Below are 56071 nucleotides of genomic sequence, written 5' to 3'. Positions count from 1 at the left end.
ACGCGAAGAGCTTCGTTCCGTCGCCGACGACCGTGCTGCGGCGCGGGGACGAGCTGCTGGTGGTGGCCACGGATCCGGTGCGGGACGCGGCGGAGGCGCGGCTGCGGGCGGTGGCGCGCGGCGGCAAGCTGGCGGGGTGGCTGGGAACCGGTGGCGGAACGTCACTGTGAGTGGTGAGTGAGGGCGGGAACACCGCGCGGATGGCCGATTTTCGTTAGAGCGGCGTTCCAATTCGGCCATTTTCGCTGCCCCGTGGCCGGACTTACACCCCTTTCAGTGGGCGCGGAATGCAAAGTTCCAGTTAATCGCAGGTGAAGACATACCTTGTCGCCGTAATCACAGGGCGTGGTAGTGGGTTTCCCTGTACGATGAAGGCACACCACATCGAACCAACTCTGCCTGACGCAGAGCTGGCGCGACCGCAAAGCGGCCGTGGCACCCTCCCGCAGTGGGCGCCCAGGTATCACTCGGTTCTGCGCAAGAGGACAGCTCTCGGGGCTCCCACATGTACGGGTGCGGTCGCTCACAAGGCGGCCCGCCGTCCGCAGACGGGGACGCTCTACCAGGCAGCGGAAAGGCCAGGCCGTGACATCCGCGGTCACGACCGACAAGTCCGCCCGACCCGGCTACGGGCAGCTGCTGCGCACCCCCGGTGCCCTCTCCTTCGTCCTCCCCGGCTTCGCCGCCCGCCTGCCGTTCGGCATGCTGACCATCAGCATCCTGCTGCTCGTCCAGCACTCCACCGGCTCCTACGGCGACGCGGGCATCGTCGCCGCCGTCACCGGCGTCTCCATGGCCCTGTTCGCGCCGGTCATGGGCAAGTTCACCGACCGCCGCGGCCAGAGCGCCGTCCTGCTGCCGGTCGTCCTCGCCCACGCCACCGCCGTCTCCGCGCTGACCGCGCTGGCGCTCCTCGGCGCCCCGCTGTGGGCGCTGGCGCTGGCCGCCGTCCCGGCGGGCGCCTCCGTCCCGCAGGTCGGCCCCATGGTCCGGTCCCGCTGGGCGGCCAAGCTCGAGGGCTCCCCGCTGCTGCCCACGGCCGCCGCGTTCGAGTCCGTCACCGACGAGTTCACCTTCGTCGTCGGCCCGGTGCTCGCCACCGCCCTGTGCACCGGCGTCCACCCGGCCGCCGGTCTCGCGACCGAGGCGGCCCTGACCCTGCTCGGCGGACTGTTCTTCGCCGCGCAGCGTGCCACCGAGCCGAAGGTCGCCCCGCAGTCGGAGACCGACGGCAAGCACCAGTCCGCGCTGTCCTTCCCGGGCCTGCGCGTCCTGATCGTCGCCTTCATCGGCATCGGCGCCGTCTTCGGCGGCATGCAGGTCTCCCTGGCCGCCTTCTCCAACGAGATCGGCAACCCGGGCGCCAACGGCCTGCTGTACGGGATCTTCGCGGCCGGCAACATGATCGCCGGCATCACGATGGGCGCCGTCGCCTGGAAGATCGGCCCGCGCCGCCGTCTGATCCTGGGCTACATCGGCCTGACCGCCGCCGCCTCCGTGCTGTGGGCCGTGCACTCCCTGGTCCTGCTGGGCGCGCTCGGTCTGGTCGTCGGCCTGTGCATCGCGCCCGCGCTGATCACCGGCTACACCATGATCGAGCAGCTGATCCCGGCCGCCTCGCGGACCGAGGCCTTCACCTGGCTGACCGGAGCGGTCGCCTTCGGGCAGGCCGGCGCCGTGACCCTGGCCGGCCGCCTGACGGACGCGCACGGGTCCTCGTACGGCTTCCTGGTGCCGCTGGCCGCCACGGCCCTCGCCCTCGTCACCCTGGTGGCGCTGCGCGCGAAGCTGGCTCCGAAGGCCCCGAGCCGGATCGTGAACTCGTCCGCCCCGGCCGCCCGCGGCACGGCGAACGAGCGTGGGATCGGTCACCGCACGCCCGTGACGGTGGACTGATCCGCCGGAATACGTCACCATGGAGCGTCGTTAGCACTCATTGAGTGAGAGTGCCAGGAGGAAATTCGTGCCGACCTACCAGTACCAGTGCACCGAGTGCGGTGAGGGCCTCGAGGCCGTGCAGAAGTTCACGGACGAGGCACTGACCGTGTGCCCGAGCTGCGACGGACGCCTCAAGAAGGTGTTCTCCGCGGTCGGCATCGTCTTCAAGGGTTCCGGTTTCTACCGGAACGACAGCCGTGGCGCCTCGTCGAGCAGCACCCCTGCCTCGAAGCCGTCCTCGTCGTCCTCGACGACGTCGACCGCCGCCGCCCCGGCCGCTTCGACCTCCTCGGCGACCTCGAGCACGGGCAGCAGCTCCCCTTCCGCCGCCTGATCCCGTACGTCTTCCGTTTTCGCCGCGAGGCCCCGCTCGCCCTCTTGGGCGGCGGGGCCTTGTGCGTCCCCCGTTAGGGTGAGGCCATGGTGAACGCAGAGATCGGTGTAATCGGCGGGTCGGGTTTCTACTCCTTCCTGGAGGAGGTCTCCGAGATCCAGGTGGAGACGCCGTACGGGCCGCCGAGCGACTCCCTGTACGTGGGTGAGCTGGCCGGACGGCAGGTCGCGTTCCTGCCGCGGCACGGGCGCGGCCACACCGTGCCGCCACACAAGATCAACTACCGGGCCAACCTGTGGGCGCTGCGTTCGGTCGGCGTCCGCCAGGTGCTGGGCCCCTGCGCGGTCGGCGGTCTGCGGGCGGAGTACGGGCCGGGCACGCTGCTGGTTCCGGACCAGCTGGTCGACCGTACGAAGTCCCGGGTGCAGACCTTCTTCGACGGCGAGCCGCTGCCCGACGGCACCGTCCCGAACGTCGTGCACACCACCTTCGCCGACCCGTACTGCCCGGTGGGCCGCTCGGTGGCGCTCGCGGCGGCGCGCGGGCGGGCGTGGGAGCCGGTGGACGGCGGCACCATGGTGGTCGTGGAGGGGCCGAGGTTCTCGACGCGGGCGGAGTCCCGCTGGCACGCGGCCGCCGGCTGGTCGGTGGTCGGCATGACCGGGCACCCCGAGGCGGTGCTCGCACGCGAGCTGGGGCTCTGCTACACGTCCATGGCGCTGGTCACGGACCTGGACGCGGGCGCCGAGACGGGTGAGGGCGTTTCCCACACGGAGGTCCTCAAGGTGTTCGGCGAGAACGTCGGCCGGCTGCGCGAGGTCCTCTTCGACGCGGTGGCGGCGCTGCCGGCGACCGAAGCGCGCGACTGCCTGTGCACGCACGCCCATGACGGCTGGGACCTGGGCATCGAACTGCCGTAGCACCGGCCGAGGAGCGCTTGAGCCCTGCCGGCCGCGCCCGGGGCTCGTTCCGGGTCGCGGGCGCGCCGGCGGGATGGCCTCCGGGGCCGTCGGGGCGCTCCCCGGGGTCCGGGACCCGGACCGCGTACGCCTGGCGGAAAAACCTCCTGGGCGGTGTCACATTCGGCGGGGCTGTCCTGTCTCCATGGCGAAGGGGTCACCAGGACCCCCGCCACGGAAGAGGCCCGTCATGCCGCGCATCTCGCTCACCCCGCCCCGCACCCTGTTCATCCGCCTCGGCACCTGGTACTCGCGCCGCACGTACGGCAAGGTGCTCGACCCGGGGCAGGCGTACGGCCACAACTCGCGCGTGCTGCTCTCGTACGTCCGCCTGGAGCGGCAGGCCGCGAAGTGGAACACGCTGGACGCCGGCCTCAAGCACCTGGCGGTGATGGCTTCGGCCGCGCGCATCAACTGCTCGTGGTGCATGGACTTCGGCTACTGGGAGGGCCACGAGCAGGGGTTCGCGCCGGAGAAGATCGAGCGGGTGCCGCGGTGGCGGGAGTCCCGGGAGGTGTTCACCGAGCTGGAGTTGCTGGTCATGGAGTACGCCGAGGCGATGACCGAGACCGAGCCGGCGGTCACGGACGAGCTGGCCGCCGATCTGATCTCCCGGCTCGGCGAGGCCGCGTTCGTCGAGCTCACGGCCGTGGTCGCGCTGGAGAACTGGCGTTCGCGGGTCAACAGCGCTTTCGGTCTGACCAGCCAGGGTTTCTCGGACGCCTGCCAGGTACCGACGGGGCGCTGACCCCTGGGGGTGACGGCGTTGTCCACAGCCTGGGGATTGTCCACAGGCCGGAGCGGGGTCCGGCGCGCAGGCGGATCGTGAGGGAGTCCGGGCAGTGGGCCCGGACTCCGGACCACGACCAGCTTGGCGGTGTTCATCATGTCCAGGACCACTCCCTCCTCACCGGCTTCCTCGCCCCCGGTGTGCGCACCGGGCGCCTTCGCCGCTTCCCCCTCCGCGGGCCCGCGTCCCGTCTGCTCTTCCACGTGTCCGCCCGGGCGCCCCGTGCCTGCCTTTCCCCCGCTCCGCGTGGGCCGGGCCGGAGGCCGGCTGCGGCGGGCGGTGCGCCGTCGGCGGCGGGTCGCCTCGGCGGGGCTGGCCGTGGTGGCGGCCGCCCTGGCGGTGGGCGGAACGGACGCGCGGGCGTCCCGCGGGGCGCCCGTGGCCGCGCCCGCGGTGAAACCGGCACCCGCGGCGGTACGGATGGTGTCGGCGCCGGTGCGCATCGCGGACGCCGGGACGGTGCGGCTGCTGCGTGCCGGGGACCGGGTCGACGTGGTCGCGGCGGAGCGCGGCGGGCCGCCCAGGGTGGTGGCGACGGGGGCCCGGGTGGCCGAGGTGCCCGCCGCCGAGGCGGGCGTCGGGGACGGTGGCGCGCTGGTGGTGCTGTCCGTGCCCCGGGAGACGGCCCGCTCCCTCGTGGGGGCGGGGACGGTGGCGCGGCTGGCGGTGACGCTGTGCTGATTCGTACTGAGGCGCAGTCAAGTCGCCCTGAGGAGGGTGCTGATTGGACACGCCGTGCGGTGACTGCCGTAGCTTTCGGAACCGATAGCTCCGTCTACAGCAGGCACGAGGAAAGGCTCAGTGGTGAGCGAGAAGAAGAAGGAGAGCGTACTGGCGGGCTTCAAGGCCTTCCTGATGCGCGGGAACGTGGTCGACCTGGCGGTGGCCGTGGTCATCGGGGCGGCGTTCACGAACATCGTGAACTCGATCGTCAAGGGGATCATCAGCCCGCTCGTGGGCGCCATCGGCACCAAGAACCTGGATGTCTACACCTCGTGTCTGAAGGCACCCTGTGGGGTCGACGCGAAGGGCGAGCCGACCGGCGTCAACATCATGTGGGGCTCGGTGCTCAACGCGACGCTCACCTTCGTGATCACGGCGGCGGTCGTGTACTTCCTGATGGTCCTGCCCATGGCGAAGTACCTCGCCCGGGTGGAAGCGCGCCGCAAGGCCAAGGAGGGCACGAAGGAAAGCATGGAGATCACCGAGCTGGAGGTGCTCAAGGACATCCGCGACGTCCTGGTCTCGCAGCGGAGCGGGAACGGCCAGCGCGTCACGGCGCCGGAGAGCACCCCGGGAGCGCGCGACACCTTCTGACCGCCGGGGGAGGTCAGATGTGGTGCGGGGGCTTCTCGTCGAGGAAGCGGGCCAAGTCGCCCGTACTCCCCCCGGCGGGCGGCCGCTCGCCCCAGCCCCGGTCGGTGTCGTCCGACGACTGCTGGTCCAGCGGGTCGTCGAAGACCAGCTTCGGCCGGGGCTTCGGCTTCGTCTCGGGCTTCGCCCCGGCTTCGGGCTTCGGGGACTGCGGGTCGGAGGCGGGGGCGGTGCTCATGCCTCCAGGGTACGGCCGTCCGCGTCCCCGGCCCGGGTCCCCGCCGCCCCGGTCAGCCGGGCGCCTCCGCGCCCCTGCGGGCGTGCGACCGCCGGCGGACCGGGTGACGGGTCGCGCGGAGGCCGGTGACGCCGCCCGCCTCGCTCTGCGGCTGCTGCGGGGCGGCCGGCTGCGCCTGGGGGCGCTGGCCCTCCGCCTGGCGCGGGTACTGCTCGCGGTGGATCACCGGGAACCGCCGGAAGGCCGAGCCGCTCCCCGGTCCGGAGCAGGCGAAGGCCACCAGGAAGCCGGCGGAGAACGCCCGGAGGCTTCCCCGGCCGCCGCCGGACGGCAGCGCGGAGTTCACGCCGGCCAGGGCCGCGGCGATGCCGACGAGGCACCCTCCGGCCGGCCGACGGCGGGCGGGGACGGGCCCGCCCGGGGTACCCGGGCGGCGCCGGCCGCGCGCCTCGCCGGTCGCGGGGGCGGGCCCTGGTGTGCTGGGCGGTATGACGTACGTACCGATGACCGCCCGCAGCCGCGACGAGGGGCACCGGACGGCGACCTCGCTGGAGCTGTTCTTCGACCTCTGCTTCGTCGTCGCGATCGCCCAGGCGGGGGCCCGGCTGGTGCACGCGCTGGCGGAGGGCCATCCGGGGACGGGAGTGATCGGATACGCCTTCGTCTTCTTCGGCGTGTGGTGGGCGTGGATGAACTTCACGTGGTTCGCCTCCGCCTACGACTGCGACGACGTGCCGTACCGGATCGCGACGCTGGTGCAGATCGCCGGTGTGCTCGTCTACGCGGCGGGGGTGAGCCGGGCCTTCGACGGGAACGACTGGACGGTGGCCGTCATCGGCTACCTGATCATGCGGGTGGCGCTGACCGCGCAGTGGCTGCGCGCGGCGGCCGGGGAGAGCGGTGCGGCGCGTGCGGCGGCGCTGACGTACGCGGTGGGGCTGGTCATCTGTCAGGCGGGCTGGGTGGGGCTGCTGTTCGCCCCGGAAGCCACGAGGCGGTGGCTGTTCCTGGTGATGGTGGTGGCCGAGCTGATGGTGCCGCTGCTGGCGGAGCGCGGGCACCAGACACCCTGGCACGCCCACCACATCGTGGAGCGGTACGGCCTGTTCACCATCATCGTGCTGGGCGAGACCATCGCGGCGAGCACGGTGGCGGTGAAGTCGGCGCTCGACGAGCACGAGGCGCTGGGTGAGCTGCTGCCCATCGCCGCGGGCGGGCTGCTGATCGTCTTCGCGGCGTGGTGGATCTACTTCGCGGTGCCGATGCACGAGCGGCTGACCTCCAACCGGGAGGCGATCCCGTGGGGCTACGGGCACCTGCTGATCTTCGCCTCGGGTGCGGCGATCGGCGCGGGCATCGAGGTCGCGGTGGAGCACGCGGTCGGCAAGGCGCACGTCTCGCAGCTCGCCGCGAACGCCGCCGTGACCGTCCCGTCGGCGCTGTTCCTGCTGATGGTGTGGCTGCTGCACTCGCGCCACTTCAAGCGTGGCCCCGCCCAGCAGATGGTGCTGCCGGTGGCGGCCCTGGCGCTGCTGGCCTGCACCTGGGCGGGTGCGTACGCGGTCCTCTACGCGGGGCTGGTCGCGACGGCCGCGGTGGTGGCCGGCATGACCCTGGCCGTCCACGGTGGGCGGCCCGCCCGTGTCGGCGCCGAAGTCTGAGCCCGGCCGTCACTCCCGCGCCCCCGGACCCGTTCAGCAGCTCAGCAGAACGGCGACAGGAAGAGACAGCCCCCATGACACTCCCCCCTCAACGGCACGGCTCCGGCACCGATCCCGGAGGGGAGCTGGCCGAGCCGGGTTTCTGGCAGCGGCCGCCCGCCCACCGCCTCGCGGCCTTCGCCCGGCTGCGCGCGCTGGACTCCCCGGCGTTCGTCCCCGAGGGGAGCAGCGGCCACTGGGCCCTCGTGCGCCACGCGGACGTGCAGGAGGCCAGCCGGCTGCCGAAGGTGTTCTCCAGCTCTCCCGGGGTCACGACGCCGGAGCCGGCCCGGTGGGTGCGGGCCCTGTTCGGGGACTCCATGGTCAACCTGGACGGCCCGGACCACGCGCAGCTGCGGAAGATCGTGCAGCGGGCGTTCACGCCGCGGCTGCTGGCGGCGGCCGAGGCGGACATCCACGCGGTCGCGGCGCGGATCGTGGACGACGTCCTGGCCGAGGGTCCCGACGAGTTCGTCTCGGCGGTGTCCTCCCGGCTGCCCCTGGAGGTCATCTGCAACATGATGGGCATCCCGGAGCGCTACCGCGCCGAGATCGCCGCGCGGGTCGACCACGCCTCCGAGAACATCGGTGTGGAGCGCGGCCTGGCGGCCCGGCTGCGGATGCCCGGCCGCGGGCTGCGGGCCCTGGCCCGGATGCAGCGGATGGTCGCGGGCATCGGGCGGGAGCGGCGCAAGAACCCGGCCGACGACCTGATCTCGGCCCTGGTCCGCGCGAACGTGGACGGTCAGGCGCTCGGCGCCCGCCAGCTGGGTGCCTTCTTCAGCCTGCTGATGGTGGCGGGGGTGGAGACCACCCGTAACGCCATCAGCCACGGGCTGACCCTGCTGACCGACTTCCCCGACCAGCGGGAACTGCTGCTCTCGGACTTCGAGACGTACGCGGACGGCGCGGTGGACGAGATGATCCGGCACTCGACGCCGATCATCCAGTTCCGCCGGACGGTCACCGCCGACCACACGCTGGGCGGGCACCTGTTCCGGCCGGGGGACAAGGTGGTGCTGTACTACGCGTCCGCCAACCGTGACGAGGCGGTCTTCCTCGATCCGGACGCCTTCGACATCACCCGCTCCCCCAACCCTCACCTGGGCTTCGGCGGCGGCGGACCGCACTTCTGCCTGGGAGCCCATCTGGCCCGGGTGGAGATGAAGGCGCTGTTCCGGGAGCTGCTCACCAGGCCGGTGGGGCTGCGCGCGGTGGGCCTGCCCGATCTGGCGGGGTCGAACTTCGACAACCGCGTCCGCTCGCTGCGGTTCGCCTTCGAGCGCCCCTGAGACGGGCAGCGCCCCGGCCGCCGCGGCCCGGCGTCGCGTGCGCGTGGGGGGCGCGGCCACCGGGCAGGCTGGGAGCCCGGCGGCCGCGGGCACGGCGGCCGCCACAGGCGCGGCGGCGGCTGCCGCGTACAGGAGCCGGCGCGAGACGCGGCCGACGCGGAGGGAACCCACGGGGCGACGGCCGGTGGACGGGCGGCGCCGACCCGGCGACCGCTGCCGCGACTGCCGCTGCCGCTGCCGGCTCAGCCGACCCCGGCTACCGCTACCGCTGCAGGCTCTGCACCGTGACCACGCAGTGGGCGCTGCTGGTCAGCACCGCCTCGTCACCGGCGAAGGCCTGGAGGACCTCCGCGCTCACCGGCTTGCCGGGGAGGGCCTCGGGCCAGGCGCGCGTGGCGAACAGGAAGTACGCCTGGCCGCTCTCCTTCGCCGCCGCGACCCACTCGTCCGGAGCGGTGCAGGTGGCGTTCAGCCCGGGCATGGTCAGCGCGATCTGGTTGTCCGCGAGGAGCACCTTCACGTCGAACTTCTGCGGGTTCGCGGTCCCGTCCATGACCACGTCGCCGATGGGCAGCCCCATCTCCTCCAGCAGCCCGCGCGCGGCCGCCTCGCCCGCCTCCCGGCCCCCCGGCCCGTCGCCGAGCGTGTAGGCGAGCAGGTACGGGATGTCGTGGCCCTCGGCGGGGTCGCCGATCCAGGCGAGCACGGAAAGGGTGCCGAGCTGGGTCCGGTCGATTTCGGCTTGCGTAGAAGTCATGCGCGCACCCTAATGCTCCGGCGCCGTGCCCCTTCACGGCCTTTCACCCGTGCGGGCTAGACCGACCAGAAACCCCCTCCGGAATTCGCCTGCATGTTCGCGTCCCGGTACTGGAGCCGCACGATCTTCTGATTCTCCGGAATTTCGAACACGACCCATCCTTCGGCCCGCTCACCGACCGCGAGGGAATCGAAGACGAGCGGTTTGCCGGTCGTGAGTTCACCGGTGCGCACCACCGGGTGGCGCTTCCCCGCGCCGTCGTACGCCCACATGCGCCCGAGCGCCCCGTACGAGGCCCCGCCGACGTTGACGAACGACATCGAGGCGGCGACCCACCGCTTCCCCGCCGGCGGCTGGTGGTTCGGCTCGACGCTGACCGCCGGGTCCACGAACGCGCCCAGCACCACCTGGAGGTGGCGGCCCACCTCGTGGCCCCGCAGCCGTACGGAGTCACCCACATGGGCGTCCTTCGCGGCGTCGGGCAGCGTTCCCGCCCCGCCCTGGCCGGAGGGGTCCTCGTCGGCGCCGGGCACTCCGTCGTCGACCGGGGCGGCGGGTGCCGCGGCAGGTGCCGGCGCGGCTCCGTCGGGGGCGCTCTGGCAGGCGGTGGCGGTGAACAGCAGGAGGGGAACCAGGGTGGCGGCGGCGAGGACGGACACGGGCTGACGCATGCGGGAACCCCTTCGGGGATCTTCCGGGCGGGGAATGTTTCCGGCCAGTCTCACGCGCCCGAGCGGGGAATTGCACACACCGACACGAGCGCGCGGAGCGAGCGGCCCGCCCATTGCCAGCACAATGCCTTCCGGCGGAATCGATGGAATCCCGCCACCCGCACCCACCTGGAGGAAAAATGCGCGTCCCCGCCCGCCGAATGACCCTCGGAACCCTCTCGGCCCTGGCCGCGACGGCCCTGTTCACGACCTCCGCCCAGGCCACCGTTTTCCACCAGGCGATTTCCGTACGGCCGGAAGCCCACATCGCCGGGGACGGTTCCGTCACCCTTTCCGGGACCTACAGCTGCGAGGCCGCGTCATCCTCCGGGGCGGTTCAGATCAAGGCGACCGTCATCCAGGACGGATCCCGTCTGAGCATCGGCGCGGGTGAGGTCGTCTGCGACGGCGCCGAGCACGCCTGGGTGGCCGGCAGCCCCCTGACGGGTGGCATCCACCCGGGCCGTGCCACGGCCGTCGCGGAACTCCAGGAGATCCACTTCTCGGGCCTGATGCCGCGCGCCATCGACACGGTCGCGCAGGACAGCAAGGACATCGAGGTCATCGCGGACCGGTAGGGGGCGGGGCCGGCGCCGCGCGGGTCCGGTGGCCGCCGCTACCGGCACTCGGGCGCGACGCCCGTCATCGACATGAACGCGACCGTCCTGCATTCGGGGTCCGTGTGCGCCCGCCCGGCCGCCCGGTCGACGGCCGTCCGCCCCCCGGCCGCCAGCAGCAGGACCGCCAGCGCCGCCGCGGCGCCGGTGACCGCGCCCCTGGTCAGGCGGCGCACCGGACTCCCTCGAGCGGGAGGACGCCCCGGAGAACCGGCACGTCCGGAAGAACCAGCATCCGTTCCATGGCCGCATCATCACCCCGCCCCCGGCACCCCGCAACCGCTCGTGACCGCCCGGTCACCCGGTGCCGCGCGGGGTGCCTCCGGCGTCGAACTCGCACCAGACGGCCTTCCCGTCGCCCCGGGACTCCACCCCCCAGTGCGTGGCCAGCGCGTCCACCAGCAGCAGCCCGCGTCCCGTGGTGGCCGCCTCGCCCGGGGTGCGCCTGCGCGGCCACACGCTGGAGCGGTCCTTGACCCACAGCCGGATCCGCCGCACCGGCTCGGGCAGCACCTCCATGGTCAGCACGGCCCCGCCGTCGGTGTGCAGGAGGGCGTTGACCAGCAGTTCCCCCGCCGCCAGCTCGACGTCGTCGGCGAGTTCGGGCACGCCCCAGTCGCGCAGGGCCTGCCGCAGGGCGTAGCGGGCCTCCGACAGCCCTTCGGGGTCCGCCTGGTGGACGTACTGGTGGATGCGCGGGGCCCGGTGGGTGCCGGGATCCGGGGCGCGGCGCAGGACGAGGAGGGCCACGTCGTCTCCGGAGCCCCAGCGTTCCCAGAGCCGGTCGGAGAGGTGGTCGGCGAGGGCTCCGGCGCCCTGGGGGCCGGAGCGGACGGCGTGGGCCAGGGCGTCCATGCCGGCGGTGATGGTGGTGCCCGGTTCCTCCACGAGCCCGTCGGTGCACAGGACGAGCGTCTCGCCGGGCACCAGGTCGAGGCGGGTCTCGGGGAAGTCCTCCTGCTCGAACACGGAGGCCAGTCCGAGCGGCAGTCCGCCCCGGACGTTGGGCCAGCCGGTACGCCCGTCCGTGTGCCGGATCAGCGGGCCGATGTGGCCCGCGCGGACGGCCCGTACGCCTCCGGTGTCCAGGTCGACCTGTGCGTACATGCAGGTGGCGAAGCGCTCGGTGTCCAGTTCGGCGAGGAAGCGGGAGGCCCGTACCAGCACGGTGGACGGGGGGTGGCCCTCGCCCGCGTAGGCGCGCAGCGCGATGCGCAGCTGGCCCATGATGGCGGCGGCGTGCGTGTCGTGGCCCTGGACGTCGCCCACGACGATGCCGACGCGGTCGCGGGGCAGGGCGATGACGTCGTACCAGTCGCCGCCGACCTCCCGTCCGCTCCACGCGGAGTGGTAGCGGACGGCGATCTCGCCGCCGGTGATCTCCGGGATGCGGCGGGGCAGCATGGCGGCCTGGAGGCCGGTGGCGAACTCGCGTTCCTGGTCGAAGAGGAGCGCCCGCTGGAGGGACTGGGCGACGATGCCGGCCAGGCCCAGGCACAGGTTGCGTTCCTCCGGGCTGAACTCGGTGCGCCGGCGGTAGAAGAGCACGAGGCCGCCGATGGCCTTGGCCTGGGCGATCAGGGGAAGGTAGGCGGCCGCGTCGTAGCGGATGCGGTTCAGGTAGTCGGCGAGCAGCGGGAACTCGCCGGCGAGTTCGGCCAGCGAGGTGACGAAACGCGCCTGCCTGGTGAGGACGGCCTGCGAGAGCGGCAGCGATCCGTCCAGTCGGGTGAACTTGCGCTCGCTGAGGATCTCCAGGGTTTCCCCGCTCAACGCGATGATCTTGATGGCGCCGTTCTCGACGAGGCCCAGGGCCAGCCCGTCCGCCCCGAGCCGCTCCAGCGCGCCCGCGCCGGTCAGGGCGGCCGTCACGTCGTCGACGGTCACCGCCCGCGACAGGGCATCCGTGGTGCGCTGCACGATGGCGGCCTGCTGGATGCGGGCGCTCTCCAGCTTCCGCAGCACCGTGGCGTGCGCGAGTTCGGCCGTGGCGTCCCGGACGATGCCCGCGATCCGCTCGGGCCGGCCGTTCGCGTCGCGCAGCACCCGGCCCGTGGTGTGGGTCCACTGGTCGCGGCCGTCGCGCCGGCGCACCGTGAAGTACGAGCCGTACGTGGACCCGCCGGACTCCAGTACGCCCGTCACGGTCTCCGAGAGCCGGGCCGCGTCGTCGGACGGGATCCGCGCGCCGAGACCTCCGGGGGTGTGGTCGAACTCCGCCGCCTCCAGGTCGAAGACGGCCAGGCCGGCCTCGTCCAGGGTGAGGGTGCCGGCGTCCAGGTCCCACTCGAAGCTGCCCATGCCGTTGAGCGCGAGCCGCTCCCCCGGCCCGGTCACCGGGTTCGGAGCACTCCGCTCCGGTTCGTCGCGCTCCGCCGCTGCCACGAGAGACACACCACCTAACGGCCTGGCCAGCACGGCTGGGAGATGAGCCGCTCCCATTCCTCGTCAGGATGCCCCGGAAGGGTCCGTCCGGCCTCCCGCCAGCGCTTGACGAGGGAGAGGTAGATCGAGGGCTGGTCGCCGGTTCCGAAGGGGCCGGTGGCCCGCCATCCGTACGGTGTGCCGGCCGCGGGCCGGGGCGGTGTGCCCGCGGTCGCCCGGGCCGACGGCTGCTCCCCGCGGCTGGCCGGGATGCGCACCCAGCCACGGCCTCCCTGTGCTCGCTCCGCGCCCATCGCGGACCCCTCTCAGGTGGATCTCAGGGTAGATACGTCTCCGGTCCCCCGGCGGCGGCCCGGACCGGCCGGACTCCGCCGGACGCGCCCGGCAGCGGACCCCGCGCGCCGAGGCGCTTGCGGACTCCCTTCACCAGTCTCCCCGCCGTGAACCCCGCACCGCGCACGAATCGCATGGAAGGTCCGAATGAGGGAGCCGTCGGCGGACGCGCGGGAACAGGCCCGCCCGGGAGGACTCGCGGCCCGCGCTGTCCGGGGTGCCGCTGGGCCGGCGGCGATCCGGGTGCGCGGCGACGTGGGCGGCCGCCGCACCGCCCCAGGGCCGCTCCGGCCACGCCCGGCGGTGCCCTCCGGCGCCGAGGCCACCGTACGGGGCGCGCCGAGCTCGCAGCGACGGCCGCTTCAGCGGCCGCGGGACGGTGTTCCGGTGCAGGGGGGGACCGCCGGGCCACCCCGCACGGCCGGGCCCGCCCCGGCGAGCGGCGCGGCCTGTCCGGGCCCAGGACGGCCGCCTCGCGCCCGGTGAAGCGGGTCCCGGTCGCGGTGGTCGCCGCTGTGCGAGCAGGCCCGGGGCGGCCCGGCCAGCGCCGCGGGGGCCCGTCGGCGGTGCGGACGGGGGGGCCGTCTTCCCGCGGGGTGGCCTCGGTGCGGTGGCCTCCTCCGCCTGCGGCGGGCCCGCGTACCCGGGCGGGCCGGAGCCCGCCCGTACGCGTGAGGGTGCGGCGCGGCAGGGGGCTGCCGTGCGCGGCGAGCGGGCCGCGGGTGGCGCAGTGCCCGGCCGGGGTGTAGCGCCGCCGGTCAACGAGTCGCCCGAGAACTCACCCGTCTGCGGTCACGAAGCCGCCGCGTCACCGCGCCGTCGCGCCACCACGTCACCGCGTCACCAGTTCGTCCGGCTCCGCCGAGGAGGCCGGCGGGGCCTGGCCGGCGGACGGTTCCGGGGACTGGGGCGGCGACCACGTCCGTTCGGCGCCGCGCTGACGTGGCGTCCGCGCCGCGCGGACCGTACGCCGCCCCTGTGCGGGCACCTTGCGCAGGGCGCCGGCCCCCTTGCCGAAGCCGCGTCCCAGGAAGGCGGCCAGCATCGCCAGGAACGGCGACGGGTCGTCGGTGGCGAACCAGGCCGCCTCCACCCGGCCCCGCTCCGCCCGCGGCAGCACCCGCACCGGACCGGGCCGCGCGGCGGCAGCACCCGCACCGGCCCGCCCGGGGGCGGGGGCGCGGCGGGGCAGCGAGCGGCCCCGTACGGCGGACAGCAGGGCGTAGTTCTCCGCGACGAAGACCCGTCCGGGTCCGCCCGTCGCCTCCGGCACCCGTTGGCCCGTCAGGTCGAGGTACATGGCCTGGACCACGTCCAGGCCCGAGTCGTCGGCGAACAGCCGGAACTGCGCGCCCGGGCGCGGGTTGAAGTCCACCAGCCGGAAGGTGCCGCACTCGTCGCGGCGGAAGTCGAGGTCCAGGATCCCGTGGTAGCCGAGCCGTTCGGCGAGTCGCAGCGCGGACTCCTCCACCGCCGGGTCCGGCAGCCAGCGCCCCACCGCCGTCAGCCCGGTCCGCACCGGCCAGGACAGCTCCTTGCGGCCCGACCCGGCGAGCAACGGCCGTCCGCCCCGGGCGAAGGCGCCGTGGAAGAACCAGTCGGTGTCCGGCCCCGCGGGCAGGAACCGCTGGAGCAGCAGCCGGCTCCCGGCCTCGGCGGTCCGTTCGAACAACCGGCGGGCGTCGGCGGCTGAGTTGAGGAGCGTGGTGCTCCGCAGCCCGGCACCGGCGGGCAGCAGCCACGGCCGGCTCCACTTCGCCACCACCGGCAGCCCGAGCCGCCAGGCTGCGCGCGCCGCCTCTCCGCCGCTCGCCGGGATCACGGTCTCCGGGTGGGGCACGTCCCAGCGGGCGCACAGCCGTGACAGCTCCGCCTTGTCCGCTACCCGGGCGGGCAGGCCGTCGGGCTGATGGGGGATCCGGAAACGGTCCGTCAGCATCGGAGCCATGCCGGACACGGCGATCGCGCTCATGTCGTCCATGGCCACGAGCACCGCCGGCCGCCCGATCCGCTCCGACACCCCGACCAGGCACTCCAGCAGCGCCTCGGGCGCCTCCGGGTCCACTCCGCCGGCGGGGCCGGCGTGCACGGCGCGCAGATAGCGCGAACGTCCCACGGGCCCTCCCCCGTCCTCGACGACGGCGTGGACCTCCACGCCTTTGCGTCCAAGGGATCTGACGGCGCCGAGGGTTCCGTGGTGGAACGGATTCCGATCGAGTCGGAGCAGAACAGCGGGCACGTGACCGTCGAACGCGTACATGGGAACGGTGTCTTTCACCTAGTCGGACCAAGCGGAGTGGATGCGCAGCTGCGAATGGCCTATCCGAGGGCCACCGGACAGGGCATTCGTCAGATGTGATGCCTAACGTCTTTTACAAGCACACCGGTTCGCGAAAGCTCGGGAGACGCCATGCCCAGACCACACCACCGCTTGGTGAGCACCTGCGTCGGTACGGTCACGGCCGGGCTGCTCGCCACCGGCGCCGCCCTCGCGGCCCCCGACGACGACCCGCCGAAGGGGTCCGGCTCCGCCATGGGCGCCTACCTCGGCTACGGGCCGCCCGGGGTCGCCCGGATCCCCTACCTGTCGCGCTGGCTGGGCGGCAGGGAGATCCGCGTCGGGCACACCTACCTCCCCGGCGACCAGTGGGCCGGCATCGAGGGCGAGGTCGACTTCCTGGAGGACTGGGCCGAGTGGCGCCGGGGCGACGAGGACCGGATGTTCGTCCTCAACGTGCCCATGCAGGCCCGCAACGAGGAGCGGGTGCCCGACTGGCAGGTGGCCCAGCTGATCCGGGCCGGCGCGGAGGGCCAGTACGACCGGCACTTCCGCAAGCTCGCCGAACGGCTGGTGGCCCTGGGTGCGCAGGACACGGTGATCGTGCTCGGCTGGGAGATGAACGGCACCACGTACACCCACCGCTGCGCGCCGGACCCGGAGAACTGGAAGGCGTACTGGAGGCGCGTCGTCAAGGCGATGCGCGCCGTCCCCGGACAGGCGTTCAAGTTCGATTTCGCCCCCAACCGGGGGACGGACGCGATCGGCTGGACCAAGTGCTACCCGGGTGACGACGTGGTCGACGTCATCGGCATGGACTCGTACGACCAGGGACCGGGACGCACGTTCGAGGAGCACGTCCGCCAGCCGTACGGGCTCCAGCAGCACGTCGACTTCGCGAAAGCACACGGGAAGCAGATCTCGTACCCGGAGTGGGGACTGTTCCGCAACGGCGACAACGCGGAGTACATCCGGCAGATGCTGAAGTGGATCGACCAGCACGGACCGCTCTACCACACCATCACCGACTACTGTCCGCACGGCGTCTGGCGGTGCAAGGACAACCCGCGGTCGGCGAAGGTCTTCCGTGAGGCGATGGGCGAGCACAAGCCGGCCGAGCCGACGCCCGCGGTCCCCACCCCGGTGGTGCCGACGCCGGTCGTGCCGACGCCCGTGGTCCCCACCCCGGTCGTGCCGACGCCGCAGGTCCCGACCCCGCCGTTCCCCACCCCCGACGTCCCCAAGCCGGACGTCCCCAAGCCGGACGTGCCCAAGCCCGACGTCCCGACGCCCGACGTGCCCAAGCCCGACGTCCCCACGCCCGACGTCACGGTCCCGCCGACCGACCCGGAGCCGTCCCCGGGGGCCTCGGATCCCGTGCCGCCGGTCCTCACGCCGAGCCCCCAGCCCACCCGGCCTCCCGCACCCAAGCCGCCCGCGTCGCCCACGCCGCCCGCGCCCAAGCCCGACGTCCCCAAGCCCGACGTCCCCACGCCGGACGTGCCGAAGCCGGAGCCCAAGCCCCAGCCGAAGCCCCAGCCCAACAACAGCAGGGAGTGGTGTCTTCCGCTCACCTTCGGCGACTGGCTGAACTCCCTCCTCGGCAACCAGTCGTTCTGCTTCCGCTTCGACTGGGGCGAGGACTCCGGCTTCTGGCCCTTCTAGACGGGTCATCGCACCCGCAGTTCGTTCAGCCGCGCCCGCCAGTCCCGGGCGGCCGGCAGCGCCTCGCGCAGCGCGTCCACCGCCCGCTCGCGCCCCGTGATCTGCGACTCGTGCAGCCGCAGCAGGGGCGCGAGCGCGTGCGTGGCCAGCAGCAGACGCTGGTTGACCACCGTCTCGGGCCGCCAGTGGTTCTTGTACGGTTCGTTGCCGCGCAGGAAGCTCACCACCGGCCGGCCCTCCGCCAGGGCCCGGCCCGTCTCGTAGCGCAGCAGCAGCGTCGCGACGTCCACCTTGCGCTCGCGCAGATCCGGATCGGCGCCGTACAGGTAGCCGCCGCTCAGCGCGGCCGACAGCAGCGTGACGTTGGCCGCCACCACCTTGCCGTCCAGCCGGAACTCGGTGAGCCTGCCCTCCCCCGCCCGCACCATCCGCCGGGTGGCCCGGGTCAGGTGCTCGGCGAAACGGGACCGCAGGTGCTCGGGGGTCACCCCGCGCCCCCGCCACTGCTTCTCGTGGAGCCGCAGCAGGGTGCGTACGGCCCGCGGCACCTCGTGCTCGGTGACCTCGTGCTCCTCGATCCCGGCGGCGTCGGTCTTGCGCAGCTTGGCCCGCACCCGCTGCGCCCCGGAGGACGGCATCCGCTTGACGAGCTGGTCGAAGGGCAGCGCGGGCAGCTCCATGCAGGTGGAGTCGGCGACCTTGCCGCTCACCCCGGGCCACGCCGCGTACACGGCCTCGGCGGCGGCCCCGGGGCGTACCTCGCGCAGGTCGACGACGGCCGCGCGGGCGGCCCGGTGCAGCCCGTGGGCCAGGGCGGGCACGACCTGGCCGGCGTACTCGGCGGAGACGAGCACGTCGAAGTAGTCGGTGATCGGGCCGCCGAGCGGGACCAGCCGCGGCAGCGGCCGGTGTACGAGCATCAGCGCGGCGGCGCCGACCAGTTCCTCGCCGCGCCGGACGAGCAGGACCCGGAGCCGGCCGTCCTTCCCGTACGACAGCCACCAGGAGTGCAGCCAGGCGTGGCTCTGGAAGGGGGTGGCGGTGGGGCAGTTCCGGACGAGCCGGTTCCAGGACTCCTCCAGCGCGGCGAACTGCCGGGAGTCCCGGCACAGCGTCACCGTCAGGGCCCCGGCGGAGCCCGGCGTCATCGCACGGGCTCCTTCTCCTTGGTCTCGCAGTGCTCGCCCTGGGCGGGCAGCGAGGGGTACTCCTCCGCCACCGGGCTCCCCCCGCGCTCCTTGCGGCGGGCCGGACGCGCCAGCATCCACAGCCCGCCGAGGAGCCCGCCGGCGCACAGTCCGACGGCGCCGCTGACGGGGGCGGACGGGGAGGCGGGGTCGGTGGGCGCGACGGCCTGGTTGAAGAGCAGCAGCTGCACCCCGGTGTTCTTCGCGGCCTGGTTGCTGCTCAGCGAGAGGGCGTCGGCGACGGCGTTGGCGATGTCGGCGGCCTCCGAGGGGCTCTCGGAGGTGCCGGTGATGGCGATCATCGGGGAGTCGGGGGAGGTCTCGGCGCGGACCTGGGTGCGCAGCTGCCGGGCGGCGATGCCGGCGCGGGGCTGGGCGTAGGCGAGGGTGGAGCTGCTGGTCGCGATGCGGCCGTAGGCCTGGGCGAAGCCGAGGGCGGTGGCCGGCTCGGTGGTCTCGTTCGGGACGGCCACGACGTAGCTGGTGGCGGCGTACTCGGGGGCCTTGAGCGCCCCGTACGCGCCGCCCGCGGCCAGACCGAGCAGGGCACAGGCGGGCAGGGGCCACCAGGCGGGCGGCGGCAGCGGCAGTCGGCGCTTCTTCCCGGAGCGGTGGTCGGACTTCTTCTGGTCGGGGGTGTCGGCCATGTGCGTGCCTTCCTGGGTCGAGGGGGTCGTTCGGTCCCGGCCGGTCCCCCGGCCGGGTGTGTGGATCGGGGTCAGCCGTTGCCGTCCGGCGCGGCCGCGGCGGGCCCGCCGGGTGTCCGCGGCGCGGGGCCGGGCACGGCCACGGCGCTCCCCGCGGCACGCCGGCCGGCGTCGGCGTCCGGCCCCGCCGCGGACGCGGGCCCGGCGTCCAGGACCGGCCCGGCGTCCAGGACCGGTCCGCCGTCCCGCCCAGGCGCGTCGTCCCGCCCCGGCCCGCCGTCCCGCCCAGGCGCGCCGTCCCGCCCCGGCCCGGCCAGCGCGAGGTCGTACACGTCCAGCAGCCGGCGGGCGGTACGCGCGATGTCGTACCGGCGCACCACCGGGGGCGGCGGGAGCCGGCGCGCGCCCGCCTCCATGTGCCCGCGCAGCGCGGCGGCCAGTTCCTCCGTGCCGGTGCCGATCCGCCGGGCCCCCGGGGCCTGCGCGGCGGGGAGGTCGTCGATGGCGGGGCAGGTCACGTGCAGCACGGGCAGCCCGGCGGCCAGCGCCTCGACGACGGCGAGCCCGAACGCCTCCTCCCGCGACGGGGAGACGAAGACGTCCATGGCGGCCAGCAGGGCGGGGATCCCGGGGGTGCGCCCGTCGGGGCTGTCGCCCAGCGGGTCCCGCTCGCCGAGCAGGTGGATCCGGCTCTGGGCGCCCAGTTCGGCGGCGAGCAGCCGCAGCGCGGCCCGCTCGGGGCCGTCCCCGGCCAGCAGCAGGTGCGCGCCGGGGAGTGCCGCGACGGCCCTCACGAGTACGTCGAACCGCTTGCCCGGGACCAGCCGCCCGACGCCGCCCACCACGAAGGCGCGTTCCGGCAGCCCGGTCCGGGTCCGGGCGGCGCGGCGTACGCGCTCGTCGTAGCGGAAGCGAGCGGCCTCGATCCCGTTCGGAACCACGTGTACCCGGGCGGCGGGCACCCCCCACCCCTCCAGCCGGGCGGCGACGGTGTCGGACACGGCGACGGTGGCCGCGCCGAGCCGCTCGCTCGCCAGGTACAGGGCCCGTACCCCGCCGGTCAGCGGCCGGCCCTCGATCTCGCCCTCGCCGAGGGAGTGTTCGGTGGCCACCGTGGCGCGGACCCCGGCGAGCCGGGCCGCGAGGCGCCCGTACACGCAGGCCCGGTACAGGTGGGTGTGGACCAGGTCGTAGCGGCCGCGGCGGACGAACCGGACCAGCCTGGGCAGGGCGCCCAGGTCGCGGTTGCCGCGCATGCCCAGGTGCACGACCCGGACGCCGTCGGCGCGCAGCCCCTCGGCGACGGGTCCGGGGTTGGTCAGCGTCAGGACGTCGCAGGGCATCGGCAGGTGCCGCAGCAGCAGGCGCAGCTGCTGCTCGGCGCCGCCGACACCGAGCCCGGTGATGATGTGCAGGGCCTTGACGTCCTTCACCGCAGCACCTTCCTGCGCAGCTCGCGCGCCCGGTGCCGGGCCTGCTTGACGCGCAGCCGCGCGGGTCCGTCGGCCTGGCTGACGTGGGTGCGCGGCAGGGCGTGGCGGCCCTCGAGCCGGCCGGGGGAGATCGCGCAGGCGTAGTCGTAGCCGGCCGCGCGGGTGGCTTCGACGACGCGGCCGTCGAGGTGCCCGTACGGGTAGCAGAACCCCTCGGGCAGGGTGCCGGTGAGTTCGCGCAGGAGGTCGCGGCTGCCGCGGAGCTCCTGCTGGAGGACGTCGTCGGGGACGGCGGTGAGGTCCTGGTGGAGCAGGCCGTGCGAGCCGATCTCCTGGCCCGCGGCGGCGGCTTCGCGGATCTGCTCGGCGGTGAGCAGCGGCTTGCGGGGGCCCAGCGGGTCCCACACGTTGTCGACGCCGAGCCGCCCCGGCAGCACGAACACGGTGGCCGTGCAGTCGTAGCGGCGCAGCAGCGGCAGGGCGCGGGTCAGGAAGTCGGTGTAGCCGTCGTCGAAGGTGAGTCCGACGAGGCCGCGGCCGCGTCCGGCGGCGCGGGCGCGCAGCAGCTCGCCGACGCCGACGCCGCGCAGCTTCCTGGCGCGCAGCCACAGCAGCTGGGCCTCCAGGGCGGCCGGGGTGACGGTGATCCCGTACGGGTCCTCGGCGGGGTCGGTGAACTCGGCGACCGAGTGGTACATCAGGACCCACGGGGACGTGACCCGGCGGGCGGGGTCCGTCACGGCGGCGGCCGTGTCGGTGTCAGCGGACATTGCGGAACCTCTGGGTGAGCTGGGTGATCCGGGCGGCGGTGCGGGAGCCGAGCTGGGCGAGCTGGCCGGGCAGGGCGGTGATCTCCAGCGCCCGTATGGCCATCCCGGTGGCTCCGAACATGGCGGGGACGAGCAGGCAGCCGAGTGCGGCGCTGAGCAGCGGGTCGGCGATCATCGGGCCGGCGAGCCAGCCGGTGCCGCAGGCGGCGGCGGCCGCGGCGGTGAGCCGGCCGATGCTGACGGCGACCCGGCGGACCTGGATGGCGATGACGCGGGAGCCGAGGCCGGTGAGGAGCAGGGCGGCGGTGGTGGTGATGCCGGCGGCGTTGGCGGCGGCGATGCCGTAGGTGCCCCACCAGCGGACGGCGAGGGCTCCGGCGACGATGTTGACGAGGAGTCCGGCGGCCATCGCGAGCGCGGGGAACCAGACGGGCCGGGTGGTGGAGAAGAAGGGCCGGGAGAGGGCGCCGACGAGGCAGTGGCCGAGGAGGCCGAGGCCGTAGACCCGCATCGCGGAGGCGGTGGCGAGGGTGTCCTGGTGGGTGAAGGCCCCGCGTTCGAAGAGGACGTGGATGATCTGCGGGGCGTAGCCGATGACGAGGGCGGTGCCCATGAGGACGGCGAGGGAGGCCAGGGCGAGGTCCTGTTCGACCCTGCGGCGGGCCTTCTCGCGTTCCCCGCCGGCCATGGCCTGGGCGACCACGGGGAAGGTGACGGTGCAGATCATCAGGGAGAGCACCATCGGCATCTGCGCGACCTTCTGCGCGTAGTTGAGGTGCGAGATGGCGCCGGGCGGTAGGGAGGCGGCGAGGAAGCGTTCGACGAGTACCTGGGACTGCCGGAACACCGCGAAGAAGATGACGGGGGCGATGACGCCGAAGGCGATGAGGGTGGGCCGGTCGCGGGCGCGCTGGCTGCGCGGGGCGCCCTTGGCGCGGCTGGGGGCGAAGCCCACGTTGCGGACGAAGGCGGGGAGCTGGACGAGGACCATCAGTGCTCCGCCGACGGCGACCCCGGCGGCGGCGGCCCGCACCCCCCACAGCGCGTGGAGGGTGATCATGGTGCCGATGATCCCGACGTTGTACGAGACGTAGATCGCGGCGGGCGGCAGGAACGAGCGGTGGGCGCGCAGGGCGGCGCTGAAGTACCCGGCGATGCCGAAGGTGACGACGGTGAGTGCGGTCATCCGGGTGCACTGGACGGCGAGTTCGGGGTCGGGCAGGCCGGGTGCGAGGACGGCGACGACGAGCGGCGCGGCCACGACGAGCACGGAGGCCACGGCGGCGAGGAACACGACGAGCCGGGGCAGGGTCGCCCCGACGAGGAGCCGTACGGGGTCGGCGGCGCGGGCCTCCATGCGGGTGAGCCCGGCCCGGCTGGCGGCCCGGCGGGCGAGGGCGTGGCTGAAGGCGGGCACCATCAGCAGGGCCATGGCGTCCTCGATGAGGAGGGTCGAGGCCATCTCGGGCACGGTCCAGGCGATCAGGAAGGCGTCGCTGTCGTGCCCGGCTCCGAAGAGGTGCGCGATGGTCTGGTCCCGTACGAGTCCGAACACGGCTCCGGCCGCGGTCAGTCCGGCGGTGACGGCGGCGGCCTTGGCGAGGAACCGTCCGAGGGGGGCGCCGTTCCCGGGCCCGGGTCCGTCCTGGCGCCGCCCCGCCGGCGCGGCGGGTCCGCCGCGCCGGCCGCCCGGCACCGCTCCGGCGGCCCGGCGCGGCCGCCGGGCCGCCGGTCGGCCCGCGCCGGTGACCCCCGCGCCGGCCGTTCCGGTGAGCCCGGTGACCCCCGCGCCGGCCGTTCCGGTGAGCCCGGTGCCGCCCGTTCCGGTCATCCCGGTGCGGCCCGTGACCCCGGCCGCGCCCGCGGCCCCGGTGCCGCCCGGGCCCGCGCCGGGGGCCGGGCACGGGCCCGGGGTGGCCGTGGAGCCCGCGGCCGCGGCGACTTCGGTCGCCGCGGCCGCGGGCCGCCGCCAGGGCGTCGTGTCGGTCACCGGGTGGCCGGCCCCTCGACGGCCCGCGGGCCGGGCCCGGAGGCGGGGCCGTCCGCGCGTGCCCCGGAGGGCAGGGCCCACCACGCCGCGAGTCCGATGATCACGCCGGTCAGCACGGTCGACGGGCCGCCGATGTCCGCGTACAGGAAGTCGGTCAGCTGCCACACGAGCAGCCCGGTCGCGATCAGCCCGCAGTCCCGGACCGCGCGGTCGCTCCCCGCCGCGTACCGCCGCAGACCCGCGACCAGGAGCGCGGCCCAGCCGCCCGCCAGCGCGAGCAGCCCGGTCAGGCCCTGTTCGCTGAGGATGAGGAGGTACATGTTGTGCGGGGACAGCAGCGGCTGCTTGATGAAGGCCTGCCCGGCGCCCGCCGTGTCGCTGCCCGAGGACAGTCCCAGCGAGGAGTGTCCGTCGCGGTGCGCGGGGAAGCCCTTGAGGCCCACCCCCACCACGGGGCGTTCGCGCCACATGGACCCGGCGGCGGCCCACATCGTGTACCGGTCGGTCACCGACTGGTCGGGGGCGCTGGACACCTGGGTGATCGAGGTCAGCCGCTCCGCGACCATCTCGGAGCCCACTCCGAGCCCGCCGACGAGGACCACGCCCAGCGCCGACAGCGCCACCAGCACCCGCAGGGCCCGCCGGATCCCGGCCATGGCCATCACCAGCACCGCCGCGCCCAGGGTGGCGATCCAGGCGCCCCGGCTGAAGGACAGCACCAGCGGCAGGACCAGTGCCAGGGCGCAGCCCCCGGCGATCCGGCGGACCCTGCGGGGCAGTCCGGGAGCGAGCGCGGCGGCGGTGGCGACGACCAGCCCGTACGCGACGACGGTGGCCATGCCCATCACGTCGCCGGGACCGAAGGTGCCGACGGCGCGGACGTCCTCGCCCTGGTAGGAGGCCCCGGTGTGGGTGGCGTACTGCGCGACCCCGACCGCTCCCTGGACCAGCGCCAGGACCACGAAGCACCCGGCGGTGATCCGGAACTCCCGGGCGTCGCGCACCAGCAGCACCACGGCTGCGGGGACCAGGACGAAGACCTGGAGGTAGCGCACGAACCCGGGCAGGGCGGCGTACGGGTCCCCGGCGGTCACCGTGGCGACCGCGAGCCCGATGCCCGGGGCGCCGAGCACGACGACGCCGAGCGGAGTCAGGGTCCGCACCCGGCCGCGCAGGGCCTGGACGGCGCAGACGAGGACGAGCAGCAGCGAGGCGGCGTCGGCGGGGCCGACCTTCCCGGAGGCGGTGGCGTCCCCGGCGGGGAGCGGGGCGAGGAGGAAGAGGACCGTCGCGGCGAGCGGCAGCAGCGGCCAGTGCCGGCGCAGCGGGCCCGTGTCGAGCGGGGGCGGGGGAGCGGACACGGCGAGGCTCATGCTCAGCTCCCTCCCAGCCGGAAGCGGAAGAAGGAGGCCGCGGTGCGGGCCAGGATCCACAGGTCCTGCCACAGCGACCACGTGTCGATGTAGTGGTTGTCGAAGCGGGCCCGGTCCTCGATGGAGGTGTCCCCGCGCAGCCCGTTGATCTGGGCGAGTCCGGTGATGCCGACGGGCATCCGGTGGCGGGCCTCGTAGCCGGGGTGGACGGTGCTGAACTTGGCGACGAAGAAGGGGCGTTCGGGCCGCGGCCCGACCAGGCTCATGTCACCCCGTACGACGTTCCACAGCTGGGGCAGCTCGTCGAGCGAGGACTTGCGCAGGAAGGAGCCGACCGGGCTCATCCGGCGGTCCCCGGCGACGGTCCAGCGGGTGGCGGACTCGTGTTCGTCGGCGCGCAGGGTGCGGAACTTCAGCAGGGTGAAGGGCCGTCCGTAGAGGCCGACCCGCTCCTGCCGGAAGATCACCCCGGGTCCGTCGGAGAGCCGTACGGCGAGGGCGCAGGCGCCCATCACGGGGGCGGCGGCGAGCAGCGCGAGGGCCGCGAGGCAGGAGTCGACGGCCCGCTTCGCGGCCCGTTCCAGCGGCCGGGAGGGCCGTGGCAGCAGCGGCTGTACGGCGTACCCCCACAGGTGGTCGGCGGGCTGCGCGACGCGCATGCCGGTGACCTTGGCGGTCCCGGCCGGGTCGGCGAGCCAGAGCCGGCAGCCGTGGTCGTGGAAGAGCCGGACGAGGGAGGCGGTGCGTTCGTCGGCCTCGGGGGGCCGGGTGAAGACGGCGTGCCGGACGGAGTTCTGGATGACGGCGCGCCGGATGTCCTCGTGGGTGGTGAGGACCGGGAGCTGGCCGCCGTCAGCGCCGCCGGCGGGTGCGGCGGTGTCGGCGATCCCGACGGGGCGCAGTCCGTACTCGGGGCGGCCGTGCAGGGCGGCGGCGATGGTGCCGGTGCCCTCGCCGGTGCCGACGACGAGCGCGGAGACGGGGCGTCGTACGGCGGCGCGGCGGCGGAGCTGGTTGACGAACCCGCGTCCGGCGCAGGCGAGGACGACCTGGACGCAGACGGCGCCGAGCAGCGCGCGCCAGCCGAGGGCGCGCTGCGGTGCGACGGCGGCGAGCACGGCGCCGGCACCGCACCAGAGCACGGCGGCCCGTGCGGCGAGCGCGGGCGCGTCGCGCAGCGCGGAGGGGGCGAGGCGGGGCCGGTAGAGCCCGGCCTGCGCGTGCAGGGCGGTGAGCAGGGCCGCGGCGGGCAGCACGGCCTCGGGGGGTACGGCGCCGGCGGGGAGGGCGGTCGCGGTGACGACGGCGGCCAGCGCGTCGGTGGTCAGCAGCGCGGCGACGGTTTCGCGGCGGCGGGCCCGCTGGGGCCGCAGGGCGGCGCGCGCCCGGTCGGCGCGGGGCCCGCGCGGGGGGTGGATGGCGGTCACGGCACGGCGGGTTTCGGCGGGAGCCGCGGGGGCGAAGGCGCTGCCGCCGGCGTGCCCCGTGCCGCCCTGCCCGGTGTGCCGGGCGGGTGCGCTGTCCATCGTCATCGGCTGATGCGCTCCTGGTTCAAGGGCCGGGGCCTGCCCAGCAGTTCGTGGTACAGGCCGGTGACCGCGTCCGAGGTCCGCCGCACGTCGAACTCCGTCCGGGCGTGCTGCTGGGCCTGCTCCCCGAGTTCGGTGAGCAGCCGCGGTTCGGCGAGCAGCCGTCCCAGGGCCTTGGCCAGCGCCGTCGGGTCCTCCGGCGGTACCAGACAGAGCCGTCCTTGGCCGGACGGCAGGCTTTCCCGGGCACCGCTGACGTCGGAGACCAGGACCGGGCGGCCACAGGCCATGGCTTCGAGCGGGGCGAGCGCCATGCCTTCCCACCGCGACGGCAGTACAACGAGATCGGCGGCGTGAAGCCACGGTCGGATGTCCGCGGCGGCTCCGGCGAAGTGGACGCCGGGGGGTGCGGTGCGGCGCAGCCGCTCGCCGTCGGGGCCGTCGCCGACGAGGGCGAGGCGGGCTCCGGGGACGGTGCCCAGTACCTCCGGCCAGGCCTGGAGCAGGATGTCCTGGCCCTTCTGCGGGCAGAGCCGGCCGACGCAGACGGCGAGCGGTCCTTCGTCCGGCAGCCGGAGTGCGGCCCGGGCCTCGGCGCGGCCACCGTCGGGTCCGCGGGGCGGGCGGAAGCGGGCGAGGTCGACGCCGTTGCGGATCACCGACCAGTGGGCGGTGATGCCCTCGGACGCGCCGGCGCGGCGTTCGGCCTCGCTGACGCAGAGCACCCGGTCGGCCCAGCGCGCGCCTGCCCGTTCCCAGCGCAGCGCGAGGGCGGCGGTGGCGCCTCCGACGGCGTCGAAGGACCAGGCGTGGGGCTGGAACACGGTGGGGACGGAGCCGCGTACGGCGAGCCGTGCGGCGAGGCCCGCCTTGGCGCTGTGGGCGTGCAGCAGGTCGGGCCCCAGGGCGCGGATCAGCCGGGCGGCGCCGAGGACCTCGGCGGGCAGCGCGGGGCCGGGGGAGCGCCCGGCGCGCCAGGCGTGCACCTCGGCCCCGGCGTCGCGGGCGTCGTCGGTGAGCCGGCCGCCGCGCGGGCAGCCGACGAGGACGCGCAGTCCGGCGGCGGTCTGCGCCCGTACGAGGTCGGTGACGACGCGGGCGACGCCTCCGTCGACGGGCTGGACGAGGTGGAGGACGGTGAAGGAGGAACCGGCACCGGCTGGTGACGGGCCCGGCGTGGGTGGTTTGCGCACGGGGAGTGGTCTCCTGCGTTCAGCGGCGCGCGTCTGTCTGAACGAAGAGCACACCGAGGAATTGACCTTGGCTTTCACCCGCGAACCGGAAGTCCAGGGTGCGGGCGCCACCGGACAGGACGGGGCTCAGGTCGAACACGTCCGCGTCATATCCGAGACTATTCATATGTTCGGGCTGTCGCACGAACGAGGGACGTCCGAATTCCGTGATGGTGGAATTCATAACATCATTAAAAGGATTTTCTGCATCGCTGACACTGACCCGGCGGCCACTGTCCGCAGTCACGGTGAGTGAGTCCCCGAGGGTCCCGCGGTCCCCGTCGTACGCGACGACCCCGGCCTTCCCGGAAGCGCCGGGCGGCACGTTGAGGCCGGCGACCCGCACCGTCCCGCCCGCGGCGCCGCCGGCCCCGGCCTTCAGCGACTCGAAGCCGTCCCACACCGAGATCCGGCGCAGCGGCTCCCGCGGGTGCTCGTAGGCGACCACCAGCGTCCAGCCGCCCCAGGCACCCACGTCGGAGTGGCCCACGGCGGCGTTGAGCTGGGCCACGGTCCACATCCCCGCCCCGCCCTTGCGCACCATCGGGGTGATGTCGGCCGAGGCCTGGTAGGCGTCGCCGCCCTGGTCGGCGTGGTGCCCGATCACGGTGTCGGCCAGCACCGAGTGGTACCCGCCCCCCGGCCCGGCGACCATCACCCGGCCGTTGTCCTCCGGCGGCTTCTGTTCCCCCACCCGCAGGTTCCCGCCCCAGTACAGGCGTGCGTACGAGACCTTCGCGCCCTTCGGGACCTTGAGCTCGGCCCGGGTGGAGTTGTCGGTGTCCGGGTCCGCGTCGACCTCGTCGTGGACCATCTCGAAGTCGCTGTTGACCCCGGCCGCGCCCTTCTTGACCTCGGCGCACGACTCGGCCCGCTCGCTCTCCTCGCGGCGGCAGCCGAGGGCGGAGTTGGAGGCCCTGACCAGCCCGCCGTGCTGGACGGCCTGGTAGCGCTGCGTGAAGGGAACGCGGGGTGATTCGCGCGCTCCGGCGGCCGCCGCGGCGTCCGCCGGGGGCAGGTGTGCGGAAAGCGTGAGGCAGGACAGCAGGCCGAGCGTGCCGAGGATTCTGCGGGAGGAACCCATGCCCTGTCTCCATTTTCGATCAAGGGAACAAAACAGGAGTGAACTTTGTCAGAAATCGGGCTGGAAATCACGCCGGACTCGCTTGTACGGCCTTTTGGGCGATGGCACGCACCCTCTTCCCGGGCGGGTCGTTATGCCGGTGCACCATCGCTCGGGCCGAAAGGAAATGCGGCGGCGAAGAAGAAGCTGACGCGCGGCGGCACCGTGGCGGTGGCGGGCGCGGCGGCACTGATGGGCGGCGCGGGCCTCGCCTCCGCGCACGGCGGGGCCACGGCGGAGGGCGTCACCGCCGGCTCCCCCCGGCGTCCTGAGCGGCAACCTGGTCCAGGTGCCCGCCCACCTCCCGGTGAACGTCTGCGGCAACACCGTCAACGTCATCTCGCTGCTCAACCCGGCCTTCGGCAACACCTGCGCGAACGCCTGAACGTCAACCGTGCGGCCCGAAACGGCGGCATCCGGGTGAAGCCACGCAACCCGAGCCGGAGCGGGGCCGTTGATCCGGGTGCTCCAGTACCGGGCAATCCTGCAAAAAAGGGACGATAATGATCAAGAAGCTTGTGGCCGGCGCAGCGGTTGCCGCCTCCACCGTGGGCCTCGGCGCCGCCATGGCCCCGCAGGCGATGGCGGTCGGGAACGACAACGGCATCAACACCGTCAACGGCAACAACTCCGCGCAGATCTACGGCAACCAGGCCACCTACGGCCACATGAGCCCGCAGATGGCGCTGATCCAGGGCTCCTTCAACAAGCCCTGCATCGCCCTCCCGGCCAAGGTCAACGCCCAGTCGATCCTCGCGCTGGTCAACGTCGGCGTCCAGGACATCCCGGTCCTGTCCAGCCCGCAGAACCAGCAGTGCACCGAGAACTCCACCCAGGCCAAGGGCGACGAGGCCCTCTCGCACATCCTGGACAACATCCCGATCCTCTCCGGCAACGTCTCCGCCGGCAGCTGATCGCGCAGCACCCCGAGCGAGGCCGTCGCACCCCCCGGGTCGCGGCGGCCTCGCCGCGTGCCGGGCACATTCCGTTCCGACACCCCTCCGGAATTACCGGAAAAGCGGCTCCCAATTCGGGGACCGGCCTCCTGCGGCGTCGGAGTGAATTGCCCGGCAAGCCCGCCTAATTCGCGGTTTCTTTTACCGGACCCACTCGTTGTTGTTCATGCAGCGGATACACCTCTGCGGGAAGGATCGAAAGAAAATGAAGTACAAGAAGGCAGTGGTACTGGCCGCCGGCACGCTGATGGCCGCCGGTGTCGCTTCCCCTGCCATGGCCGACGCCGACGCGACCGGAGTCGCCACGGGCTCCCCCGGCGTCCTGTCCGGCAACGTCGTCCAGGTCCCCGTGCACATCCCGGTGAACGTCTGCGGCAACACGGTCGACATCATCGCCCTGCTCAACCCGGCCTTCGGCAACACCTGCGTCAACGCCTGACGCAGCGTCTGAGCCCGCAAGGGCAGACCTCCTCGGGGTGGCCTCGGAGTGCACGGCGGTGCGCTCCGGGGCCACCTTCGATTCACCACCGGCCCGCGCGCCGGTAGACAGGGAAGGACCCATGCGACAGGTACTGAGCCGACAGGTACTGGGCAAGGGGGTGCTCACTGCCGCGGCCGCCTCGAGTCTGCTGTCGATCGCGACCGGCGTGGCCTGCGCACATCCAGGAGCGACGGCCGAGGCCTCGCATTCGCCGGGTGTGCTGTCCGGCAACAGCGTCTCGGTACCGGTCACGGTCACGCCGAACCTGTGCGGAAACAGCGTGGACGGGGGTGCGGCGCTCAACCCGGCGATGGGGAACACCTGCGTCAACTCCACCGGATCCGGCACCGGCCACCACACGGGGCACGACTACGAGCGCTACCTGAGCCCCGAGCACGCCGAGGCCTTCGAGCGCTACCTCGAGGAGCACCAGGGCGGCCGGCACGCACTGCCCCGCCAGCGCCACGAAGAGGAGCGCACGTACGGGGAACCCCGCGCGCACGCCCCCAAGCACGCCGCACCGCGCCCCGGGGCGCCCCGCCACGAGCCTCCCGCGCCGCCCCGGCACCAGGGCGGCCACGGCGGCGGCCACGACGGCTCCGGCCAGGGTGAGGAGGAGTGCGACGACCACCCGCCGCAGCCGCCCCGCGCGGAGCACCCGGCACCCCACCCCGCGCCTCCCGCCCCGGCCCCGCGGCACCCCGAGCCGAAGCCCGAGCCGAAGCCGGCCCCCGAGGCCGAGCACCCGGCTCCGCTCCCGGCCCCGGCCCCGATGCCCGCGCCGCTCCCGGCTCCGCAGCCCGCGCCCCAGCCCGCACCGGCGCCGGCTCCCCCGCCGCAGACCCCCCAGTCCGAGGAGCCGCCCCACACCCTCCCGGCACCCCTCCCCCAGCCCGAGGAGCAGCCCCACACGCTCCCGGCCCCGGCGCCCGCGCCGCCCGCCGCGGAGGTCCCCGCTCCGCGTCCGCCGCACGGCAGCCAGCCGCAGCGGCCCGCGCCCGCGCCGCTCCCCGTCCCGGAGGCCTTCCCCCCGGCGGACCAGCCCCCCGCGGCCCCGGCCGGTGACCTCCCGGTCCACCTGCCCCCGGCCTCCGCCCCGGCGTCGGCACCGGCCCCGGAGTGGGCCCCGCCGGCTCCCGCGCCCGCCCGGGTGAGCGCGCCCGAGCTGGCGGCCACCGGAGCGGGCGAGGTCTCGGCCATGGCGGCCCTCGCCTCCGCCCTGCTCCTCGGCGGCGCGATCCTGTACCGCAGGTCCCGGATCAACTGACCGGGAATACCGGTAATCAGAATAAATATCGGCCGGAGAATCCTTCGACGGGTTCTCCGGCCGCTGCCGTGCGTCCGCGGGCCGGCGTTTCCCCCGGGCCGGCGTTTCCGTATCCGCCGGTAATCGTTACCCAGGTCGAAAGCGGCGCGACGGTCGCCGCCGGTACTCCTGTCCACGAAAAGAAGAGGATTTCGATAATGAAGCTCTCCAAGGCCGCCGCTGTCGTCGTCGGCTCCGTCGCCGCGCTCGGAGCGGCGGCCCCCGCCTTCGCGGCGGAGGCGCCCGCGGGACCCCCGATGAGCCTGCCGGCCGGCTGGAACACGATGCTGAGCGCCGTCGAGCCCGTCGTCGACTCCGCGCCCGAGACGGTGGGGGCGGCCCTCGCCGAGCAGAACGACACCATCGGCGGCGTCCTCCAGACCGCCCAGGGCGTCAACGACCTCCGCAACAACGCCCCCGGCAAGGTGCTGGGCCTGGCGAACGGCGCGACCAAGGTCTCCCCGCTGCTCGGCGGCGTACAGCTCAACGGCGGCCAGAACTGAGCAGCCCGGGAACGACTGTGGGCGCCCCCGGCGATGCCGGGGGCGCCCACAGTCGTGTGGTGCCGACTGTACGTACGTCAGTCGTTGACGCAGACGTTGCCGAACGCCGGGTTCAGTACGCCGATGATGTCCACGGAGTTGCCGCAGACGTTGATCGGGACGTGGACCGGGACCTGGACCAGGTTGCCCGAGAGAACACCGGGGGAGCCCACGGCCGCACCCTCGGCCGAGGCGTCGGCGGAGGCGGCGCCGGCGGCACCGGCCACAGCGAGACCAGCGGAGGCCAGGGCCACAGCGGCCTTCTTGGCAGCAGAGTTCATGGGGAGTGCACCTTCTCTTCGATGTCCTGCCCCGATCCGGGGCTCACATGAAGCGAAACGGTCCAGCTTCCCGGACGACACGGCCGCGAGCCGAATCCGGGCCGAAGCAGACCTGTTCGGCCCAATAGTCGTAACCATGGCGCCCGTCGGGCTCCGCGGCCGCGCTAACTACGGACGGGAATGTCCGGTACATCCGGGATGTCGGGCAGTTCGGGGATCACCCCGGTCGCCGGCTGCGCGGGGGTCGCCGGAGTGGCCGGCACCTTCGGCACGGCCGGGAGGGTGACCGGCGGGACGGTCACTCCCGCGGGCAGCTCCGGCAGCTTGATCTCCGGGAGCTTCGGCAGCTCGATCGGCGGCAGCTTCACCCCGTCGGGCAGCAGGCCCGCGAGGGAGGACAACAGGTCGTTGAGCGTCTTGGTCAGGCCCGCCAGGAGGTCGTCGATCGGGCCGGCCGCGACGCGGCCGGGGGCCGCCGCCCCGATCTCCTCGATCCGTTCGATCTGCTCCTGCACCGCGGCCGTCCGGTTCTCCAGGGACGCCGCCGCACCGCCGCCGTCGGCGGCCACCGCGGGGGCGGCCGCGCCGGACAGTATGACGACGGCGAGGGCCGAGGGGACGAGGACGCGGAGGCGGGACGGCTTCGTGCGCATGGGGACTTCCTTCGGTGGTCGCGAAAGCGGACGGGAACAATCCGATTCCTTACCCACCGTGCGCACGGTCTCTACGGAGCGCAACACGATCTTGAGCGGGTACGCCGGCGCCCTGGGGCTGCGTACGGGCTTCGGGCAGACGTCCGGAGCCGCCTCACCCGCACCGGGGAAAAGACCTCCCCGGACGAGCCGTTTGAGTGAAGGAGCGGAACCAACCCGGCGGCACGGGGGTTGACCAGGGCGCTCCACTCGCGGGCACTCGTGCGACATGAAGGATCAATGATGCTCAAGAAGATCATGGCCGCCGCTGCGGTCACCGCCGCCGCCGTCGGCGCGGGCGCCGCTCCGGCCATGGCCATCGGCAACGACAACGGGATCAACACCGTCAACGGCAACGGTGCCCAGCAGATCTACGGCAACCAGAAGACCACCGGCGACATGAGCCCCCAGCTCGGCCTGGTCCAGGGCACCCTCAACAAGCCCTGCATCGGTCTGCCCGCCAAGGTCAACGCCCAGTCGCTCGTCGCCCTGCTCAACATCGGTGTCCAGGACATCAACGTCCTGTCCAACCCGCAGAACCAGCAGTGCACCGAGAACTCCACCCAGGCCAAGGGTGACGAGCCGCTCTCCCACATCCTGAGCAACATCCCGGTCCTGTCGGGCAACGGCTCCGTCGGCAGCTGACCCCTCCGCTCGGCCCCCACCGGCCAGGGTCCCCCGGGTCCCCAGGAGCGAAGTCACGAGGGCCCCGGCGGCGTCCAGCCGCCGGGGCCCTCGTACGCGTACGGCCGGCCGGCCGTCCCGTCAGCCCGTCCAGAAGTCCCACCAGCGGGTCAGGACCAGCATCCCGATCACCCCGGCGTGCAGGGCGGGCGGCGCCCAGGCGAAGTCGGTGAACAGGGCCCGCAGCGCACCGGGGGCGGGCAGGTCCCCGGTGCGGACGTTGCGGGCGGTGACCGCCCAGAACATCAGCAGGGTCGCCACCCAGGCCAGACAGCACCACAGGCACAGCGCGTTGATCTCGTACAGGGACTGGACCATCAGCCAGGCGCAGAAGCCGGTGCCGAAGAGCGTCCCGGCGTTCAGTCCCAGCCAGAACCAGCCCCGGTAGCGGGCACCGGCCAGCAGGCCGGCGCCGACGCAGACCACGACGGCGTAACCGGCCAGCCCGAGCATCGGGTTGGGGAAGCCGAAGGCGGCGGCCTGCTCGCTCTGCATGACGCTGCCGCAGGACACCACGGGGTTGAGGCTGCAGGCGGGCTTGAAGTCCGGGTCCTCCAGCAGGAGGAACTTGTCGAGGGTGATCACCCAGGAGGCGAGCAGCCCGGCCGCCCCTGTGACCACCAGCAGCCAGGCCAGCCCGCGGGGGGTGCCCGGTTCGCCCTCGGGGCGGATGCGGGGGCGGCCCTCCTGGCGGGGGACGCCCACTGTGTTCGTTGCCATACCGCCCATGCTGCCGCGCAATGTGCTGGACCGGAGCGAACCAGGGTCTTTCGTACGGAAGTTGACCTGAAGGTGTGGCGGGAACCCCTGATGGTTCCCGGACGTTTTACCGAATCCCGGACGTGGAGTCAGCGCCAGGGGCTACGTTGTGCTTCCGCGAAGTGACAAGCTGCGACGGCCTGGAGACCCACCTTGAGCGATCCGTACGAGACAACCGAGGCGCACCTCGAGCGACTCCTGGGCCGCGCCCTCAACTCCTTCGACCTGCCGGACCGGTTGGTCGAGCGCCTCGGCACGGCGCTCGCCCACAGCTCTTCGCTGTACACCACGCACCACAGCCTCTCGGCGGGGCTGTGGCGGGAGACCCACCGGCACACCTACCTGCTGTCCGACGGGGGCGCGGCCTCCCTCTGGGAGCTGGCCTACCGGCTGGGCGGCGACCGCGAGACCCGCTACGAGGTCTTCGGCAGCAAGGCCGAGCTGGGCCTGGCGGTGGCCCGGCTGGGCGGCGGAGCCCCCTCGGAGCCCGCGCCGCCCGCCGCGCACGGCCTTCCGGGCGGCGCGCACGGCCCGGACGGCGCGGACGGGGGGCTGGAGGGCCTCGACGAGGACCTGGCCGCCCTGAGCGCGCTGTTCGCCGTCTCGCCGCCCCACCAGCGCCGCCGCGAGTACACGGGGGAGCAGTCCGCCGACCACGCCCGGCGGGTGCTGCGCCGCGCGGAGAACGCCGACCGTCCGGGTGAGACGGTGGCGGAGCTGCTGCGTTCGGCGTACGCGCACCACATCACGCAGGCGTTCGGCGGCCGGCAGTGCCTGGCCGACGGGCGGGACGCCGGTTTCAGCCTGTACGAGCACGCCTTCGTCCTGCTGGACGGGAGCGAGTTCAGCCTGTGGGAGGTCGAGCACACGGCGACGCCCGACGGGCGGCACATGTGCGAGGTCTACGAGGACGAGGCCGCCGCGCGCGGGGCGATGGAGCTGCGGGGCCGGGTGCGCTGACGCCGGTGGCGTCCGCGGTGCGCCCGGCAGCGGAGCCGGCTCCCGCGGCCGGGAAGCCGGCCGGCCGGCGTCGCCCGCGCCGACGTCGCTGCGGTCCGCCGCGACGGGTGCCGTGCCGTGGTGGGCGCCCTCGGCGGTGACCAGGAGCTGTCCGCCCGCGCCGAGGGAGGACGAGTTCGGCGTACCAGCGGTGGTCCGGGCCGGGCGGCAGGCCGCCGCAGCAGCAGGCGATCCAGTCGGCGCCGGCCGGACCGCGGACGGTGCCGAGGAGGAGGCCGGACATCCCCGCCGCAGGGGCGGGCATGTCCGCTGAGGCGGAGGGCGTCAGTGGGCGCCCTCGACGGCCCCCTCGCGCTCCGACATCGGGACCTGCCGGCGCGGCAGCACGAACATCACCGCGAAGATCACGACGAGCACCGCCACGACCCACCACAGCGCGCCGCGGAAGGCGTCGACGTACGGCACCCCGAAGATCCGGTCGTCCTGGATGGACCCGAAGAAGACGACGGAGGTCAGGGCGAGGCCGAGCGCGTTGCCCATCTGTCCGGTGGTGTTGATCAGGCCGGACGCCGAGCCGGCGTGCTCGCGCGGCACCTGGGACAGGATCGTGTCGTTCAGCGGGGCGACGATCAGGCCCATGCCGATGCCCATGACGACGAGCGGGGCGGCCATCTGCCAGGAGGTGATCTCCATGCCGTAGCGCCCGGACTCCCAGATGTAGAGGAGCAGGCCCGCGGCCATGACCAGCGCGCCGGCCTGGAGCACCTTGCGGCCGAAGCGCGGGACGAGCTTCTCGACCGAGAGGCCGGCGGCGACGGAGACGGCGATGGAGAAGGGGATGCCGGTGCTGCCGGCGTGCAGGGGGGTCCAGCCGAGGCCCATCTGCATGTAGAGCGTCCAGACCAGGAAGAAGAGGCCGGTCACGAGGCCGAAGGCCAGCTGGACGGCGATGCCGCCGGCGAAGCTCTTGACCTTGAAGAGGGACAGCTCGACCAGCGGGGACCCGTCCTTCTTGATCTTGTGCTTCTCGTACGCGATGAAGAGGGCGAAGACGAAGGGGGCGGCGGCCATGCAGACGAAGCCCCACAGCGGCCAGTCGTTCTCCCGGCCGTGGGTGAGCGGGAAGATCAGCATGACCAGCGCCAGGGTCGCGAGGACGACACCGACGAGGTCCAGGCGCAGGGCCTTGGGGGCCTTGGACTCGGAGATGAACCTGCGGCCCAGGATCACGGCCGCGATGCCGACGGGCAGGTTGATCAGGAAGATCGTGCGCCACTGGAGGCCGAAGAGGTCCCACTCGGTGAGCAGGGCGCCGAGCATCGGGCCCGAGACAGCGCCGAGGCCGACGATCGCGCCGAACAGGCCGAAGACCTTGCCGCGCTCGTGCGGCGGGAAGGTGACGTGGATGATCGCGAGGACCTGCGGGACCATCAGGGCCGCCATGGCGCCCTGGAGGAGGCGGGCGGCGACGAGCACGGACGGGTCGGGCGCGATGCCGCAGAGCAGCGAGGCGACGGTGAACCCGGCGACGCCGACGAGGAAGAGGCGCTTGCGGCCGTAGATGTCACCGAGACGGCCGCCGGTGATCAGCCCGGCCGCGAAGGCGAGCGCGTAGCCGGCGGTGATCCACTGGATGGCGCTGGTCGACGCGCCGAAGTCCTGGCGCATGCTGGGTATCGCGATGTTGACGATCGTGACGTCGACCAGGTCCATGAAGGACGCGGTCATCACGATGGCGAGGGCCAGCCAGCGGCGGCGGTCGCCCGGGGCGGCGGATCCGCCGGGGGCGTCGGGTGCGGGTGCTGCTTCGGCGAGGGCGTTCCGCTCTTCTCGTACGGGCCCGTTCTCTTTTCTTCCGGGCGATGCCATGGACGTCTCGGTGCTCATGGAGAGAAACCTAGACCGCATGTAGGGCAGATCGTGTCCTACATGGCTGGCAATCTTGACCTGTGAACACCACCCCCGCCCGGCTGCTCAGCCTCCTGTCCTTGCTCCAGACCCCGCGCGAGTGGCCGGGCAGCGAGCTGGCGGGCCGGCTGGGGGTGAGCGCGCGGACGATCCGGCGGGACATCGAGCGGCTCCGGGAGCTGGGGTACCCGGTGGAGGCCACGATGGGCGCGGAGGGCGGCTACCGGCTGGTCGCGGGGGCGGCGATGCCTCCGCTGCTGCTCGACGACGAGGAGGCGGTGGCGATCGCGGTGGGGCTGCGCGCGGGGGCCGGCCACGCCATCGAGGGGGTCGAGGAGGCCTCCGTACGCGCCCTCGCGAAGCTGGAGCAGGTGCTGCCGGCCCGGCTGAGGCACCGGGTGGGCGCCCTGCAGTCGGCGACGGTCGCGGTGACCCGGGGGGACGGGCCGAGCGTGGACCCGCGGACGCTGACGGCGATGGCCGGTGCGGTGGCCGGGCCGGAACGGCTGCGGTTCGCGTACCGGGCGCGGGACGGGGCGGATTCGCGCCGGCTGGTGGAGCCGTACCGGCTGGTGAGCACGGGGAGCCGCTGGTACCTCGTCGCCTACGACCTGGAGCGGGAGGACTGGCGGACCTTCCGGGTGGACCGGGTGAGCGAGCCCTTCGCGACGGGGGCCCGGTTCGTCCCGCGCCCGCTGCCGATGGAGGCGTCCGAGTTCGTCCGGCGGGCACTGCGGGGGACCCGGACGTACCCGGTGGACGTGTCCTTCGCCGTGCCTCCCGAGGAGCTGCCGGCGTGGCTGCGCGAGGCGGCCGTCGGGGAGGCGGACGGGGCGCGGGTGCGCTTCGAGAGCGGGGACGCGCCGGAGTGGCTGGCGGCCCGGATGGCGCTGACGGGGCTGGAGTTCACCGTGCGGGAGCCGGCGTTCCTGGCGGAGGCGGCCGGGGCGCTGGGCGCACGGCTGGCGCGGGCCGGCGGGGCGCGGGCCGGCCGGGCCGGGATCTGACGGGGCGCGGGCCGGGGTCTGACGGGGCGCGGGCCGGCTGGGCCGGGGTCCGGCCCCCGGCCAGCTCGGTGGCGTCCCGGGCACGGGGGAGCCCCGGCGCCAGGGGGGGGGAGGCACCGGGGCTCGTTCGGGGGCGGGAGCGCGAGGCGGGCCGGTCAGGCCACCGCGTCGAAGCCGGTGTCCCGGGCCATGCGCTTGAGCTCCAGCAGGGCGTGCTTCTCGATCTGGCGGATCCGCTCACGGGTCAGGCCGTGCTGCTTGCCGACCTCGGTGAGGGTGCGCTCGCGGCCGTCCTCGATGCCGTAGCGCATCTTGATGATGGAGGCCGTGCGCTGGTCGAGCTTGCCGAGGAGGTCCTCGAGCTCCTCGCTGCGCAGCAGCGAGAGCACGGACTGCTCGGGCGAGATCGCGGAGGTGTCCTCGAGGAGGTCGCCGAACTGGGTGTCGCCCTCGTCGTCCACCGGCATGTTGAGGCTGACCGGGTCGCGCGCCCAGTCCAGTACGTCGCCCACGCGCTTCTCGGTGGAGTCGAGTTCGGCGGCGATCTCGGCGTGCTCCGGGTCCCGGCCGTTCTCCCGGTTGAACTCGCGCTGGATCCGCCGGATCCGGCCGAGCTCCTCCACGAGGTGGACGGGGAGGCGGATGGTGCGGGACTGGTCCGCGATGGAACGGGTGATGGCCTGGCGGATCCACCACGTGGCGTACGTGGAGAACTTGAAGCCCTTGGCGTAGTCGAACTTCTCGACGGCGCGGACCAGGCCGGCGTTGCCCTCCTGGATGAGGTCGAGCAGGGGCAGGCCGCTGCGCGGGTAGCGGCGGGCGACGGCCACGACCAGGCGGAGGTTGGACCGGATGAAGACTTCCTTGGCGCGCTCGCCTTCGGCGGCCAGGGCTTCCAGCTCCTCGCGGGAGGGCGCGTCCCCTTCGCGCTCCACCTCGCCGTCGAGGATCTGCCGGGCGTACACGCCCGCCTCGATGATCTGCGAGAGCTCCACTTCCCTGGCGGCATCGAGCAGCGGCGTACGCGCGATCTCGTCGAGGTACATGCCGACCAGGTCGCGGTCGACGGTCTCCCCGCCCGCAGCGCGGGCGCTGCTCGTGGACTGACGACGGGCGACGGCGCGGGTTGCCATGCGTGCTCCCTTGCGATGCGGTGGATCGGTCGCGATGCGTCTTCGGACACTCTTCCGAATGCCCACTTCCGAAAGGAAACAACGACTGGAATCGGGACAGAATTCCCACGCCGCTCTCCCTTTTTCGGGATCTTGCAGTATCCTGCCCCGCCACCCCCCGGACCGGAGGTAGCGGCATGCTGCGAGAAACCGAGAACGTGCAGGTCAGGCCCGGCCTTGAGGCCGACCTGGAGGAACTCACGGAGCTGTACAACCACTACGTCCGTGAGACCGCAGTCACATTCGACACGGTCCCGTTCACCGTGGAACAGCGGCGCCCGTGGCTGCGCTCCCACCCTGAAGACGGGCCGCACCGGCTCCTGGTTGCCCGGGCCGGCGATCGAATCGCCGGATACACGACAAGCAGCCCGTTCCGCCCGAAACCGGCGTACGACTCCTCGGTGGAGGTCAGCGTCTACCTCGCCCCGCACGCGGTGGGGCGGGGCATCGGCACCCTGCTGTACGAGGCCCTCTTCGCCGAGCTGGCGCGGCAGCCGGTGCACCGCGCCTTCGCGGGCGTCGCCCTGCCGAACCGGGCCTCGGCCAGGCTCCACGAACGCTTCGGCTTCCGCCGCGTCGGGGACTTCACGGAGGCGGGGTGGAAGTTCGGGCGCTACTGGGACGTGCGGTGGTACGAGAAGCGGCTGGGGGCGGACGCGGGGGCGGCGGACGGGCCGGCAGTGGACGGGGCGGTGGCGGACGGGCCGGCAGTGGACGGGGCGGTGGCGGACGCGGCGGCGGACGGGCCGGTGGCGGACGCGGCGGCGGACGCACGGGCGTCGGACGTACGTCCGTGCGGGTGATTCGGCCCCCGTCCGGGTGAAGCCCGGGCATATTCCTTCGGCATGCCACATCGCGGCCGTAGCGTGCCGCTCGTGATCGCACACATCCCACGGCCCGCCCACGCGTCGCCGGCCGCCGGCCCCGGGCACGCATCCGACCCCGACCCCGACCCCGAGCTGGACAAGGCCCTGTGGCGGGCCTGGCAGGCCATCGACCCGCCCGAGACCTTCCGCGTCGAGATCGTGGAGGGCCTGATCGAGATGTGGCGCGTGGGGCGGCCGTTCACGCACGCCCTCACCGCGAACCGGCTGCGGGACCGGCTGGCGGCCCACCTGGCCGGCGGGCCGTTCGCCCCCTACATGGCGATGTACGTGGTCGGCGGGTACCAGGCCTGGGCCCCGGACGTGCTGCTCGCCCCGGACGACCTCACCGGTCACGCCGCCCGGGGCGAACTCGGGATCAGGGCCTCGAGCGTGCCCCTGGTCGCGGAGGTGGTGGCCCCGGGGCCGCAGGACGTCGCGCGGGACCGGGTCCGCAAGCGCCGCGCGTACGCCCGGGCCGGGATCCCGGTGTACGTGATCGTCGACGACTACGACGGCCACGGCACGGTGAGCGTGTTGACCGGCCCCGTCCCCGGCGAGGCGCGGTACGCGTCGGAGGTGCGGGCGCCGTACGGGCCCGGGGTGGCCGTGCCCGAGGGGCCGGCCCGGGGCTTCGTGATCGGCGAGGACATCACCGGTCCGCCGCGGATCCCCTAGGACGCCGTACCCGTGCCGAACTGGAGGGAGCGCTTCGAGAGGCCCATCCAGAAGCCGTCCACCGCCGTGCGCTGGGCGGTGAGGTCGGAGCCGGCGGCCCCGAGCGTGACGAAGAGCGGGGCGAAGTGCTCCGTCCGGGGGTGGGCCAGACGGCCCGCCGGGGACTTGGCCTCGAAGTCCAGCAGGGCGTCGACGTCGTGCGCGGCGAGCGCCTCGCGCCCCCACGCGTCGAACTCGGCCGACCAGCCGGGCACTCCGGGGCCGGTGTGCCGCAGCGCGGCCAGGTTGTGGGTGAAGAAGCCGCTGCCGACGATCAGGACGCCCTCGTCGCGCAGCGGGGCCAGCCTGCGGCCGATGTCCATCAGCCGGGCCGGGTCCAGTGTGGGCATGGAGACCTGGAGGACCGGTATGTCGGCCTGCGGGTACATCTCGACGAGGGGGACGTACGCGCCGTGGTCCAGGCCGCGGTCCGGGACGTCCTGGACCGGGGTGCCGGGCGCCTTCAGCAGGGCGCGGACCGAGGCGGCGAGCTCCGGCGCGCCCGGGGCCGCGTACCGCACCCGGTAGTAGTGCTCGGGGAACCCCCAGAAGTCGTAGACGAGGGGGACGGGCTCGACGGCGCCGAGGGCCAGCGGTGCCTCCTCCCAGTGGGCGGAGACCATCAGGATCGCGCGCGGCCGCGGCAGTCCCGCGGACCAGGCGGCGAGTTCGGCCGGCCAGAGCGGGTCGTCGGCGAGCGGCGGCGCCCCGTGGCTGAGGTACAGCGCGGGCATGCGGGGGGTCTCGGTGGTCACGGAGCGCTCCTCGGTCGTCGTCGGGGCGGGGACCGTGTGGACTCGGGAAAAGACCGACCCCGCCTCGTTCAAATTTGAACGAGGCGGGGTCCTCAGTCATTCCCGCACGGGGCGCGGCGCCCCGTCAGTGGGCGATCACGTCGGTGCGCGATCTCCTCAGTGGGCGCTCACGTCAGTGCGCGATCACCGGGACCTTGAACTCCGCGTCCTCCGCGTCGCCCGCTCCGGAGGCCACCGGGCCGCCGGCGCCGGGGCGGCCGGTGTTGATCAGCGCGAACGCGAGGGCCGCGCTGGCCACGAGGATCCCGACGGCCCACCAGATCGCGGAAGCGTACCCCTCGACCATGGCCTGGGCCTGCACCAGCTGAGCGGCGGGACCGCCCGCGGCGGCCTCGGCCGCGTGGTCGGCCAGGTACGCGGTGGTCGCCGAGGCGGCGATGGTGTTCAGCAGGGCGGTGCCGATCGCGCCGCCCACCTGCTGCGAGGTGTTGACCATGGCCGAGGCCACGCCGGCGTCGGCCGGGTTCACCCCGTACGTCGACAGGGACATGGCCGGCATGAAGGCCGTGCCCATGCCGAGGCCCAGCAGCAGCTGCGCCGGCAGGATCAGCGCCGGGTAGGAGGAGCCGACCTCCAGCCGGGTCAGCATCAGCATGCCAGCGCCGGCGAGCAGGAAGCCCGGCCCCATCAGCAGCCGCGGCGGGACCCGGGTCATCAGGCGGGCGCCGATCTGGGTGGAGCCCACGATCATGCCCGCGATCATCGGCAGGAAGGCGAAACCGGTCTTGACGGGCGAGAAGCCCTTCACGATCTGGAGGTAGTAGGTGAGGAAGAGGAACAGGCCGAACATGGAGATGACGGCCAGGCCCAGCGAGAGGTAGACACCGCCGCGGTTGCGCTCCAGCAGGACGCGCAGCGGCAGCAGCGGGGACTTCACCCGGGACTCGACGAACACGAAGGCCGCGAGCAGCGCCGCGGAGGCGACGAACATGGCCACGGTGACGGTGTCCGACCAGCCGGCCGACTCGGCGCGCGTGAAGCCGTACACGAGGGCGACCAGGCCCAGCGTCGAGAGGATCACGCCGGGGACGTCGAGGCGTGCGCTGTTGCGGGACCCGGCCGGCTCGCGGATGACCATCCAGGCGCCGGCGGCCGCGACGACCGCGAAGGGGATGTTGACGAAGAAGGTCCAGCGCCAGTTGAGGTACTCGGTCAGGAAGCCGCCGAGGATCAGGCCGACGGCGCCGCCGCCGCCCGCGATCGCGCCGTAGATGCCGAAGGCCTTGGCGCGCTCCTTGGCGTCGGTGAAGGTGACCGCCAGCAGGGAGAGCGCGGCCGGGGCGAGCAGCGCGCCGAAGGCGCCCTGGAGGGCGCGGGCGCCCAGCATCATCGCCTCACCGGTCGCGGCGCCGCCCAGGGCGGAGGCCAGGGCGAAACCGATCAGACCGACGACGAAGGCGTTCTTGCGGCCCCACTTGTCGGCGATGCGGCCGCCGAAGAGGAGCAGGCCGCCGAAGGCCAGCGCGTACGCGGTGATGACCCACTGGCGGTTGCCGTCCGATATGCCCAGGTCGGTCTGGGCGGAGGGGAGGGCGATGTTCACGATGGTCGCGTCGAGGACGACCATCAGCTGCGCCAGGGCGATGAAGACCAGGGCCTTCCACCGACTGGGGTCGACGGCAGCCGGCGGGGTGGTCGCGGCTGTTCCGGACATGGGGGTACCCACTTCACTGTGCGGATGAATGAAAAATGACTGAATGACAGAAATGCGAAGTTCGCGGCGTTTGAGGCTATGCGGCCGGCAGGGCCGCCGTCATCTGGTTTTAGGCCTGGGGCATGCGCCTGAGGTCCTCCAACGTGGCCGCCGTGCCCGGCAGTTCGGACTGGGCCGGAGCGCGCAGCCCGTCCAGGAAGAGCTGGAGGTGCCGGTGGACGAACCGCTCCACGCCCAGGCAGTCGATCCCCGGCAGGGGGCGGCTCAGCTGCGACAGCGCGACCATCAGGTCGCCGACGCCGATGTCGGCGCGCAGCAGGCCGCCGCTCTGCCCGGCGGTGACGAGGGTCTCGACCGCCGCCTCCAGCCGGCCGCGGGCGGCGAGCAGTTCGGGGTGGTCGCGGTCGAAGCCCTCCGCGAGCATCGGACACAGGGCGCCGATCCGCTCGTCGGCCGCGGCGTGCGTGAAGCGGCAGAGTGCCGCGAAGGCGTCCGTCTCCACGGCGAGCGACTCCTCCACCTGGGCGGTGACCCGGTCCATCACGTAGAGCACCACGTGGTGGACGAGGACGGCCCGGTCGGGGAAGTGCCGGTACAGGGTGGCGTTGCCGACGCCGGCCCTGCGGGCGATCTCGTCGAGGGGGGCGTCCGCGCCGTGCTCCACGAACATCTCGCGCGCCGCCACCAGGATCCGCTCCCGGTTCCGCACGGCGTCGGCACGCGGCTTCGGGACCCGGGCGGGGGCGGCGGGGGTCGCGGCGGGGGGCGTCACGACGGGGGCGGCAGCGGGGGTGGCCGGGGTCGCGACGGCCGTCGCGGTGGTGGCGGTCGCGGTCGCGGGCACGGTGGCAGGGGCGGTGGTGGGCGTCGCGGGGCGGGCGGGTCCGGCGAGGTCCACGGCCGCCCGGTGCGGGGCGACCGCCGGGACGCGGGCGGAGCTCTTCATTCCGGGGCCTTCCTGGGGCGTGGATCCGGCGGATCCGCTCGTACGGCCCTCCCGAACCGGGGAGCCGGTCCCCGCTTCGTGGGACTCTCGTTCAAACGGGGATCCAGTCCCCGGTTATTTCACCCGCGCGTGTGAGCCGCGCCACACACGCAAGAGGGGTGTTTGCCCCGGTTGGGCCACATTCAGCCGCTTTCGACGCGCGGGCGTGTCGCAATCGTCGGAGGGTGAGCGCACAGAGCAGTCCGGAGCCGGCCGGCTGCCGCGGACCGAAGGCGAGCTCCATGCCGCAGACCCGCCGCCGGATACGCAGACCCTGCCGCACCAGCGCGTTCATCGGCATCACCGCACTGGCCCTGGGCGTCACCGCCACCGCCAGCGACGGCATATCCGGCCGCGGCCACTCCGCCGCCGGCGCCGTCGCCACGAGCGCCGAATCGGTGCTGGCGCCCTGCCGGATCGCCGGGACCATGGGCGTCCAGATGTCGGAGGGCATGCCGACCCCGCCCGGGTACTCCCGCTCCACCGGCGAGGTCCGCGCACTGAACCTGATGATCGACTTCCCCGACGCCAAGGGCGAGGGCACCGCCATGGACCGGCTGGCGGAGTTCTTCCCGCAGACCTCCGACTGGTTCCGCACCAGCTCCTACGGGCGCCTCGACTACCGGGCCGAGTCACCGGTGCGGGACTGGCTCCGGATGCCGATGCCCTTCGCCGCGTACGGGATCGAACGCGGCTCCCCCTACGAGCCCGGCTACCGGCAGCTCGTCGAGCACATCGTGAAGGCCGCCGACGCCGAGGTGGACTTCAGCCGGTACGACCTGATCAACATCCTGGTCACCCCGAACGCCGGACCGTCCGCGCTGGACACCGTCCTGTCGGTCACCTTCTCCGGCAACCGCGAGGCGCCGATGGCCGACGGGGTGCCGCTCGCCAACACGTCCTTCGTCTACAGCCGGCAGGACGACGGCTCCGGCTCCTACCGGGAGACCGGCTACCGGGTGCTCCCCCACGAGAACGGGCACGTCTTCGGACTGCCCGACCTGTACACCTCCGAAGGCGGCGGCGCGGTCGGGCACTGGGACATCATGAGCGAGGACTGGGGCGCCAACAACGACCTCCTCGGCTGGCACAAGTGGAAGCTCGGCTGGCTCGACAGCAGCCAGGTCAGCTGCGCCTCCACCTCCGGCACCAGCGACCACGTCCTGTCCCCGCTGGCCGTCGGCGGCGGCACCAAGCTGGCCTTCGTCCCGCTCTCCGAGAGCGCCGGCTACGCCGTGGAGGTCCGTACCCGCGCCGGGAACGACGAGGCCGTCTGCAAGCCCGGCGTGCTGATCTACAGGGTCGACTCGGACGTCGACACCGGGCGCGGTCCGGTCACCGTCTCGGACAGCGCGAGCGGGAGCGGCGGCTGCACGCGGCGGCCCAACGTGCACGCGGAACTGTCGGACGCCCCGTTCCGGCCGGGCGAGACCTTCACCGACGAGAAGGCGGGCATCACCATCGCCGTGGTGGGCGCGCTGCGCAACGGCCGCTACCAGGTGCGCGTGACCCGGCCCTGACCCCCTCCCACCCCCGAGGAGACCTTCGTGACCGCCACCCCCACGACCCCCGAAGAACGCCTGGCCGCGGCCGGGCTGGAGCTGCCCCCGGCCCCCGCGCCCGTCGCCGTGTACGTGCCGGCCGTGGTGAGCGGGCACTACGTCCACACCTCCGGCCAGCTGCCCATGGTGGACGGGGCCCTGCCGGTCACCGGCAAGGTGGGCGCGGACGTCACCCCGGAGCAGGGCGCCGAGCTGGCGCGGCGGTGCGCGCTGAACGCCCTCGCCGCCGTGGCGTCGGTGGCCGGGGACCTCTCCGCCGTGAAGCGGGTGGTCAAGGTGGTCGGCTTCGTGGCGAGCGCCCCGGACTTCACCGGCCAGCCGGGCGTGGTCAACGGCGCGAGCGAACTGCTCGGCACGGCCTTCGGCGACGCCGGCATCCACGCCCGGAGCGCGGTCGGGGTGGCGGTACTGCCGCTGGACGCCCCGGTCGAGGTCGAGATCACCGTGGAACTGCACACGCCGATGGGGGTGTGAGACGGGAGCGCGGGCGGGGGCGGGGGGCGGGGTGGGGGCCGGCAGAACCTCCGGCCCGCCGGACGCGTCACCAGGGGCATGACCCCGTACGCGACGCCCCGCCGCCGAGGAGCCGCCGCCCGGCTCCGCCCTCCCCGCGGGAGCGTGGTCGCTGCCCTCGCCGTACTCACCGCCCTGCTGATGCTGCTGCACCCCTGGCTGCCGGGCGGCCCGGCGAGCGGCAACCCGCGCGGTCTCGTACAGACCTTCCTGCCGTGGACCGGCCTCGCGGTGCCCCTCCTGGCCGCCGCCGCCCTGCTGCGCCGCTCCCGGCGCGCGACGGCCGCCGTCCTGCTGCCCGCCCTGGTCTGGGGCTGGCTGTACGGGCCCGCCCTGGCCGACGGCTCGCGGGGCGGCCCGGCCGACCTCACGGTCGTCACCCACAACGTGGACGACGCCAACCCCGACCCGGCGGGCACCGCCCGGGCCGTCGCCGCCTCGGGGGCACAGCTGATCGCCCTGGAGGAGCTGACCCGGCCCGCGCTGGACGCGTACGAGCGGGAGCTGGCCGCGAGCCACCCGTACCACGTGGTCCAGGGCACGGTCGGGCTGTGGAGCACCTTCCCGCTGCGCGACACGGGCGGCACGCCGATCGTGCCGTGGCGGCAGCTGCTGCGCGCCACCGCCGAGACCCCGAAGGGGCCCGTCACGGTGTACGTGGCCCACCTGCCCTCCGTCCGGCTGGGCACCGGCGGCTTCGCCACGGGCCACCGCGACGAGGCCGCCCGCACCCTCGCGGCACGGCTGCGGGACGCCCCGGCCGGACGGACCCTGCTGGTCGGCGACTTCAACGCCACCACCGACGACGGGGTGCTGACCCCGGTGACGCGGAGCTTCACCGCCGCCCAGGAGGAGGCCGGCGCCGGCTTCGGCTTCACCTGGCCGGCCCGCTTCCCGGTCGCCCGGATCGACCAGATCCTGCTGCGGGGCGGACTGACCCCGCTGCGCGCGTGGACCCTGCCGCCCACCGCGAGCGACCACCTCCCGGTGGCGGCCGCACTCAGATACTGACCGGCAGCGCGCGGGGCCAGGACGACCGGCTGGTTCGGTGAAAGCATCATCGCTGCGCCCTGTGCAGGAGCCGCACGCCAGTTGGCTGATACGAGCCCGTGGGTGGCGGGGAGCCGGACCTTGACCAGGGTCCGTGAGAGCTGGTCCGCTGGTGCCCGACAGGGCGTCGGATTCGGGGGTTGCATTCGTGACCAGAGCTACAGCTGGAAGGCTGTGCCGCACCACAGGCGGCCGGCCACGAACCGGTCCCCGCTCCGTCAAGACGACGCACGCATGAGGCTCCGGCGGGGGATTTCCGTCGCCGTCGTGGCCGCCGGCGGAGCCGTTACGACCATGCTCGTGGGGCTGGTCACCAATGCGGTGTCCGAGTCGCAGTGGCCCGGATGGCTGGGGTGGTTACAGCGGCACGGCTGGTTCTCGTTCGCTGTACTGGGCGGGGCCATGGTCGGGCTGGCGGTGCTGCTGGCCGCGCTGTCGGAGCCGGGGGCGCCCGAACGCCGCGCCGCGCCGGCGTCCCGGCCAGAGGAAGGGGCGGTGCCTCCGGGTGCTGCACTCGTGCTGCGGTCCTTGCCGCGCGACACCACCGCGTTCACCGACCGGACCGCCGAACTCGAGGCGTTGGTGCGGTCCGTCGGGAACGCGCAGGAGAGGGGCGAGGCGCTGCCCGTGCACGTGATCGACGGAATGCCGGGCGTCGGGAAGACGACGTTCGCCGTACACGCGGGGCATGTGCTGTCGGAACGTTTCCCGGACGGCCAGCTCTTCGTGAATCTCAACGGGCACACCGCAGGGAGGCCCCCCGTACAGGCCACGGAAGCGCTCGCGTCGTTGCTGGCGGCGACCGGAGTACCAGCGCAGCGGATCCCCGCCGGTGACGACTCGGGTGCGGTCACCGAGGCGAGGGCGGCCATGTGGCGGAGCCAGCTCGCGAACAAGAAGGCACTGCTCATCCTCGACAACGCGGCCAGCTACCGCCAGCTGGAGCCCCTGCTCCCCGGCGGAAGGGACTGTCTCGTACTGGTGACGAGCCGGAAGCGGCTGGCCGCGTACGAAGAGGTGGTGCTGCCCGTGGAGGCGTTGCCGGCGGAGCATGCCGTCGACCTCTTCGTACGCCTCAGCGGGCGGTCGGCGGAGCCGCTCGATCGGTCTGTCCTGGAGCAGTTGGTGGAGCTCTGCGGGTACCTGCCGCTCGGGGTGTCGTTGCTCGCCGCACGGCTGCGTCACCACCCGTCCTGGACCGCGGAGGATCTCCGTGCCCGTCTGGTCGCCGCCGGAAACCGGCTGGGAGAGCTCCGAGCCGGGGAGCGCGCGGTGGCTGCGACGTTCAGTCTGTCCTACCAGGACCTCTCCCCCGAGCGGCAGCGGTTCTTCCGGTGTCTCGGTCTCTACCCTGGAACCGAGCTCGACGCCTTCTGCGGGGCAGCGCTCGGCTCGGTCTCGGTTGCGGCGGCGCGAGAGGCGCTCGACACGCTCTACGACGCCCATCTGATCGAGGAACACCCGGGAAGCCGGTTCCGGCTACACGACCTCCTACGCGACTACGCCCGCGGTCTCGCCGACGAGGGAGGCAGCATGACCCCTGTTCATGCCGTTCAGCGCGTGTGCGCCTACTACCTGGCCGCCCTCGCCGTCGCAAACAGGCACATTGCCCGTAGCGGCGCCTCCGCACCGGATGCTCCAGCGGACGCCGCCCATGTCGAGACTCCTCCCATCGATTCGCGTACCGCAGCTCTCAGTTGGCTGGAAGAGGAGCGGGCCAACGTCCTGGCCTGCATCCGGAGGGCGAACGATCTCGCACTGCACGAGCTGGTGATCGACATGGCTGAGGCGATGGCGCCCTTCCTGCGGCAGGCCGGGCCCTGGGACCAAGCCGTGAGCCTCCATCGGAGCGCCGCCGAGGCGGCCCGGCACACCGGCGACCGGCGGGCGCTGGCCAACGCGCTGGCCGAGCTCGGAGTCGTCCGGCGCTTCACGGCGGCCTACCCCGAGGCCGTCGAGGCACTGAACGAAGCGGTGACCCAGTACGAGGCGGTCGGCGAGAAGCGAGGCAAGGCTGACGCTCTGAACCAGGTGGGCATCGTCTGGTACATGACCGCAGACAACGACGCAGCTGCCCGTGCGCAGACCGAGGCCCTCGCGCTCTACCGGGAGATCGGCGACCGGCTCGGCCAGGCCAACGCGCTCGCGGACCTCGGCATGGTGCGCCGGCAGACCAGCAGGTTCGACACGGCGGTGGCGGCGCAGACCGAAGCGTTGTCGATCTACCGGGAGCTGGGCGACCGGTACGGGGAGGCCAATTCACTGCGGGACCTCGGCGTCGTGCACTGCCTCCTGGGCGAGTACCAGCTGGCTGCGCGGCGCCACCATGAGGCCTTCGAGATCTACCGGGAGCTCGATGACCGGGTCCACCAGGCGTACGCGCTCAACGAGCTCGGAGTGGTCCGTCGCCTGACCGGCGATCCCACCGGAGCACGGGAGGCCCACACGCGGGCGCTGGAGTACTTCACCGAACTCGGCGAACGGTTCGGCCGCACGAACAGCGTGCGCTGCCTCGGGGTACTGGAACGCCTGGACGGCAACGTCACGGAGGCGATCCGGCTGCTGACCGACGCCCTGGGCTCGTACCGCGATCTCGGAAGCCGGGGCGGCGAAGCCGCCGCTCTGGGCGAGCTGGGGGTGGCGCGCGGGGTTGCCGGCGATCCGGACGGTGCCGTCGAGTCGTTCCGGCGGAGTCTGGACGTGCTGCGAGAGCTCGGTGACCGGTGCGGTGAGGCGGAGGTCCTGAACCACTGGGGAACGGTGCTGCGTTCCTCCGGTGAGCGGGCCGCCGCCCGCGAACTCTTCGAGCAGGCACTGGGGCTGGCCCGGAGGGTCCGCTGCCCGCTCGAGGAGGCGCGTGCCCTGGAGGGGATCGGCCGTTGCGACTGGACAGCCGGCGAGCGGGCGCGGGGAACCGGGGTGCTGCGTGAAGCGCTCGACGTGTACCGGCGGTTGGGCGTGGACGGGCCGGCGGATGTCATCGAGCGGCATCTCGCGTCGCGGTCCGAGTAGCCGGGCACGTGGCCGGATTCGCTGTGCCGGCGACAGTAGCGGTACTGCTACGTTGCGGGCGGGTCTGCCGCTCGACACCGTTGCCCTGCCCCGAGGAGCGTCGAATGCCGTCACGTACGCCCGTTCCCGCACCGCAGGCCCCGGCGCCTGCCGGCGCGGAGCCCACCAACGGTTCGGCCGTCCTGGACCGGGTCGCCGTCCGCGTTCGGCAGCGGCTGGCGGCCGAGCAGACGGCCTCGAACCGCGAGGGCGAGGGTGGTCACCAGGCTTCGCTGATCTGGACCTGGCCTCTTTGAGCCGTTCCGCTCGATGACACCACGCACGGACGTCGCCCACTTCCGGTCGTTCATCCTCAAGGTTGCCAATCGCTGCAACATCGACTGCGACTACTGCTACGTCTTCAACTCCGCCGACCAGGCGTGGCGGCACCTGCCTGCTCGGATGAGTACGGACGTGGCCCGGGCTTCCGGGCTGCGCATCGGTGAACACGCGGCGGCGCACGGCCTGCGGAGCGTCCACGTCGTACTGCACGGCGGTGAGCCGTTGCTCACCGGCCCCCGGCACATGGCAGACCTGCTCGGCGCCGTGCAGGAGGGTGTTCCGACCGGTGTGGCGGTCCGTTTCGAGCTTCAGACCAACGGGACGCTCCTCACGGAGCCCTGGCTGGACCTCTTCGAGCAGTACGCGGTCGTCGTGGGCGTCAGCCTCGACGGACCGCCGACCGCCAATGACCGGCATCGGCTGACGCGCTCCTCCCGATCGAGTGTCGCCTCGGCCGTACGGGGCGTCGAACTCCTGCGGTCCCGGCCGCACCTGTTCGCAGGGCTGCTCGCCGTCGTCGACCTGGCCAACGACCCGGTCGAGGTCCACGACCACCTGGCGTCGTTCGAGCCGCCTGTGATCGACTTCGGCCTGCCGCACGGAACTCACGACGAACCGCCGCACCGCGTCGACCCGAGTGTGCCCGAGTACGGGGTGTGGATGAGCCGCGTCTACGACGCCTGGCTCGCGCGACCGGATCAGCGGCACAGTGTGCGGATGCTGGAGGACATCGTGGCGCTGAGCTCCGGGGTGCGCGGCTCGGTGGAGTCCCTCGGCCTGGCCCCGCCGACGAGCATCGTGATCGAGTCGGACGGCACGATCGAGGGCGTGGACACCCTGCGGTCCGTCGAGGAAGGTGCCTCCTGGCTGGGACGCGACGTCTTCAGCCAGTCCTTCGATGAGGTCCTTGACCATCCGAAGCTCCTGCACCGGCAGAACGGGAAGGCCGCGCTGGCCGATCAGTGCCAGAGCTGTCCTCTGGTGGAGGTGTGCGGCGGGGGCTACCTGCCGCACCGCTTCAGCACCGACCGCGGCTACCGGAACCCCTCTGTCTACTGCGCGGACCTGGAGTACCTGATCCGGCATGTCCAGGGCTCGCTGCGCCGGCACGGGTGGGCCCCTCACGCACAGACGTCCCCGTAGCCCCGCGCCACGCCGGGATCACGCATGGAAACGAACGAGGGAAGCTATGGAAGAGCGACAGGAGATGTCGATGACCGTGACGATCCGCCCCGCCGAGAGGCGCGACACCGCGGCAGTGGCCGATTTGATCGAGGAGATCGAACGGTTCTACGGATCTACCGAGATCCAGCCGTTCGAGGAGCGGCGCTCCCAGGTGGAGGCAGCACTCTTCGGCTCCCCGCCATTGGCGTCCGCGCTCTTGGTCGAGGACGAGGCCGGTGATCTGGCCGGGCTCGCCGCCTACTCGTTCCTGTGGCCGGCGGCCGGCTCCTCCCACTCCCTGTTCCTCAAAGAGCTCTATGTACGCGGTACCCTCCGCCGCCAGGGTGTCGGCGCCCGCCTCATGGACGAACTCCGCGCCCTGGCCTCAGCGCGTCCCGGATGCAGCCGGGTCGAGTGGATGACGGACCGGAACAACGCGGACGCGCGTGCCTTCTACAAGTCCTTGGGGTTCGCGGAGTTCGACGGGAAGATCGTCTACCGGGTGGACGCCTGATATGGCGTGAGGGCGATGACCTGCCGCCCTCGAGTGGCCGCGTGACTTCGACATCACCGAACGAACCGCCCCCGCCCGCACGGCGGAATCGGCCCGCCGGCCAGGCCCACGGACCGGTTCCGCTCCGTAGCGGTCCTGGTTGGAACCCCTCGGTCACTCCCCGGGCAGAAGCAAGGGAGCGGAAGACCCCGCCTACGCCGACGGGGACGCAGAGGCCGCGGAGAGCAGCACCCGCTTCCCCGAGAACTGAGCCGCAACGCTCCACGCTGATCCGCTACGCTGTCCCTGGGCTGCCCTCGTGGTAGTCCAGGACCTTGCCGACCGCGAGCGGAACCTCACCTCGAGTGTTCAGCCACGTTGCACGCAAGGCCCGCCTTCGTAGCTCAGGGGATAGAGCACCGCTCTCCTAAAGCGGGTGTCGCAGGTTCGAATCCTGCCGGGGGCACAAGCGCAACGGCCCGGAGCGATCATGCTCCGGGCCGTTTGCATGCCCCGACCGACGGGGCTCACCCGCCCGGGCGTCTGGCCTTCGGGACCCGGTCCGCGGGGGGGCCTTGCTGGTGTGGCCACGCGACAGCCGTCTCAGCGGGGCCGTCACGCTGCCAGGTAGTTGCGGATTCCGGCCAGTGGGTCGCGGCCGTGCTCCTCGACGTACTCGCGGCGGCGCGCTTCGGCCTTTGCGGGGTTCGCCAGGCAGCAGTAGTCCCAGAAGTCGACAAGCAGCCGGAACGCGTCGTCCAGGGTGTATTCACCCTGGGCATGCTCGACGAAGTGGTTCTCCACCCTCACGCCCTGGCGACTGAGGGTGACGGTGTGCGCGTTCCCGTCCAGGTCCTCCGGTGCGAAGTCCGGGTTGCCCTTGGCCTCGGTCACGAGGTCGATCGCCTCCAGGACGGATAGCGGAGACAGCTGGATGTCGGCCGTCACCCACTGTCCCAGGACGTTCAGCTCGGCCGGCCCGGAGAAGCCTGGCACGCCGAAGGCGTCTTCGACGTAGTACTGAGTGCGAACCAGTGGCTCGATTCCCCCCTCTTCGCCTCCTTCCCGCAAGCGGGTAGTGGCCTTCCGGTTTCCACGCCCCTTAGGGGTCTCGGAGGACTTCGCTCGGCAACCGTGACGCCCCGGTGAAGGGAAAGCCCTCCCGGGGGCCGGGAGGGCGGGTTCGTCCTTGTCGGTCAGCTGAGGCCTCTGCTGCGTTCGCCGATGCGGTCTCCCTGGGGGGTGCCGGCGCGCTTGAGGTCCGCCTTGGTGTGCGCCCCGCCCTTCACCTTGCTGCGGACCGGACCCTCGAAGCCGTGGCCCTGGGCCCGGGGTGGCTGGAGTCCTTCCGTCGCCTTCGCGACCGCCGCGCGGACGTCCCGCTTCTGCTCTTTGCTCATCCCGTCGTCAACTCCCTCGGGAAGCACCCAATCGGACTACTGGGATCGTATGCACATATACGGACGGATGCACCCGGACCGGTGGGCAAAGAATCCGACCGGCGCGTATCGGTTCACGGCCCGGCGGGAGTGAACGGGGTCCGGTGGATCAGTTCCGCCGGGCAGGGCGTGCCGCGCGGGAGCTGGTACTTCGCCGAGACCCGGTACTCGCCCGGCGCCGGGGCCAGGAGCTCCGTCCACACGTCCCCGGCGGCGTCCGGGGCCGCCTTGAAGAGGCACCCGGACGGGTTCTCGTACTCCTTCACGGCCGCCGTCCTCGATCCGGGCGTCTCCCGCGGCGGCTCCACCGCCCGGCCCGTGCCGTCCACCAGGCCCAGCCACGGCGAGTGCGGGATCCGCACCAGTACCCGGCCCGGCGCCGAGACCTCGACCACCAGCTGGTCCGCGACCGCCCGGACCGTCTTCGCGGGGCCCGACACGAGGTCCGTGGGGGCGTCCACCCGCAGCAGCCGCCAGTTCTGGTCGGCCCACACCTGGGTCAGGTACGGGAGCCCCCCGCGCACGAGCGCCGCCTCGGTCTCCCCGCCCGAGTCGGGCCGGTCGGCGGGCAGCACCACGTAGTGCACGGCCCAGCGGTCCAGCCAGGCCCGGTAGCTGTCGGCGGTGAGGGTGTCGTCGTAGAAGAGCGGGTTGCGCTCCAGGTCGGCCTGCCGGTTCCAGCCGCGCGCGAGGTTCACGTACGAGGGGAAGGCGGAGGATTCCCGGTGGCTGCTGGCGGGGACCACCTCGACCCGGCCGCGGTCGGCGCCCGCCTTGCGGAGCTGGTCGACCAGCGGGGCCAGCTCGCGGTTCCAGGCGGCCACCGGGGTGGTACGGACGATGTCGGTGATGCTGTTGGTGGTGATCCAGGCGGTCAGCACCGCGAAGGCCAGCACCACCGCGTACCGGCGCCGGGTGCGGCGGGCCGTGTACGGCAGGGCGGCGAGCAGCACCGCTCCCCCGAACAGCATGACCAGCCGGGTGACGTTCGAGCCGACCTGGGAGTCGACCGCCCAGGTCAGGAACACCCCGAGGGCGTAGACGGCGGCGGCCACCCGGACCGTCCTCCACGCCGTGGGCACGAGGAGGGCGACGGCCAGACCGAGGACGAAGGGCAGCGCGGCCGAGCCGATCTTCATCGGCTGCGTCCCCGAGAAGGGGAACAGCCAGGCCGAGAGCCCCACGACCGCCACCGGGGCCAGTCCGAGGGCGTACGCGCCCGGGCGCCGCCGGCTCAGGAACAGCGCGGCCGCGACCACCCCGAGGAAGAGCCCCGCCACGGGGCTGGCGGCGGTGGCCAGCCCCGCCAGCGGGGCGGCGACGGCCGCCTTGGCCCAGCGCCGCTCGGCCCACTTGCGGGGCCAGCAGAAGACGGCGGCGACGGCGGCGAGCGCGAAGAGCGTGCCGAGGCCGAAGGTGACCCGGCCCGAGAGGGCGTTGCACAGCAGGCCGTAGACCCCGGCCAGGGCCGGCCACAGCGGGCGCCGGACGGCGCCGCGGCAGCGGGTGAGGATCAGTGCGAGGAGCCCGGCCGAGGCGGTGCCGGCGATCATCATCGTGGTCCGGACGCCGAGCACGTGCATGACGTACGGGGACACGACGCTGTACGAGACCGGGTGCATCCCCCCGTACCAGGCGAGGTTGTACGCCGTGTCGGGGTGCCGGCCGACGAACTCCGCCCAGGCGTCCTGCGCGGCAAGGTCCCCGCCGCTGTTGGCGAAGCAGAAGAACCAGACCACGTGCAGGACCGCCGCCGTGACGGTGGCCAGGAGGACGGGGTGACGGTGCGCCCGGGCGAGGGCGCGGGAGGCCGCGGACGCGGCTGCGGGCGCGGGCGCGGCGGCGGCCGCGGACGCGGCTGCGGGCCCGGCGGCGGGCACGGATCCGGGCCCGGCGGCGGGCAGGGCGGCCCCCGGGCGGGGCTCGTCCGCCCGGCCCGACGGCCCCTGCTGCTGCTCGGCTGTGGTCACGAACGACGCTCCCTCCGACACGGCTCCCCGGACACGGCGCGGGGTCCCGGGGGGGGCCGGGGGGGCGGGGCCGCCCGGGTTCGCCGAGCCGGGGCGGCTTTTTTTCCAAAGCCGAGGGGTTTGGAGGGGGTTTGAGCGGCACCCGCACCTTTACCCCTCTTGTATCCTCGC

At 73.5% G+C, this 56071-nt stretch carries 53 protein-coding genes, 1 tRNA gene and 2 pseudogenes (1 of these 56 cut by a window edge); 29 read left to right on the top strand and 27 right to left on the bottom strand.

Annotated elements, in window-relative coordinates:
• The 7 genes from ACZ514_RS22185 to mscL all read left to right on the top strand — a co-directional run.
• Positions 1 to 170, top strand: partial view of a potassium/proton antiporter gene (locus ACZ514_RS22185; protein WP_468699438.1) — the end only. 1336 nt of this gene lie to the left of the window's left edge; 170 of the gene's 1506 nt are visible here — the last part of the coding sequence; the start codon falls outside the window, past its left edge; the stop codon is at positions 168 to 170.
• A 415-nt stretch (positions 171 to 585) separates the two neighbouring features.
• Positions 586 to 1896, top strand: a complete 1311-nt coding sequence (locus tag ACZ514_RS22180) for an MFS transporter (protein WP_468167649.1) — start codon at positions 586 to 588, stop codon at positions 1894 to 1896.
• Between the two features lie 67 nt (positions 1897 to 1963).
• Entirely contained in the window at positions 1964 to 2272 is a 309-nt protein-coding gene (locus tag ACZ514_RS22175; RefSeq protein WP_468167647.1) for an FmdB family zinc ribbon protein, read from the top strand.
• 86 nt (positions 2273 to 2358) lie between these two features.
• Positions 2359 to 3192, top strand: a complete 834-nt coding sequence (locus tag ACZ514_RS22170; RefSeq protein WP_468167645.1) for an S-methyl-5'-thioadenosine phosphorylase — start codon at positions 2359 to 2361, stop codon at positions 3190 to 3192.
• A gap of 229 nt (positions 3193 to 3421) precedes the next feature.
• Positions 3422 to 3979 (top strand): carboxymuconolactone decarboxylase family protein, encoded by a 558-nt coding sequence (locus tag ACZ514_RS22165; protein WP_469125459.1) that lies wholly within the window; start codon positions 3422 to 3424, stop codon positions 3977 to 3979.
• Between the two features lie 288 nt (positions 3980 to 4267).
• Positions 4268 to 4702, top strand: coding sequence for a hypothetical protein (locus ACZ514_RS22160; protein ID WP_469125458.1), 435 nt, complete (start codon positions 4268 to 4270; stop codon positions 4700 to 4702).
• 123 nt (positions 4703 to 4825) lie between these two features.
• Positions 4826 to 5338 carry a large conductance mechanosensitive channel protein MscL gene (mscL, locus tag ACZ514_RS22155; RefSeq protein ID WP_468167639.1) on the top strand — a complete coding sequence of 171 codons (513 nt, stop codon included), beginning with the start codon at positions 4826 to 4828 and terminating at the stop codon, positions 5336 to 5338.
• Positions 5339 to 5351: 13 nt separating this feature from the next.
• On the opposite strand, the gene ACZ514_RS22150 is transcribed toward mscL, so the two are convergent.
• Both ACZ514_RS22150 and ACZ514_RS22145 read right to left on the bottom strand, forming a co-directional pair.
• The gene (locus ACZ514_RS22150; RefSeq protein WP_388939324.1) at positions 5352 to 5573 is read right to left on the bottom strand and encodes a hypothetical protein; all 222 of its coding nucleotides are present in this window, start codon (positions 5571 to 5573) and stop codon (positions 5352 to 5354) included.
• Between the two features lie 52 nt (positions 5574 to 5625).
• Complete coding sequence (locus tag ACZ514_RS22145) at positions 5626 to 5919, bottom strand: hypothetical protein (RefSeq protein WP_469125457.1); 294 nt, start codon at positions 5917 to 5919, stop codon at positions 5626 to 5628.
• Between the two features lie 142 nt (positions 5920 to 6061).
• Here ACZ514_RS22145 and ACZ514_RS22140 point away from each other — a divergent pair, with 142 nt between their 5' ends.
• Both ACZ514_RS22140 and ACZ514_RS22135 read left to right on the top strand, forming a co-directional pair.
• Positions 6062 to 7234: a low temperature requirement protein A gene (locus ACZ514_RS22140; RefSeq protein WP_468167637.1), complete on the top strand. Its 1173-nt coding sequence runs from the start codon at positions 6062 to 6064 to the stop codon at positions 7232 to 7234.
• 74 nt (positions 7235 to 7308) lie between these two features.
• The gene (locus ACZ514_RS22135) at positions 7309 to 8565 is read left to right on the top strand and encodes a cytochrome P450 (protein ID WP_469125456.1); all 1257 of its coding nucleotides are present in this window, start codon (positions 7309 to 7311) and stop codon (positions 8563 to 8565) included.
• 262 nt (positions 8566 to 8827) lie between these two features.
• Here ACZ514_RS22135 and ACZ514_RS22130 read toward each other — a convergent pair whose 3' ends face one another.
• Together ACZ514_RS22130 and ACZ514_RS22125 are read right to left on the bottom strand one after the other, a co-directional pair.
• A complete protein-coding gene (locus ACZ514_RS22130; protein WP_468167633.1) occupies positions 8828 to 9322 on the bottom strand; it encodes a DUF5949 family protein in 495 nt (164 codons plus the stop codon).
• A gap of 56 nt (positions 9323 to 9378) precedes the next feature.
• Positions 9379 to 9993, bottom strand: coding sequence for a DUF4352 domain-containing protein (locus ACZ514_RS22125; RefSeq protein WP_468167631.1), 615 nt, complete (start codon positions 9991 to 9993; stop codon positions 9379 to 9381).
• A gap of 200 nt (positions 9994 to 10193) precedes the next feature.
• Between ACZ514_RS22125 and ACZ514_RS22120 the strand changes: the two genes are divergently transcribed.
• Complete coding sequence (locus ACZ514_RS22120) at positions 10194 to 10610, top strand: DUF6299 family protein (protein ID WP_469125455.1); 417 nt, start codon at positions 10194 to 10196, stop codon at positions 10608 to 10610.
• Between the two features lie 38 nt (positions 10611 to 10648).
• Here ACZ514_RS22120 and ACZ514_RS22115 read toward each other — a convergent pair whose 3' ends face one another.
• The 3 genes from ACZ514_RS22115 to ACZ514_RS22105 form a co-directional block, all read right to left on the bottom strand.
• On the bottom strand, positions 10649 to 10825 hold the full coding sequence (locus tag ACZ514_RS22115) for a hypothetical protein (protein ID WP_469125454.1): 177 nt from the start codon (positions 10823 to 10825) through the stop codon (positions 10649 to 10651).
• A 121-nt stretch (positions 10826 to 10946) separates the two neighbouring features.
• Positions 10947 to 13091 carry a SpoIIE family protein phosphatase gene (locus ACZ514_RS22110; RefSeq protein ID WP_469125453.1) on the bottom strand — a complete coding sequence of 715 codons (2145 nt, stop codon included), beginning with the start codon at positions 13089 to 13091 and terminating at the stop codon, positions 10947 to 10949.
• A gap of 1108 nt (positions 13092 to 14199) precedes the next feature.
• Positions 14200 to 15483: a carboxylate--amine ligase gene (locus ACZ514_RS22105; protein WP_469125452.1), complete on the bottom strand. Its 1284-nt coding sequence runs from the start codon at positions 15481 to 15483 to the stop codon at positions 14200 to 14202.
• Between the two features lie 318 nt (positions 15484 to 15801).
• On the opposite strand from ACZ514_RS22105, the gene ACZ514_RS22100 reads away from it, so the two are divergent.
• Positions 15802 to 17310 carry a glycoside hydrolase family 26 protein gene (locus ACZ514_RS22100; protein ID WP_469125451.1) on the top strand — a complete coding sequence of 503 codons (1509 nt, stop codon included), beginning with the start codon at positions 15802 to 15804 and terminating at the stop codon, positions 17308 to 17310.
• A gap of 5 nt (positions 17311 to 17315) precedes the next feature.
• Here the strand turns inward: ACZ514_RS22100 and ACZ514_RS22095 are convergent, their stop codons facing one another.
• The 9 genes from ACZ514_RS22095 to ACZ514_RS22055 form a co-directional block, all read right to left on the bottom strand.
• Complete coding sequence (locus ACZ514_RS22095; protein ID WP_468167622.1) at positions 17316 to 18458, bottom strand: GNAT family N-acetyltransferase; 1143 nt, start codon at positions 18456 to 18458, stop codon at positions 17316 to 17318.
• Positions 18455 to 19144 (bottom strand): YveK family protein, encoded by a 690-nt coding sequence (locus tag ACZ514_RS22090; protein ID WP_468699367.1) that lies wholly within the window; start codon positions 19142 to 19144, stop codon positions 18455 to 18457. Before ACZ514_RS22090 ends, ACZ514_RS22095 begins: the two co-directional genes overlap by 4 nt.
• A gap of 71 nt (positions 19145 to 19215) precedes the next feature.
• The gene (locus ACZ514_RS22085; RefSeq protein ID WP_468167619.1) at positions 19216 to 20577 is read right to left on the bottom strand and encodes a glycosyltransferase; all 1362 of its coding nucleotides are present in this window, start codon (positions 20575 to 20577) and stop codon (positions 19216 to 19218) included.
• Positions 20574 to 21347: a polysaccharide deacetylase family protein gene (locus ACZ514_RS22080; protein WP_469125450.1), complete on the bottom strand. Its 774-nt coding sequence runs from the start codon at positions 21345 to 21347 to the stop codon at positions 20574 to 20576. The genes ACZ514_RS22085 and ACZ514_RS22080 overlap by 4 nt, the downstream gene beginning before the upstream one ends.
• Positions 21337 to 23178, bottom strand: a complete 1842-nt coding sequence (gene murJ, locus ACZ514_RS22075) for a murein biosynthesis integral membrane protein MurJ (RefSeq protein ID WP_469125532.1) — start codon at positions 23176 to 23178, stop codon at positions 21337 to 21339. Before murJ ends, ACZ514_RS22080 begins: the two co-directional genes overlap by 11 nt.
• 155 nt (positions 23179 to 23333) lie before the next feature.
• Positions 23334 to 24710, bottom strand: a complete 1377-nt coding sequence (locus ACZ514_RS22070) for an O-antigen ligase family protein (protein WP_469125449.1) — start codon at positions 24708 to 24710, stop codon at positions 23334 to 23336.
• A gap of 2 nt (positions 24711 to 24712) precedes the next feature.
• Positions 24713 to 26242 carry an exopolysaccharide biosynthesis polyprenyl glycosylphosphotransferase gene (locus ACZ514_RS22065; protein ID WP_469125448.1) on the bottom strand — a complete coding sequence of 510 codons (1530 nt, stop codon included), beginning with the start codon at positions 26240 to 26242 and terminating at the stop codon, positions 24713 to 24715.
• On the bottom strand, positions 26239 to 27432 hold the full coding sequence (locus tag ACZ514_RS22060; RefSeq protein ID WP_468167609.1) for a glycosyltransferase: 1194 nt from the start codon (positions 27430 to 27432) through the stop codon (positions 26239 to 26241). Before ACZ514_RS22060 ends, ACZ514_RS22065 begins: the two co-directional genes overlap by 4 nt.
• Before the next feature lie 19 nt (positions 27433 to 27451).
• The gene (locus ACZ514_RS22055; RefSeq protein WP_469125447.1) at positions 27452 to 28555 is read right to left on the bottom strand and encodes a DUF3344 domain-containing protein; all 1104 of its coding nucleotides are present in this window, start codon (positions 28553 to 28555) and stop codon (positions 27452 to 27454) included.
• Positions 28556 to 28786: 231 nt separating this feature from the next.
• Between ACZ514_RS22055 and ACZ514_RS22050 the strand changes: the two are divergent.
• The 5 genes and pseudogenes from ACZ514_RS22050 (at position 28787) to ACZ514_RS22030 (ending at position 31840) form a co-directional block, all read left to right on the top strand.
• Positions 28787 to 28979 (top strand): annotated as a pseudogene (locus ACZ514_RS22050) (chaplin).
• A gap of 118 nt (positions 28980 to 29097) precedes the next feature.
• Positions 29098 to 29508, top strand: coding sequence for a rodlin (locus ACZ514_RS22045; RefSeq protein WP_468167605.1), 411 nt, complete (start codon positions 29098 to 29100; stop codon positions 29506 to 29508).
• A 247-nt stretch (positions 29509 to 29755) separates the two neighbouring features.
• Positions 29756 to 29989, top strand: coding sequence for a chaplin (locus tag ACZ514_RS22040; protein ID WP_468167603.1), 234 nt, complete (start codon positions 29756 to 29758; stop codon positions 29987 to 29989).
• Between the two features lie 121 nt (positions 29990 to 30110).
• Positions 30111 to 31298: a chaplin gene (locus ACZ514_RS22035; RefSeq protein ID WP_469125446.1), complete on the top strand. Its 1188-nt coding sequence runs from the start codon at positions 30111 to 30113 to the stop codon at positions 31296 to 31298.
• Between the two features lie 197 nt (positions 31299 to 31495).
• The gene (locus tag ACZ514_RS22030; protein ID WP_468167599.1) at positions 31496 to 31840 is read left to right on the top strand and encodes a hypothetical protein; all 345 of its coding nucleotides are present in this window, start codon (positions 31496 to 31498) and stop codon (positions 31838 to 31840) included.
• A 77-nt stretch (positions 31841 to 31917) separates the two neighbouring features.
• On the opposite strand, the gene ACZ514_RS22025 is transcribed toward ACZ514_RS22030, so the two are convergent.
• Together ACZ514_RS22025 and ACZ514_RS22020 are read right to left on the bottom strand one after the other, a co-directional pair.
• Complete coding sequence (locus ACZ514_RS22025; RefSeq protein ID WP_388939362.1) at positions 31918 to 32160, bottom strand: chaplin; 243 nt, start codon at positions 32158 to 32160, stop codon at positions 31918 to 31920.
• A gap of 164 nt (positions 32161 to 32324) precedes the next feature.
• On the bottom strand, positions 32325 to 32813 hold the full coding sequence (locus tag ACZ514_RS22020; RefSeq protein WP_468167597.1) for a hypothetical protein: 489 nt from the start codon (positions 32811 to 32813) through the stop codon (positions 32325 to 32327).
• Between the two features lie 282 nt (positions 32814 to 33095).
• Between ACZ514_RS22020 and ACZ514_RS22015 the strand changes: the two genes are divergently transcribed.
• Complete coding sequence (locus tag ACZ514_RS22015; RefSeq protein ID WP_468167595.1) at positions 33096 to 33497, top strand: rodlin; 402 nt, start codon at positions 33096 to 33098, stop codon at positions 33495 to 33497.
• Positions 33498 to 33617: 120 nt separating this feature from the next.
• On the opposite strand, the gene ACZ514_RS22010 is transcribed toward ACZ514_RS22015, so the two are convergent.
• Positions 33618 to 34256, bottom strand: coding sequence for a vitamin K epoxide reductase family protein (locus tag ACZ514_RS22010; protein WP_469125445.1), 639 nt, complete (start codon positions 34254 to 34256; stop codon positions 33618 to 33620).
• A 192-nt stretch (positions 34257 to 34448) separates the two neighbouring features.
• Between ACZ514_RS22010 and ACZ514_RS22005 the strand changes: the two genes are divergently transcribed.
• A complete protein-coding gene (locus ACZ514_RS22005; protein WP_469125444.1) occupies positions 34449 to 35255 on the top strand; it encodes a DUF6227 family protein in 807 nt (268 codons plus the stop codon).
• A 324-nt stretch (positions 35256 to 35579) separates the two neighbouring features.
• On the opposite strand, the gene ACZ514_RS22000 is transcribed toward ACZ514_RS22005, so the two are convergent.
• On the bottom strand, positions 35580 to 37142 hold the full coding sequence (locus ACZ514_RS22000) for an MFS transporter (protein WP_468699358.1): 1563 nt from the start codon (positions 37140 to 37142) through the stop codon (positions 35580 to 35582).
• 62 nt (positions 37143 to 37204) lie between these two features.
• On the opposite strand from ACZ514_RS22000, the gene ACZ514_RS21995 reads away from it, so the two are divergent.
• Complete coding sequence (locus ACZ514_RS21995; RefSeq protein WP_469125443.1) at positions 37205 to 38170, top strand: helix-turn-helix transcriptional regulator; 966 nt, start codon at positions 37205 to 37207, stop codon at positions 38168 to 38170.
• A gap of 155 nt (positions 38171 to 38325) precedes the next feature.
• Here ACZ514_RS21995 and ACZ514_RS21990 read toward each other — a convergent pair whose 3' ends face one another.
• Positions 38326 to 39303 carry a sigma-70 family RNA polymerase sigma factor gene (locus ACZ514_RS21990; RefSeq protein ID WP_469125442.1) on the bottom strand — a complete coding sequence of 326 codons (978 nt, stop codon included), beginning with the start codon at positions 39301 to 39303 and terminating at the stop codon, positions 38326 to 38328.
• 176 nt (positions 39304 to 39479) lie between these two features.
• On the opposite strand from ACZ514_RS21990, the pseudogene ACZ514_RS21985 reads away from it, so the two are divergent.
• Positions 39480 to 39989: pseudogene (locus ACZ514_RS21985) on the top strand (GNAT family N-acetyltransferase); the annotation flags it as partial.
• 228 nt (positions 39990 to 40217) lie between these two features.
• Entirely contained in the window at positions 40218 to 40883 is a 666-nt protein-coding gene (locus ACZ514_RS21980; RefSeq protein WP_469125441.1) for a Uma2 family endonuclease, read from the top strand.
• On the opposite strand, the gene ACZ514_RS21975 is transcribed toward ACZ514_RS21980, so the two are convergent.
• From ACZ514_RS21975 to ACZ514_RS21965, 3 genes are all read right to left on the bottom strand, one after another.
• Positions 40880 to 41656 carry a dioxygenase family protein gene (locus ACZ514_RS21975; RefSeq protein ID WP_468167907.1) on the bottom strand — a complete coding sequence of 259 codons (777 nt, stop codon included), beginning with the start codon at positions 41654 to 41656 and terminating at the stop codon, positions 40880 to 40882. The two genes, ACZ514_RS21980 and ACZ514_RS21975, sit on opposite strands and share 4 nt — an antisense overlap.
• A 193-nt stretch (positions 41657 to 41849) precedes the next feature.
• Positions 41850 to 43391, bottom strand: a complete 1542-nt coding sequence (locus tag ACZ514_RS21970) for an MFS transporter (RefSeq protein WP_469125440.1) — start codon at positions 43389 to 43391, stop codon at positions 41850 to 41852.
• 109 nt (positions 43392 to 43500) lie between these two features.
• Positions 43501 to 44163: a TetR/AcrR family transcriptional regulator gene (locus ACZ514_RS21965; protein ID WP_469125531.1), complete on the bottom strand. Its 663-nt coding sequence runs from the start codon at positions 44161 to 44163 to the stop codon at positions 43501 to 43503.
• 455 nt (positions 44164 to 44618) lie between these two features.
• On the opposite strand from ACZ514_RS21965, the gene ACZ514_RS21960 reads away from it, so the two are divergent.
• The 8 genes from ACZ514_RS21960 to ACZ514_RS21925 all read left to right on the top strand — a co-directional run bounded on the left by ACZ514_RS21960 (position 44619) and on the right by ACZ514_RS21925 (position 52957).
• On the top strand, positions 44619 to 45896 hold the full coding sequence (locus ACZ514_RS21960) for a M6 family metalloprotease domain-containing protein (protein ID WP_468167579.1): 1278 nt from the start codon (positions 44619 to 44621) through the stop codon (positions 45894 to 45896).
• Positions 45897 to 45923: 27 nt separating this feature from the next.
• Positions 45924 to 46412, top strand: coding sequence for a RidA family protein (locus ACZ514_RS21955; protein ID WP_468167577.1), 489 nt, complete (start codon positions 45924 to 45926; stop codon positions 46410 to 46412).
• A 78-nt stretch (positions 46413 to 46490) separates the two neighbouring features.
• Positions 46491 to 47462, top strand: a complete 972-nt coding sequence (locus ACZ514_RS21950) for an endonuclease/exonuclease/phosphatase family protein (RefSeq protein WP_469125439.1) — start codon at positions 46491 to 46493, stop codon at positions 47460 to 47462.
• Between the two features lie 273 nt (positions 47463 to 47735).
• Positions 47736 to 50513: a cyclophane-containing RiPP biosynthesis TPR protein HaaT gene (gene haaT, locus ACZ514_RS21945; protein ID WP_469125438.1), complete on the top strand. Its 2778-nt coding sequence runs from the start codon at positions 47736 to 47738 to the stop codon at positions 50511 to 50513.
• A gap of 104 nt (positions 50514 to 50617) precedes the next feature.
• On the top strand, positions 50618 to 50809 hold the full coding sequence (haaA, locus tag ACZ514_RS21940; RefSeq protein ID WP_468699350.1) for a HaaA family cyclophane-containing RiPP peptide: 192 nt from the start codon (positions 50618 to 50620) through the stop codon (positions 50807 to 50809).
• Positions 50810 to 50822: 13 nt separating this feature from the next.
• Entirely contained in the window at positions 50823 to 51977 is a 1155-nt protein-coding gene (locus ACZ514_RS21935; protein ID WP_469125437.1) for an FxsB family cyclophane-forming radical SAM/SPASM peptide maturase, read from the top strand.
• Between the two features lie 46 nt (positions 51978 to 52023).
• Positions 52024 to 52512 (top strand): cyclophane-containing RiPP N-acetyltransferase HaaN, encoded by a 489-nt coding sequence (haaN, locus tag ACZ514_RS21930; protein ID WP_469125436.1) that lies wholly within the window; start codon positions 52024 to 52026, stop codon positions 52510 to 52512.
• Between the two features lie 372 nt (positions 52513 to 52884).
• Positions 52885 to 52957: transfer RNA gene (locus ACZ514_RS21925), tRNA-Arg, on the top strand.
• Between the two features lie 149 nt (positions 52958 to 53106).
• Here the strand turns inward: ACZ514_RS21925 and ACZ514_RS21920 are convergent.
• The 3 genes from ACZ514_RS21920 to ACZ514_RS21910 all read right to left on the bottom strand — a co-directional run bounded on the left by ACZ514_RS21920 (position 53107) and on the right by ACZ514_RS21910 (position 55900).
• Positions 53107 to 53487, bottom strand: coding sequence for a hypothetical protein (locus tag ACZ514_RS21920; protein WP_469125435.1), 381 nt, complete (start codon positions 53485 to 53487; stop codon positions 53107 to 53109).
• Positions 53488 to 53687: 200 nt separating this feature from the next.
• Complete coding sequence (locus tag ACZ514_RS21915) at positions 53688 to 53891, bottom strand: hypothetical protein (RefSeq protein WP_468167565.1); 204 nt, start codon at positions 53889 to 53891, stop codon at positions 53688 to 53690.
• Positions 53892 to 54004: 113 nt separating this feature from the next.
• A complete protein-coding gene (locus ACZ514_RS21910) occupies positions 54005 to 55900 on the bottom strand; it encodes an MFS transporter (protein ID WP_469125434.1) in 1896 nt (631 codons plus the stop codon).
• Positions 55901 to 56071: the final 171 nt, after the last annotated feature.

The sequence above is a fragment of the Streptomyces sp. NPDC034086 genome (assembly GCF_055575515.1).
The sequence above is the reverse complement of the archived record's forward strand: the minus strand, read 5'-3'. Positions and strand labels throughout refer to the sequence as shown.

Coding starts and splice junctions, on each gene's coding strand:
- ACZ514_RS22125 (WP_468167631.1), bottom strand. CDS start 9,993: ATGCGTCAGCCCGTGTCCGTCCTCGCCGCCGCCACCCTGGTTCCCCTC.
- murJ (WP_469125532.1), bottom strand. CDS start 23,178: ATGACCGGAACGGGCGGCACCGGGCTCACCGGAACGGCCGGCGCGGGG.
- ACZ514_RS22070 (WP_469125449.1), bottom strand. CDS start 24,710: ATGAGCCTCGCCGTGTCCGCTCCCCCGCCCCCGCTCGACACGGGCCCG.
- ACZ514_RS22055 (WP_469125447.1), bottom strand. CDS start 28,555: ATGGGTTCCTCCCGCAGAATCCTCGGCACGCTCGGCCTGCTGTCCTGC.
- ACZ514_RS22090 (WP_468699367.1), bottom strand. CDS start 19,144: ATGGCCGACACCCCCGACCAGAAGAAGTCCGACCACCGCTCCGGGAAG.
- ACZ514_RS22080 (WP_469125450.1), bottom strand. CDS start 21,347: ATGTCCGCTGACACCGACACGGCCGCCGCCGTGACGGACCCCGCCCGC.
- ACZ514_RS21935 (WP_469125437.1), top strand. CDS start 50,823: ATGACACCACGCACGGACGTCGCCCACTTCCGGTCGTTCATCCTCAAG.
- ACZ514_RS21915 (WP_468167565.1), bottom strand. CDS start 53,891: ATGAGCAAAGAGCAGAAGCGGGACGTCCGCGCGGCGGTCGCGAAGGCG.
- haaT (WP_469125438.1), top strand. CDS start 47,736: ATGAGGCTCCGGCGGGGGATTTCCGTCGCCGTCGTGGCCGCCGGCGGA.
- ACZ514_RS22165 (WP_469125459.1), top strand. CDS start 3,422: ATGCCGCGCATCTCGCTCACCCCGCCCCGCACCCTGTTCATCCGCCTC.
- ACZ514_RS21960 (WP_468167579.1), top strand. CDS start 44,619: ATGCCGCAGACCCGCCGCCGGATACGCAGACCCTGCCGCACCAGCGCG.
- ACZ514_RS22025 (WP_388939362.1), bottom strand. CDS start 32,160: ATGAACTCTGCTGCCAAGAAGGCCGCTGTGGCCCTGGCCTCCGCTGGT.
- ACZ514_RS22045 (WP_468167605.1), top strand. CDS start 29,098: ATGATCAAGAAGCTTGTGGCCGGCGCAGCGGTTGCCGCCTCCACCGTG.
- ACZ514_RS22140 (WP_468167637.1), top strand. CDS start 6,062: ATGACGTACGTACCGATGACCGCCCGCAGCCGCGACGAGGGGCACCGG.
- ACZ514_RS22135 (WP_469125456.1), top strand. CDS start 7,309: ATGACACTCCCCCCTCAACGGCACGGCTCCGGCACCGATCCCGGAGGG.
- ACZ514_RS22035 (WP_469125446.1), top strand. CDS start 30,111: ATGCGACAGGTACTGAGCCGACAGGTACTGGGCAAGGGGGTGCTCACT.
- ACZ514_RS22150 (WP_388939324.1), bottom strand. CDS start 5,573: ATGAGCACCGCCCCCGCCTCCGACCCGCAGTCCCCGAAGCCCGAAGCC.
- ACZ514_RS22065 (WP_469125448.1), bottom strand. CDS start 26,242: ATGACGATGGACAGCGCACCCGCCCGGCACACCGGGCAGGGCGGCACG.
- ACZ514_RS22020 (WP_468167597.1), bottom strand. CDS start 32,813: ATGCGCACGAAGCCGTCCCGCCTCCGCGTCCTCGTCCCCTCGGCCCTC.
- ACZ514_RS22095 (WP_468167622.1), bottom strand. CDS start 18,458: ATGACGCCGGGCTCCGCCGGGGCCCTGACGGTGACGCTGTGCCGGGAC.
- ACZ514_RS21990 (WP_469125442.1), bottom strand. CDS start 39,303: ATGGCAACCCGCGCCGTCGCCCGTCGTCAGTCCACGAGCAGCGCCCGC.
- ACZ514_RS22040 (WP_468167603.1), top strand. CDS start 29,756: ATGAAGTACAAGAAGGCAGTGGTACTGGCCGCCGGCACGCTGATGGCC.
- ACZ514_RS22015 (WP_468167595.1), top strand. CDS start 33,096: ATGCTCAAGAAGATCATGGCCGCCGCTGCGGTCACCGCCGCCGCCGTC.
- ACZ514_RS22000 (WP_468699358.1), bottom strand. CDS start 37,142: ATGAGCACCGAGACGTCCATGGCATCGCCCGGAAGAAAAGAGAACGGG.
- ACZ514_RS21975 (WP_468167907.1), bottom strand. CDS start 41,656: ATGCCCGCGCTGTACCTCAGCCACGGGGCGCCGCCGCTCGCCGACGAC.
- ACZ514_RS21970 (WP_469125440.1), bottom strand. CDS start 43,391: ATGTCCGGAACAGCCGCGACCACCCCGCCGGCTGCCGTCGACCCCAGT.
- ACZ514_RS22010 (WP_469125445.1), bottom strand. CDS start 34,256: ATGGCAACGAACACAGTGGGCGTCCCCCGCCAGGAGGGCCGCCCCCGC.
- haaN (WP_469125436.1), top strand. CDS start 52,024: ATGGAAGAGCGACAGGAGATGTCGATGACCGTGACGATCCGCCCCGCC.
- ACZ514_RS22170 (WP_468167645.1), top strand. CDS start 2,359: ATGGTGAACGCAGAGATCGGTGTAATCGGCGGGTCGGGTTTCTACTCC.
- ACZ514_RS22130 (WP_468167633.1), bottom strand. CDS start 9,322: ATGACTTCTACGCAAGCCGAAATCGACCGGACCCAGCTCGGCACCCTT.
- haaA (WP_468699350.1), top strand. CDS start 50,618: ATGCCGTCACGTACGCCCGTTCCCGCACCGCAGGCCCCGGCGCCTGCC.
- ACZ514_RS21950 (WP_469125439.1), top strand. CDS start 46,491: ATGACCCCGTACGCGACGCCCCGCCGCCGAGGAGCCGCCGCCCGGCTC.
- ACZ514_RS22120 (WP_469125455.1), top strand. CDS start 10,194: ATGACCCTCGGAACCCTCTCGGCCCTGGCCGCGACGGCCCTGTTCACG.
- ACZ514_RS22110 (WP_469125453.1), bottom strand. CDS start 13,091: ATGGGAGCGGCTCATCTCCCAGCCGTGCTGGCCAGGCCGTTAGGTGGT.
- ACZ514_RS22030 (WP_468167599.1), top strand. CDS start 31,496: ATGAAGCTCTCCAAGGCCGCCGCTGTCGTCGTCGGCTCCGTCGCCGCG.